This window comes from Ferrovibrio sp. (assembly GCF_046297595.1).
GTDB lineage: Bacteria > Pseudomonadota > Alphaproteobacteria > Ferrovibrionales > Ferrovibrionaceae > Ferrovibrio.
In genome coordinates, this window is the sequence record NZ_JBKBHT010000007.1 from 113808 (window position 1) to 170575 (window position 56768).

At 63.7% G+C, this 56768-nt stretch carries 49 protein-coding genes, 3 tRNA genes and 1 pseudogene (2 of these 53 cut by a window edge); 11 read left to right on the plus strand and 42 right to left on the minus strand.

Annotation, left to right across the window (positions count from 1 at the left end; all coding sequences use genetic code 11):
- A protein-coding gene (locus tag ACK4FJ_RS17190) for a TraR/DksA family transcriptional regulator (RefSeq protein ID WP_409767963.1) crosses the window boundary here: on the plus strand, window positions 1–147 show its end. The gene continues 186 nt to the left of window position 1, outside the view; the window shows 147 of its 333 coding nt (coding positions 187–333); the start codon falls outside the window, past its left edge; it ends in the stop codon at window positions 145–147.
- Between the two features lie 1096 nt (window positions 148–1243).
- Complete coding sequence (locus ACK4FJ_RS17195) at window positions 1244–1924, plus strand: spermidine synthase (RefSeq protein ID WP_409767964.1); 681 nt, start codon at window positions 1244–1246, stop codon at window positions 1922–1924.
- A 453-nt stretch (window positions 1925–2377) separates the two neighbouring features.
- Here the strand turns inward: ACK4FJ_RS17195 and ACK4FJ_RS17200 are convergent, their stop codons facing one another.
- The 5 genes from ACK4FJ_RS17200 to ACK4FJ_RS17220 form a co-directional block, all read right to left on the minus strand.
- A complete protein-coding gene (locus ACK4FJ_RS17200) occupies window positions 2378–3385 on the minus strand; it encodes a hypothetical protein (RefSeq protein WP_409767965.1) in 1008 nt (335 codons plus the stop codon).
- A 123-nt stretch (window positions 3386–3508) separates the two neighbouring features.
- Entirely contained in the window at window positions 3509–4687 is a 1179-nt protein-coding gene (locus ACK4FJ_RS17205) for an ABC transporter ATP-binding protein (RefSeq protein ID WP_409767966.1), read from the minus strand.
- Window positions 4684–5574 (minus strand): ABC transporter permease, encoded by an 891-nt coding sequence (locus ACK4FJ_RS17210; RefSeq protein ID WP_409767967.1) that lies wholly within the window; start codon window positions 5572–5574, stop codon window positions 4684–4686. Before ACK4FJ_RS17210 ends, ACK4FJ_RS17205 begins: the two co-directional genes overlap by 4 nt.
- A gap of 3 nt (window positions 5575–5577) precedes the next feature.
- A complete protein-coding gene (locus ACK4FJ_RS17215) occupies window positions 5578–6531 on the minus strand; it encodes an ABC transporter permease (RefSeq protein WP_409767968.1) in 954 nt (317 codons plus the stop codon).
- A 76-nt stretch (window positions 6532–6607) separates the two neighbouring features.
- Window positions 6608–8116 carry an ABC transporter substrate-binding protein gene (locus ACK4FJ_RS17220; protein WP_409767969.1) on the minus strand — a complete coding sequence of 503 codons (1509 nt, stop codon included), beginning with the start codon at window positions 8114–8116 and terminating at the stop codon, window positions 6608–6610.
- A gap of 348 nt (window positions 8117–8464) precedes the next feature.
- Here ACK4FJ_RS17220 and ACK4FJ_RS17225 point away from each other — a divergent pair, with 348 nt between their 5' ends.
- Entirely contained in the window at window positions 8465–9220 is a 756-nt protein-coding gene (locus ACK4FJ_RS17225) for an aspartate/glutamate racemase family protein (protein WP_409767970.1), read from the plus strand.
- Here the strand turns inward: ACK4FJ_RS17225 and ACK4FJ_RS17230 are convergent.
- The 7 genes and pseudogenes from ACK4FJ_RS17230 to lon all read right to left on the minus strand — a co-directional run bounded on the left by ACK4FJ_RS17230 (window position 9199) and on the right by lon (window position 15751).
- Window positions 9199–10608, minus strand: coding sequence for an amidase (locus ACK4FJ_RS17230; RefSeq protein ID WP_409767971.1), 1410 nt, complete (start codon window positions 10606–10608; stop codon window positions 9199–9201). The genes ACK4FJ_RS17225 and ACK4FJ_RS17230 overlap by 22 nt on opposite strands.
- Window positions 10605–10868, minus strand: a complete 264-nt coding sequence (locus tag ACK4FJ_RS17235) for a hypothetical protein (RefSeq protein WP_409767972.1) — start codon at window positions 10866–10868, stop codon at window positions 10605–10607. The genes ACK4FJ_RS17230 and ACK4FJ_RS17235 overlap by 4 nt, the downstream gene beginning before the upstream one ends.
- Window positions 10865–11791, minus strand: a complete 927-nt coding sequence (locus tag ACK4FJ_RS17240) for an N-carbamoyl-D-amino-acid hydrolase (protein WP_409767973.1) — start codon at window positions 11789–11791, stop codon at window positions 10865–10867. The genes ACK4FJ_RS17235 and ACK4FJ_RS17240 overlap by 4 nt, the downstream gene beginning before the upstream one ends.
- Window positions 11792–11878: 87 nt before the next feature.
- Window positions 11879–12364, minus strand: coding sequence for an ureidoglycolate lyase (locus tag ACK4FJ_RS17245; RefSeq protein WP_409767974.1), 486 nt, complete (start codon window positions 12362–12364; stop codon window positions 11879–11881).
- A gap of 492 nt (window positions 12365–12856) precedes the next feature.
- Window positions 12857–12931: transfer RNA gene (locus ACK4FJ_RS17250), tRNA-Val, on the minus strand.
- Window positions 12932–13036: 105 nt separating this feature from the next.
- Window positions 13037–13315: pseudogene (locus ACK4FJ_RS17255) on the minus strand (HU family DNA-binding protein); the annotation flags it as partial.
- A gap of 21 nt (window positions 13316–13336) precedes the next feature.
- Window positions 13337–15751 (minus strand): endopeptidase La, encoded by a 2415-nt coding sequence (gene lon, locus ACK4FJ_RS17260; RefSeq protein ID WP_409767975.1) that lies wholly within the window; start codon window positions 15749–15751, stop codon window positions 13337–13339.
- A 130-nt stretch (window positions 15752–15881) separates the two neighbouring features.
- Here lon and ACK4FJ_RS17265 point away from each other — a divergent pair, with 130 nt between their 5' ends.
- Complete coding sequence (locus tag ACK4FJ_RS17265; RefSeq protein WP_409767976.1) at window positions 15882–16214, plus strand: antibiotic biosynthesis monooxygenase family protein; 333 nt, start codon at window positions 15882–15884, stop codon at window positions 16212–16214.
- 50 nt (window positions 16215–16264) lie between these two features.
- Here ACK4FJ_RS17265 and clpX read toward each other — a convergent pair whose 3' ends face one another.
- The 7 genes from clpX to ACK4FJ_RS17300 form a co-directional block, all read right to left on the minus strand.
- Complete coding sequence (gene clpX, locus ACK4FJ_RS17270) at window positions 16265–17527, minus strand: ATP-dependent Clp protease ATP-binding subunit ClpX (protein WP_374299060.1); 1263 nt, start codon at window positions 17525–17527, stop codon at window positions 16265–16267.
- Window positions 17528–17816: 289 nt separating this feature from the next.
- On the minus strand, window positions 17817–18440 hold the full coding sequence (gene clpP, locus ACK4FJ_RS17275; RefSeq protein WP_409768027.1) for an ATP-dependent Clp endopeptidase proteolytic subunit ClpP: 624 nt from the start codon (window positions 18438–18440) through the stop codon (window positions 17817–17819).
- Window positions 18441–18606: 166 nt separating this feature from the next.
- A complete protein-coding gene (gene tig / locus ACK4FJ_RS17280; protein WP_409767977.1) occupies window positions 18607–19929 on the minus strand; it encodes a trigger factor in 1323 nt (440 codons plus the stop codon).
- 167 nt (window positions 19930–20096) lie between these two features.
- A tRNA-Leu gene (locus ACK4FJ_RS17285) sits at window positions 20097–20183 on the minus strand.
- A gap of 1 nt (window position 20184) precedes the next feature.
- Complete coding sequence (locus ACK4FJ_RS17290) at window positions 20185–21234, minus strand: tyrosine-type recombinase/integrase (protein ID WP_409767978.1); 1050 nt, start codon at window positions 21232–21234, stop codon at window positions 20185–20187.
- Window positions 21235–21888: 654 nt separating this feature from the next.
- Window positions 21889–22392 carry a hypothetical protein gene (locus tag ACK4FJ_RS17295; RefSeq protein ID WP_409767979.1) on the minus strand — a complete coding sequence of 168 codons (504 nt, stop codon included), beginning with the start codon at window positions 22390–22392 and terminating at the stop codon, window positions 21889–21891.
- A 394-nt stretch (window positions 22393–22786) separates the two neighbouring features.
- Window positions 22787–23497, minus strand: a complete 711-nt coding sequence (locus ACK4FJ_RS17300; protein ID WP_409767980.1) for a glycosyltransferase — start codon at window positions 23495–23497, stop codon at window positions 22787–22789.
- 201 nt (window positions 23498–23698) lie between these two features.
- Between ACK4FJ_RS17300 and ACK4FJ_RS17305 the strand changes: the two genes are divergently transcribed.
- Both ACK4FJ_RS17305 and ACK4FJ_RS17310 read left to right on the plus strand, forming a co-directional pair.
- Window positions 23699–23965 carry a helix-turn-helix domain-containing protein gene (locus ACK4FJ_RS17305; RefSeq protein ID WP_409767981.1) on the plus strand — a complete coding sequence of 89 codons (267 nt, stop codon included), beginning with the start codon at window positions 23699–23701 and terminating at the stop codon, window positions 23963–23965.
- Between the two features lie 2 nt (window positions 23966–23967).
- Entirely contained in the window at window positions 23968–25704 is a 1737-nt protein-coding gene (locus ACK4FJ_RS17310; RefSeq protein ID WP_409767982.1) for a SulP family inorganic anion transporter, read from the plus strand.
- Here ACK4FJ_RS17310 and ACK4FJ_RS17315 read toward each other — a convergent pair.
- Genes ACK4FJ_RS17315 through ACK4FJ_RS17330 form a run of 4 tightly spaced genes read right to left on the minus strand, consistent with a single transcriptional unit; the run spans window position 25664 to window position 30735 of the window.
- Window positions 25664–27160: an NAD(P)H-hydrate dehydratase gene (locus tag ACK4FJ_RS17315; RefSeq protein ID WP_409767983.1), complete on the minus strand. Its 1497-nt coding sequence runs from the start codon at window positions 27158–27160 to the stop codon at window positions 25664–25666. The genes ACK4FJ_RS17310 and ACK4FJ_RS17315 overlap by 41 nt on opposite strands.
- A complete protein-coding gene (locus ACK4FJ_RS17320; protein ID WP_409767984.1) occupies window positions 27160–28563 on the minus strand; it encodes an amidase in 1404 nt (467 codons plus the stop codon). The genes ACK4FJ_RS17315 and ACK4FJ_RS17320 overlap by 1 nt, the downstream gene beginning before the upstream one ends.
- 12 nt (window positions 28564–28575) lie before the next feature.
- The gene (locus tag ACK4FJ_RS17325; protein WP_409767985.1) at window positions 28576–29961 is read right to left on the minus strand and encodes a cytochrome P450; all 1386 of its coding nucleotides are present in this window, start codon (window positions 29959–29961) and stop codon (window positions 28576–28578) included.
- A gap of 9 nt (window positions 29962–29970) precedes the next feature.
- Entirely contained in the window at window positions 29971–30735 is a 765-nt protein-coding gene (locus ACK4FJ_RS17330; protein ID WP_409767986.1) for an SDR family oxidoreductase, read from the minus strand.
- A gap of 95 nt (window positions 30736–30830) precedes the next feature.
- Between ACK4FJ_RS17330 and ACK4FJ_RS17335 the strand changes: the two genes are divergently transcribed.
- Window positions 30831–31892 carry an alcohol dehydrogenase gene (locus ACK4FJ_RS17335; protein ID WP_409767987.1) on the plus strand — a complete coding sequence of 354 codons (1062 nt, stop codon included), beginning with the start codon at window positions 30831–30833 and terminating at the stop codon, window positions 31890–31892.
- On the opposite strand, the gene ACK4FJ_RS17340 is transcribed toward ACK4FJ_RS17335, so the two are convergent.
- Together ACK4FJ_RS17340 and ACK4FJ_RS17345 are read right to left on the minus strand one after the other, a co-directional pair.
- Entirely contained in the window at window positions 31889–32356 is a 468-nt protein-coding gene (locus ACK4FJ_RS17340; RefSeq protein ID WP_409767988.1) for a bleomycin resistance protein, read from the minus strand. The genes ACK4FJ_RS17335 and ACK4FJ_RS17340 overlap by 4 nt on opposite strands.
- 33 nt (window positions 32357–32389) lie before the next feature.
- Window positions 32390–33484 (minus strand): FIST C-terminal domain-containing protein, encoded by a 1095-nt coding sequence (locus ACK4FJ_RS17345; protein WP_409767989.1) that lies wholly within the window; start codon window positions 33482–33484, stop codon window positions 32390–32392.
- A gap of 96 nt (window positions 33485–33580) precedes the next feature.
- Here ACK4FJ_RS17345 and ACK4FJ_RS17350 point away from each other — a divergent pair, with 96 nt between their 5' ends.
- On the plus strand, window positions 33581–34030 hold the full coding sequence (locus ACK4FJ_RS17350; protein WP_409767990.1) for a DUF2147 domain-containing protein: 450 nt from the start codon (window positions 33581–33583) through the stop codon (window positions 34028–34030).
- 176 nt (window positions 34031–34206) lie between these two features.
- Window positions 34207–35088: a sulfurtransferase gene (locus ACK4FJ_RS17355; RefSeq protein WP_409767991.1), complete on the plus strand. Its 882-nt coding sequence runs from the start codon at window positions 34207–34209 to the stop codon at window positions 35086–35088.
- 135 nt (window positions 35089–35223) lie between these two features.
- Here ACK4FJ_RS17355 and ACK4FJ_RS17360 read toward each other — a convergent pair.
- Window positions 35224–35300: transfer RNA gene (locus ACK4FJ_RS17360), tRNA-His, on the minus strand.
- Between the two features lie 161 nt (window positions 35301–35461).
- Here ACK4FJ_RS17360 and ACK4FJ_RS17365 point away from each other — a divergent pair.
- On the plus strand, window positions 35462–35956 hold the full coding sequence (locus tag ACK4FJ_RS17365; protein ID WP_409767992.1) for a hypothetical protein: 495 nt from the start codon (window positions 35462–35464) through the stop codon (window positions 35954–35956).
- Here the strand turns inward: ACK4FJ_RS17365 and ACK4FJ_RS17370 are convergent, their stop codons facing one another.
- From ACK4FJ_RS17370 to ACK4FJ_RS17445, 16 genes are all read right to left on the minus strand, one after another.
- Window positions 35957–36754: a hypothetical protein gene (locus ACK4FJ_RS17370; RefSeq protein ID WP_409767993.1), complete on the minus strand. Its 798-nt coding sequence runs from the start codon at window positions 36752–36754 to the stop codon at window positions 35957–35959.
- 3 nt (window positions 36755–36757) lie between these two features.
- Entirely contained in the window at window positions 36758–38485 is a 1728-nt protein-coding gene (locus tag ACK4FJ_RS17375; protein WP_409767994.1) for a hydantoinase B/oxoprolinase family protein, read from the minus strand.
- Window positions 38486–38490: 5 nt separating this feature from the next.
- Window positions 38491–40533 (minus strand): hydantoinase/oxoprolinase family protein, encoded by a 2043-nt coding sequence (locus ACK4FJ_RS17380; RefSeq protein WP_409767995.1) that lies wholly within the window; start codon window positions 40531–40533, stop codon window positions 38491–38493.
- 10 nt (window positions 40534–40543) lie between these two features.
- Window positions 40544–41245 (minus strand): ABC transporter ATP-binding protein, encoded by a 702-nt coding sequence (locus ACK4FJ_RS17385; RefSeq protein ID WP_409767996.1) that lies wholly within the window; start codon window positions 41243–41245, stop codon window positions 40544–40546.
- 1 nt (window position 41246) lies between these two features.
- Window positions 41247–42011, minus strand: coding sequence for an ABC transporter ATP-binding protein (locus ACK4FJ_RS17390; RefSeq protein WP_409767997.1), 765 nt, complete (start codon window positions 42009–42011; stop codon window positions 41247–41249).
- Window positions 42008–43909, minus strand: coding sequence for an ABC transporter permease (locus ACK4FJ_RS17395; protein ID WP_409767998.1), 1902 nt, complete (start codon window positions 43907–43909; stop codon window positions 42008–42010). Before ACK4FJ_RS17395 ends, ACK4FJ_RS17390 begins: the two co-directional genes overlap by 4 nt.
- 100 nt (window positions 43910–44009) lie before the next feature.
- Window positions 44010–45221 (minus strand): ABC transporter substrate-binding protein, encoded by a 1212-nt coding sequence (locus tag ACK4FJ_RS17400; protein WP_409767999.1) that lies wholly within the window; start codon window positions 45219–45221, stop codon window positions 44010–44012.
- A gap of 71 nt (window positions 45222–45292) precedes the next feature.
- Window positions 45293–45877, minus strand: coding sequence for an amino acid synthesis family protein (locus tag ACK4FJ_RS17405; protein WP_409768000.1), 585 nt, complete (start codon window positions 45875–45877; stop codon window positions 45293–45295).
- Window positions 45878–45882: 5 nt separating this feature from the next.
- Complete coding sequence (locus ACK4FJ_RS17410) at window positions 45883–46770, minus strand: UPF0280 family protein (protein ID WP_409768001.1); 888 nt, start codon at window positions 46768–46770, stop codon at window positions 45883–45885.
- Window positions 46767–48260 carry a 6-hydroxynicotinate reductase gene (locus ACK4FJ_RS17415; protein WP_409768002.1) on the minus strand — a complete coding sequence of 498 codons (1494 nt, stop codon included), beginning with the start codon at window positions 48258–48260 and terminating at the stop codon, window positions 46767–46769. Before ACK4FJ_RS17415 ends, ACK4FJ_RS17410 begins: the two co-directional genes overlap by 4 nt.
- Window positions 48261–48276: 16 nt before the next feature.
- On the minus strand, window positions 48277–51003 hold the full coding sequence (locus tag ACK4FJ_RS17420; protein ID WP_409768003.1) for a molybdopterin-dependent oxidoreductase: 2727 nt from the start codon (window positions 51001–51003) through the stop codon (window positions 48277–48279).
- A 6-nt stretch (window positions 51004–51009) separates the two neighbouring features.
- Entirely contained in the window at window positions 51010–51849 is an 840-nt protein-coding gene (locus ACK4FJ_RS17425) for an FAD binding domain-containing protein (RefSeq protein ID WP_409768004.1), read from the minus strand.
- A 187-nt stretch (window positions 51850–52036) separates the two neighbouring features.
- Window positions 52037–52495, minus strand: coding sequence for a MarR family winged helix-turn-helix transcriptional regulator (locus ACK4FJ_RS17430; protein WP_409768005.1), 459 nt, complete (start codon window positions 52493–52495; stop codon window positions 52037–52039).
- A gap of 119 nt (window positions 52496–52614) precedes the next feature.
- Window positions 52615–53175 carry a histidine phosphatase family protein gene (locus ACK4FJ_RS17435; protein WP_374299120.1) on the minus strand — a complete coding sequence of 187 codons (561 nt, stop codon included), beginning with the start codon at window positions 53173–53175 and terminating at the stop codon, window positions 52615–52617.
- Window positions 53176–53184: 9 nt separating this feature from the next.
- Window positions 53185–54009 carry an MBL fold metallo-hydrolase gene (locus ACK4FJ_RS17440; protein WP_409768006.1) on the minus strand — a complete coding sequence of 275 codons (825 nt, stop codon included), beginning with the start codon at window positions 54007–54009 and terminating at the stop codon, window positions 53185–53187.
- 20 nt (window positions 54010–54029) lie between these two features.
- Entirely contained in the window at window positions 54030–55199 is a 1170-nt protein-coding gene (locus ACK4FJ_RS17445) for a M20 aminoacylase family protein (RefSeq protein WP_409768007.1), read from the minus strand.
- 165 nt (window positions 55200–55364) lie between these two features.
- Between ACK4FJ_RS17445 and ACK4FJ_RS17450 the strand changes: the two genes are divergently transcribed.
- Window positions 55365–56768, plus strand: partial view of a DEAD/DEAH box helicase gene (locus ACK4FJ_RS17450; protein WP_409768008.1) — the 5' portion only. It continues 195 nt past the right edge of the window; 1404 of the gene's 1599 nt are visible here — the first part of the coding sequence; its start codon is at window positions 55365–55367; its stop codon lies beyond the right edge, outside the window.

Genomic DNA, 56768 nt, shown 5'->3' on the forward strand with positions numbered 1-56768 from the left:
AGAATAACCGCCATTGATGCTGCGCTCGCCAGGCTGGCAGAAGGTGAATTCGGGTACTGCGTCTCGTGTGGCGAGGAGATTGGAACCCGGCGCCTGGAACTGGACCCGGCGGCTGCAAGCTGCATTTCCTGCGCAGCCAAAGTCTAAGGCGCCGTTTTAGCTGAAAAACAAAAGGCTACAAATCTCCGGCCTCATGCCTTATATTGAGACTTAGCCCTTGAGCCTTAGCGGCTCCGGGCTTTCCCCAAGCAATTTCGCTTACGGGATTTCGCAGACAGACATGTCGGTGCCATCGTGGCCGGTTTCGGTCGCAACAAGGTATCGGCTTCGGTCTGAAGGGATCGAAAGATTCCGGTGACGCGAAATCCGTAGCCTTGTCGGCACCCAGGAATTTTCCTGGTCGATGCATTCTGTCTGCTTCGACAGAAGGAGAGAGGCATTGAAACAAAATCATCAATTGCAGACGACAGGCCGATACCACGATCAGAGCAAGCCTGCGACATACGATACCATCAATGTATTTGGCAGTGGTCCGCTGCCAATCGGTGAGAGGCCGCAGCCCTCGGATATTGAACAAGGTGCGAATACGGGAGAACCGGCCACTCCGCAGTCAGAATGACGGGAACAAGCCTATGGAAATCAATAGGACACATCCGTCTATATCTGGCGCTGAAACCACTTCGGCCAAATCCTGCAACATATCCATCGGTGATCAGTACCTCGATCTCCATGGCGAGCGTGTCTGGCGGGTCTGCTGGCTGCTGTACAGGGGCAATGCATATCCGTCCGAAGTTGTGCTCAGGGAGCAACCAGGCAATCGCCTTTGTCAGCTGCTATCACCCGCGAGGCTATCAGACAGAGACTTATACAAGCCACTGACAGCTGAAGAGGTCCGGTACTTTTCCCACGGGTAGCTGTAAATTTCAGTCGAAATCTCGGAATCATTGGAGATGCGCAATGTCGGCCAAATCTTCAAGCGCCATTAATTATGAGACTCTTCTCAAGCGCATTCTGCAAGTTCGGCCGGCCGCATCCATTGAGGATATCTGTCGACTAGCGCCACAGCTGAATGCCCTGCATTTCAACGACCTCGCCGCGAGGGTGTCGCGAATCCGCAAGAAAATGAATCCGAACCCACCTAAAGATACTGATGATGGAATGCGTCCCTTTTAACAGATGCCGGAAAGGCAAGAGAAATCAGATGCAGAGGCAATTCGAGGAGCTGGATTTCACGGAAACCCGAATGGGCGAACTGAGCCTGCGCCGCCGCATGGATCCGGGCACGGGGGAATGTGTCCACGAAGTCAAACTCGGCGATGCCTATCTTATGTCAAGCCTGTTTACGGCAGGCGAGAATGCGCTGGCCGAACTGGGTCTGCAGGACATTAATTCCGACTGCATATCCGTTGTCGTTGGCGGCCTTGGACTCGGCTATACGGCGCATGCCGTGCTTCAGAACAAGAGAGTCAATTCGCTCCTGGTTGTCGAGGCCATGCCGCAGGTGATCGCATGGCACCGCAATGGGCTGGTGCCGCTGGGGTCGACCATTGTTTCAGATTCGCGGTGTCTTCTGGTCGAGGGCGACTTCTTCGCGATGGCACGAGACAAATCCGGCGGATTCGATCCCAGAAACCCGGAAGCGAAGGTTCACGCCATCCTGGTCGATATCGACCACTCGCCCGACAATGTTCTCGATGAAAGCCACATCGATCTATACCGGGCGTCCGGTTTATCCAGGCTAGCTGACCGCCTGTATCCAGGTGGTGTTTTCGCACTCTGGTCAAACGATCCGCCGCAGGCGCACTTTATGAAGGAACTCAGGCAGAGCTTCGCCAAGACGACGGCCCATATTGTCTCGTTCCCCAGCCCTCTGCGCGGAGGGAATGAAACCAACACCATTTATCTGGTGCAGAAGGATCTCTGATCCCTTCTTGAGATGATGCGGAAGCGGAGATCGGCATGGCAGCGACGCCAATACACCTTGGCGATATATTCTCCAGTGTGCAGCCACCGAGACGTGAGTGGCGTGTCGTCGAGGCTCCGGGAGCGGGCCACTTTACTTTAGAATGCGTGGACAAACCCTCGTCCCTGCGATTCCTTGATGCCTCGGCTCTGCTGGATAGCAGCCGCTACGTCAGAAAGTAGACTTTTTGTTGCTTGGGCATATTCGGGCAGCCAACCCCACTCCGCGAGGCTCTCAAACCTGCTTCCGCTGTACCGCTCGGCTGCCGACGAAGCGCAGGGCTTTGACTTCGTCAGACCGCATCCAGCGCAGCTGTGTGATACAGGATTTCCAGGTACCATATGGATTGAGGAAAGTCGCAACAACAGGTGGGGGCGCTGCATACTTGGCCAGACGAATAAGTGCCCACTTCTGCTATCCCTTAAGCAGATTTGTTAGCGAAGCGAGCGGGTTTAGACCGCTCGACGGTTTCCTCAACATCCCCCCCAAATAGGACGCAGCCGATTGGATTGGCCTGTTGTTTTGATCTTTCCTCCGCATCAGTGCTACAGCCGCAGCTAACAGCGCTTTTTCTCGCCCATGAATCTCGACCGCCCTTTGCCATGCGGCGTGATGGAATCTGCTCAGTCGCTGCATTCTAACGGCATCGATGACATCGAACGGATCCACCATATCGATGACTGGCGCTCTTGAAGGATGCAATGCTACAGCGGCCTTCCGCGCGATGTTTACCGATTCGGATGATTGGATAACACGGGCAGGGGCATGAGTTTTGCCCTCTTCCTTTCCTGTCGTCATCATCGAGGTCTCCGCCTTCGCAGGCCTCTCAGGCTCTCGGCGTGCGGCAGCCGAAGGCGTAGCACGCGCGCTGTTGGGCGACGCTGCTGCGGCGCTCCTATCAGCCTTCGTACAAGAGTTGTTATTTTTTATTTCCGAAGGGTGCGCCTGTTTTTGCGCACCAGACTGAACCGGGGCGGGCCCGATTCGATTGATGCGCACCCAGCCCGCCGGCAGCACCGTGATGTTTGACGGCAGGTGATGACGCGGATTCTGGCTCGGCCGGATCTCTCTGGCGACATAACGCAGCTCGATGAGCCTAGCCATGGAATACTGGATGCCTCGACGGCTGCAGCCCACACGCTGAGCCAGCTCAGGAATGCTTACTTTCGTGATGCCCAGGTCATTTAGGAACGCCAGCTGCTGCAATAGCAGCTCCTGCGTGCCGGTGAGGCGATGACCTGGGCCACGCCGTTCCTGGCGAGGTCTACGCGGCAGCGGAGTGTGGATCTCTGCTATAGCCGCTGGGTCGTATTCCGCTTCCCTCGATCTAATCGAAGCCAGCTCGGCCGAGATCTTGGCATTCCACTCTACCTGGCGACGCTGTTTCCAGCCTGCCAGGTCGTCGGATTGCTCGTGATTCATATGTATTCGGCATACCCAGCACCGGCATGGCCGCACAAAACCGCCGCGCAAAATGCACGTTGGTCTTGACCGGGTCATGTCAGGGGAATAGGATGCGCCTTACGAACATAGCGTATCCAATTCCTAAAAACCTCGCAGCGCCAACTGCGGGGTTTTTGCTTTTTCAGAGCTGGGAGATAATGATCGCCGCCTCCAGGTTGAGGCTCCGGCGAAGTTACTTGTCCTTCCGGTCGAACTCAGATAATTTCTCTGCGTCCGACCGGAAAGCTCCAAGTGGTTGCGGGAGCCGGCAACCAGCATCAGGCAGGCGGACTGCTGAGCGGCCTCAACCACGGCAAGCCCCGGCACAATACGGCTGCATGGCGTTTCGGCATAGCGGCAGCGGGTGTGGAACCGGCATCCCGGCGGCGGATCGATCGGATTGGGCGGATCGCCGGTCAGCGGCGCTTCCTCGGTGCGCAGGTCCGGATCCATGGCAGGCATCGAATTCAGCAGCGCCGCTGTGTAGGGATGGGCCGGTCGATCGAAGATCGCTTCAGCGCTGCCGATCTCGGCTACCTTACCGAGATACATCACCATTACCCGGTCAGCCATGAAACGCACCACGTTCAGGTCATGGGAGATGAAGATATAGGTCAGGCCGAAGGCCTCTTTCAGGTCGAGCAACAGATTAAGCACCTGTGCTTCAACCGACTTGTCGAGAGCCGAGACCGCCTCGTCGAGGATGACAAGACGCGGCTCCAGAGCCAGGGCACGGGCTATGTTGATGCGCTGACGTTGCCCCCCGGATAATTCATGAGGATATCGGCCAGCAAAACGATTGGGTTCGAGACCAACGCGGGCAAGCAGATCATGAGCGCGACTGAGCGCCTCGCGACGACCGATCCCATGCACCTGCGGCGCGAAGGCGATAGAATCCTCAATGGTCAGGCGTGGATTGAGCGAAGCATAACTGTCCTGGAACACCATCTGGGTCTGGCGCCGGAATTCCGGCAGCGACAGGTCATGTCCGACTGCTTCGCCATCGAAGATGATTTCGCCGCGATCTGGCGGGATCAGATGCATCAGCAGTCGCGCCGTTGTCGACTTGCCGCAGCCGGACTCGCCGACAATGCCGAGCGTCTCCCCCTTCATCAGGTCGAAGTCAATGTCGTCGACGGCACGCACCACGGCACCGCCACGGCCGAACAGTCCCTTACCGACCGGAAAATGCTTGACCAGGCCACGAACTCCCAGCAATGGCTGACGCGGCCCCCCACGGTCGCGCGGATCGGAAGCAAAATGATCGGGGCTATTGGTCATGTGCGCACATCCATGGCGGAGCGCAGGCTGTCGGAGAACAGATTGAAGGAGATCGATGTGATAAAAATCATAACCCCAGGCAGTGCCGCCACCAGCGGATTGACATAGATCGCCGTGCGCAGCGTGTTGAGCATCAACCCCCATTCCGGCTCCGGTGGTCGCACGCCGAGGCCAAGGAAGCTAAGGCCGGAAGCGAGAATCATCGACACCGAAATCAGACTGGTGGCATAGACGAAAATCGGACTAAGCACATTGCCCAGAACATGCACCCGCACGATGGTGAAGCCACCGGCGCCACTCGCCCGTGCCGCTTCCACATAATCGCGGTTACGCACCTGGGTAGTGACGCTTTCGGCCACATGGGTGATTGGCGGTATGAAAACGATGGTCAACGACACCAGCGCGTTGGTCAGGCCCGCACCAAGCGCCCCCGATAGCGCCACGGCCAGCAGAACGGATGGGAAGGCGTAAAAAACGTCGATGGTGCGCATGATTGCGGTGTTAATCGCACCGCCGACATAGCCAGCGATCACCCCGAGGCCAGAACCAATGACAAAGGCCATCAGCACCGGCGTTACCCCCATGAACAGCGACAATCGCGCTCCGAAAATCAGGCGCGACAACATGTCTCGGCCCAGTTCATCGGCACCCAGCGGATAACCTGGCGTGCCCACCGGGCGCAGGCGCCGGAGCATCGAGCCCTTCACCGGGTCGGCTGGCGCCAGATAAGGCGCAAAAATCGCCATCAATATCAGCGCCACGATGATCGCCAGCGCGAACATCGCTACCGGATCGCGCGACAGGCGGCGGATCACTCCGCGCCAGTAACCTTCCGAAACCTGGATGGGGGCGATGACTGCTTTTCTGTCCAGCGCGCTGACGGCCATGGATCAGCTCCGCTGTATACGAGGATCAAGGGCTGTCTGCAGCACATCCACCAGCAGATTGAGCAACACAAAGAACATCGCCAGCACGAGTATGGTGCCCTGCAGCAGGGGCAAGTCACGCTGGAAGATTGCCGCGTTGAGTAAAAAGCCGGTACCAGGCCAGGAAAACACCGTCTCGATCAGGATAGATCCACCCAGCAGGTAACCGAGCTGCAGCCCCATCACTGCCAGCGCCGTCGGCGCTGTGTTCTTGACGACATGGCGGAAAATGCCGCGATCCATCAGGCCTTTCGCGGCCAGTGTCTGCACAAAGTCCTGCGACAGGATTTCCGCCACCAAGGCGCGGATGGTACGGGCAATCACGCCCATCGGAATCACTGACATGGTAACCGCCGGCAGGATCAAATGGCGCATATGGTCCCAATCCCATGCCCAGTCGGCAGAACCGCCCGGTCCTGCACCGGTGGCCGGCAGCCAGTTCATCTGCACCGAGAAGATGATCACCAGCACCATGCCGAGCCAGTAATGCGGCACACTGACGCCAAGAACCGACAGGAAGGAAGCGGTACGATCCATCACCGAATCGCGGTAATAGCCAGCAACAAAGCCGAACAGGCAGCCGAAGAAAAACCCGATCAGGGTGGCCAGAGCGGAAAGGATCAGGGTATTACCGACGGCCCGCATTACCTCCGTGGACACGGCACGACCGGAGGCGATGGATGTGCCAAGGTCGCCCATCATCACCTTTCCGAGCCAGATTACGTACTGCACCGGCAGTGGCTTGTCGAAACCGTAAGCGGCACGCATCTCGGCCTGCTGCTCGGCACTGGCGTCGATCGGCATCACCGCCGTCAGCGGATCACCCGGCGTGATATGCACCAACATGAAACAGACGAGGCTGACCCCGAAAGCCACGGGGAGCAGATAAAGAAGCCGCTTGAGGGCATAGATAAGCATGGGGCGGCCCGCAAATCAGTAACCGTAGGAGTGGAATAGCCGGCCCCGCTGGTCGGAGCCGGCCAACCGGCATTGCTTACTTCGACATGGTGATTGGCGAGAAGTCCTGGAACCAATTCTGCGCCTGCACGAAGCCCTTCACCTTCGGGCTCATGGCACGGGCATTGACGTCATGCGTCACCATCAGAAACAGGGCTTCGTTGACGTATTTCTCGTGAATCTTCTCCATGACCTTGTCCTGCTCCTTGGTATCGAACGCATTGCGGACTTCGTCAAACAGCTTGTCCATCTCGGGATCACAGTAGTGACCCCAGTTGGTTCCGTTAGGTGCTGCCAGGTTGCACTGGAGATGGCGGATCACGCCGGTGAACGGATCCTGGATGAAGTAGGTGAAGTTGATCGAACTGCCGCCGCGAGCGCTTTCGCTTTTTGCACCGGCACGCCAGATATTGATCAGTTGATTCCACTCCACTACCTCGAACTCGACCTGGATGCCGATTTCGGCCAGACTTTGCTGGACAAACTCGTTCATCGGCAGCGGCAGCATCTGGCCCGAGCCCGAGGGCGAGATCAGCGCCTTCACCTTCAGCGGCTTGTCCGGGCCGTAGCCGGCCTCCTTCATCAGCTTTTTGGCTTCGGCCAGATCGTAGCGGACCTTGAAGCTCGGCTTGCCGAACCACTGATTGCCCGGCGGCAAGAAACCTTCGGCTGGAATCATTAATCCGCCGAGAAGCTCTTTCAGCGCCATGCGGTCGATGGCGAGATTGGCGGCCTTGCGGATGCGAATGTCGTTCCAGGGCGAACCCTCGATACGCGACAGATGCCAAGTCCAGTTATGCGGATAGGCATTGGTCACGATCTGTAGGCCGGCGGCCTTCAGCGACGGCACCGCATCCGGCGCCGGCGCCTCGATCCAGTCCACCTGACCCGACCGCAACGCGGCAACACGGGCATTCGGCTCAGGCAGCGGCAGCAACACCAGCTTGTCCAGCTTCGGCACGCGGGCCTTGTCCCAGTACCCGTCATAAGGCGTGAGTTCGGCCCGCTCGCGCGGTACAAAAGCCGTCAGTTTCCAAGGGCCGGTGCCCGATGGGGTTTTGGCGAATTCGTCCCAGTTCCTGCCAAGTTTTTCCCACTGGGCCGGCGAGGACATCATGATCCAGGCCAGCTGGTAAAGCAGGGTCGCATCCGGCGTTTTGGTGACGATCTCCACCGTGTATTTGCCGGTGGCCTTGTAGCTGGCCACGGCCGGGATGCGCGAACGGCCCTGCGCCGACTGGCGCGGGTCGAACTGCGGCGCATCCTTGTTGAGCAGCTTTTCGAGATTCCAGACCACTGTTTCGGCAGTGAATTCGCTGCCGTCGTGGAATTTCACACCTTCGCGCAGGGTGAAGGTCCATTTGGTCTTGTCCGCCGCATCGACGGCCCACTTGGTCGCGAGGCCGGGGACCAGAACCGACGGCTTGTCGAACTTGCTCATGTCCCAGTTGATCAGGGCATCATAGACCGTATAGCCCATGAACCGCATGCCCTCGCCGCCCTGGTCGGTCTGGCCGGTGGTCAGCGGAATGTCGGAGGCCGTCATGCCGATCCGCAATGTACCTTGCGCCAGCGCCGGACCGGTAATCAGGGCGGCAGTAGCGGCAGTAATGGTGACAACCGCAAACAGCGCATGAAGCCAGGAGGAGGTTTTTTTGTGGTCATTGCACAACCCTGTTTTGGATGGTGCATGTTGCAACGCAAACTCCGTGCCAGTCGTCAAGGCTATGATTCTACATGGCAATGCAATCCTGCCGGATCACTTTGCCCGGTGTGATGCAGGTGCGCCTCGAAAACAGGCAACAGGGCGGTTGAACGCGTCCGTCGGCAAAGGCTTGCTGAGAGCCGTCAGTCGGCCCAGCCTTTGCGGAATGATTCACTGTGGAGCCCGGGCATGCGCCTACTGATTCTTAATGCCAATACCAGCCAAGCCATGACTGACAGGGTTGTGGCCGCCGCCCGAAACATCGTGGCGCCGGGCACAACAGTCACTGGCATCACCGGACGTTTCGGCGCCGAGGTTATTGCCACCCGCAGCGCCTATGCCATTGCCGGTCACGCAGCGCTGGATGCCTATGCCGAACATGGCCGCGATGCTGATGCGGTGGTTCTGGCCTGTTTCGGCGACCCCGGCATCCTCGCCCTGAAGGAGCTTGCCCATGTGCCAGTGATCGGCATGGCCGAAGCGGGCTGCCATATGGCGGCGCAGCAGGCCCGGCGTTTTTCGATTGTCACCGGTGGCCTGCGCTGGAAAGCGATGCTGACCGAGTATGTCGACAGCCTCGGCCTAGGCGGACAATTGGCCAGCGTTCGCAGTCTCGATGCGGATGGCGGACGCATTGCTGCCGATCCTGACACGGCCGAAGCGGGCATCGTTGCGGCCTGCAGAGCCGCGATCGACCAGGATGGCGCGGAACTCGTCATCCTTGGCGGTGCCGGCATGGTCGGCATGGTGTCGCGTGTGGCCGGCCATCTGCCGGTGCCAGTGATCGATGGCCTGACACCGGCGATCCATATGGCACAGGCGGCAGTGGCGGCCGGTAGCCGCAAGGCGGCATCAGGATCGCTTGCCTTCCCCGGACCGGTGAAGACTGCCGGTCTGGCGCCCGCGCTGGCGGCGCTGCTGGCTCAGTCCGGCGCTGTTGCGTAGACAGGCACCTTTGTTTCGAAAGCGCCGCCCAGACGATACAGGGTCGCTTCGTCGAACGGCCTGCCGATCAGCTGGAAACCGACCGGCAGCCCGCCGCGCACGAAACCGGCCGGGACCGTCATAGCCGGCAGCGCCAGGCAATTGATCGGCCGGGTCAGACGGGTCAGCGTGGCAATCACCTTGCCGGCTTCCGGTTTGCCGGCCACATCGGTCTCGGCGATGGTCGGCGCCGGCCGGTCGCCCACCGGCGCGAATACCGCATCGGCGCCATTCATCGCCTTCAGGAAAGCGGCAACCGCTTCGCTGCGCCAGCGCAGGGCGTCGACATAATCGACCGCGCTGAGCGCAAGCCCGTTCTCCAGCCGCGCCCAGACCTGATCGCTATACAGATGTGGCCGGGTACGCAGCCAATTGCCATGCAAGGCTGCCGCCTCGCTGGACAGCATCACATTGGCTGCCGCCGTGATGTCATCCATGTCCGGCGGCGTCATCTCGACCAGTTTCACGCCGAGCTTCGCAAACACGTCGAGCGTGCGCTCCAGCAGTTCGGCGCTGGGTTTGTTCAGTCTGTCCCAGAAGAAACGCCGCGGCACTGCAAGCTTCAGGCCGCGCACGGCACCGGACCGCGCCGCCTTCAGGTAGTTGCCAACCGGCAGGCTGCTGGCCGTCGGATCGCGGGGATCGGCGCCGGCAAGGATTTCCAGCAGCAGCGCGCTGTCCTCGACCCGGCGGGTCAGCGGACCGACGGTGTCAAGCGAATAGCTCAGCGGCATGCAGGCGGCGCGGCTGACCCGGCCCCATGTCGGCTTCATGCCGACCAGCCCGCAGTAATGCGCCGGCTGGCGGATCGAACCGCCGGTATCCGAACCAAGCGCCCCGAATACCATGCGGGCGGCGACCGCTGCCGCCGAGCCGCTGGAAGAGCCGCCGGTTATGCGGTCGGCATGCCAAGGATTGCGGGCATGGCCGTAATGATAGTTGTGGCCGGTGGGGCCGAAGGCGAACTCGGCCATATTGAGCCGGCCAAGATCGAGGGCACCTGCGGCATCCAGCCTTTGCAGGGCCGTGGATGTCTCAGTGGCTTTCCAGTGCCGCCGGATTGCCGAACCACAGCTCGTTTCCTCGCCCGCACGATAGTACATGTCCTTGTGGGCCAGCGGCACGCCGGCCAGCGGGCCGGTTCTGACGCCCCGTTTGCGGGCGCGGTCCACGGCTTTTGCCGCCTTCAGGGCACGGGCATCCTCCAGCTTGAGAAACGCATTGGTCCTCGGCTGCCATTCGGCAATGCGGGCAAGGCAGGCCTCGGTCAGCGCCTGCGCCGAAAGTCTGCCGCGGGCGATGGCGGCAGCGGCTTCGGCAAGGCCGAGACTGGTAAGGTCGTCGCTCATTTGCGCACCTTCTTCTTTCCGGTTTTCGCCGGCTTTGCGGTCACCGCCGGGAACAGACCGGGTTCGGTTTCGAAAGCTAGCCTGCGGGCGACCGCGCGGAACCGCGCCGCCGCCGGGCCAAGGGTCATCGAGACGGTTTCCGGGCGGCCAGCGCGCAGGGCCACGCCGGCCTGGTCAAACATCGCGGCAACCAGCGGCGGTGGCAGGGCTCCGGCTGGTTTCGCCGGCTGGATGGCAACGATCTTCTGTTTGTTCCTCATGGCGGCAGTTCGGCTCCCCTGCGTTCGACGATCAAGCCATAATGCTGTGGCATGCGATGCGCCGCAAAGTTGAAAGTCGTGGATTTATAACTGAGGCAGGCATCAAGGTCGCAGACGGCAACCGCCAGTTCATCGCCTTCGCCCCGTGTCGCCGCCACCGTCATACCGGACGGCGCGATGATCTGGGTACCCCCGATCATCGGCACGCCCTCTTCGTTGCCGGCCTTGGCGACTCCGACCACCCAGCAACCATTCTGGTAGGCGCCGGCCTGCATGACGAGGGTGTTGTGGTGTAGCGACAGCGCGTCGTGATCGGGCGCCGGCGGATTGTGCACCGGTGTGTTGTAGCCCAACAGGATCATCTCCGCGCCCTGTAGCCCCATGACACGATAGGTTTCGGGCCAGCGCCGGTCGTTGCAGATACACATGCCGAGGATGCCGCCAAATGCCCGCCAGACCCGGAAACCGGTGTCGCTTTCATCGAAATACCGCTTTTCCAGATGCTGGAAGCGTCGCCAGGGTTCATGCTCGCGATGGCCGGGCAGGTGCACCTTGCGGTATTTGCCGATGATGGTGCCATCGCGGTCGACTAGGATTGAGGTATTGAAATGCCGGCCTTCGGGTGTCCGTTCGGCATAGCCGAGCGAAAATCCGAGACCGAGCCGTTTCGCCTCGTCGAACAGGGCCTGCGTGTCGGGACCTGGCATCCGGTGTTCGAAAAAGCTGTCGATCTCTGCCGCATCTGTCATGAACCAGCGCGGAAAGAAGGTTGTCAGCGCCAGTTCCGGAAACACGACAAGGTCGCAGCCCAGCCGTTTTGCCTCCTGCAGATGCGCGATCAGCCGCCCGACAACTTGGGCGCGGCTGTCATTGCGGGCAATCGGACCAAGCTGGGCGGCAGCAACAGTGATCTGGCGGGACATCACTGGAAAGTTTCAGCAAGATGCATGCCAGCCCTGTCCGGCCCTGATCGGATGCGATGCCCGATGGCTGCCCAATCAATGGCCGCCTCACGATGTTTTATTGATCACCTGCATCGGAGCGGCCAGCGGCACCAGTTCCTCGTCGCCATCGTCGCCGGTAGTCCACATAACGATAGCGAAACGACCCGGCCGCTGCAGCGCCACCATCGGATGGTGCCAGGCACCGGCTGCATAAACGATGGCCTGGTCCGGACCCGCCATGAAACTCACGGCCCGTGATGGATCGGGCTGGCCAGTGCCGTCATCGGGGCAAACCGTGACCAGATAGCCTGCAACATCAATCGGAATGAAGGCCTGTGCCGAGAACGGATGCCGTTCGAACAGCCGCAGCGCAAACGGCAGCACGCCTGCATCGACAAGTGCCAGAGACAGATCAAGCTGCGCATGCGGGCGACGGTTTTCGATCAGGCCGCCATGATAGACTCGCCCTGCTTCCGCCAGCGACAGCACATGGCCATAGTCACGGAAGGACGATGCTGCTAGCGGCTGCGCCGCGATAGCGACCGGCAGCATCAGGCTGTCCAACAAGCCTTGTTGTTCTGCATACTTTGGATTGCCGTCATCACGGTGTTTCCGTCATCCATGATCAGAAGGGTGCAGACTGATATTATGCAATGTCCGTGCCTGCCTTGTTCAGCGGCAGGCGGGCGGAATGGCCAGAGCGTATCGGGATGGCGGCCCTGAACTGTTTGAATCAACAGAAATACGCTTGCTGCGGTTACGCTACCTGCAGGCTTCGCGGCCTGTGCCGCGGCGATAAAGATGCGGCGCGGTCGCAACTTGAAAATACATGCGGCCGCAGATGCTGGATCGCCTCCCTTCCACCCTCCTGATCGACAGCGAGAATATCTAAGGACGCCAATTCCGTTTGGCGGCTACCCTCTCGGATTCACTAAAGGCTTCAGCCGACCATTCTGCAGTGCCACATGCTTTGGTTGCGCCAAAGCAGAAGGGCTATTTGATAGCCAGGAGCTTTGTCGCCAAATCGGTGTAAGGCTTAAAAAATGGTGGGCGGTGAGAGGGTCGAACTCCCGACATCCTCGGTGTAAACGAGGCGCTCTACCACTGAGCTAACCGCCCACAAGGCCGGCCAGAACGGCCGAAGCCGGGGTTCTATAGCAGATCAGGTCCGGTATCGCTACCGGACCCGTTGCATTTCGATAGGCCGTTCCAGGCCGGCCAAAATCAGCCGACCGCCTCCTTCAGCGTCTTGCCGGCGCGGAATTTCGGCTGCCGCGTGGGCGGCAGGTCGATCCGCTCGCCCGTGCGCGGGTTACGGCCCGGACTGGCCGCCCGGGTGCCCACGAAGAAGCTGCCGAAGCCGACAATCCGCACCTCCTCGCCGCGACGCATGGCCTCGGTGATGAGTTCGAACACCGCCTCGACGGCGCGTTCGGCCTGTTCCTTGCTGAGACCCGAGGTATCGCGCACCTGGGCCATCAGATCCTGTTTGTTCACGCTGCCGTCCTCCGGAACACGATGGAGTCAGTGTTTGACCATGCCTTCGCGATCGCCCTCCGCTTCGGGTTCGACCACAGCCGGCTTGTTGAGATCGTCAACGTCGTTCCACTCGATTGGTTTCAACTCTGCGACCAGGGCGTGCTTCAGCACCTCTTCGCAGGTCGAGACCGGTATGATCTCGAGGCCTTTTTTCACGTTGTCTGGAATCTCGACCAGATCCTTCTCGTTCTCCTTCGGGATCAGAACGGTCTTGATGCCGCCGCGATGCGCAGCCAGCAGCTTTTCCTTCAGGCCACCGATGGGCAGCACGCGGCCGCGCAGCGTGACCTCGCCAGTCATCGCCACATCCTTGCGCACCGGCACGCCGGTCAGCACCGAGACGATCGAGGTGACCATCGCCACGCCGGCCGAAGGGCCGTCCTTGGGCGTCGCGCCCTCGGGCACATGGATATGGATGTCGCGCTTGTCGAAGATCGGCGGCTTGACGCCGAAAGCAACCGCGCGAGACCGCACATACGAGCGTGCCGCCTGCACCGATTCCTGCATCACCTCGCCCAGCTTGCCGGTGATGGTCATACGGCCCTTGCCGGGCAGCATCACGGCTTCGATGGACAGCAGCTCGCCGCCCACCTCGGTCCAGGCCAGGCCGGTGGTGGTGCCGACCAGGTCCTCAAGCTCGGCCTCGCCATACCGGAAACGGCGCACGCCGGCATATTTGTCGAGATTCTTGGGCGTGACCTTGATCGACTTCACGCCCTTGGACAGGATTTCCTTCACCGCCTTGCGGGCGAGGTTCGCCAGCTCGCGCTCCAGCGAACGTACGCCGGCCTCGCGGGTGTAGTAGCGGATCAGATCGCGCAGGGCGTCGTCGGTGATCGACCATTCGCCCTTCTTCAAGCCGGCGGCCTTGATCTGCTTGTCCAGCAGGTGGCGCTTGCAGATCTCCACCTTCTCATCCTCGGTATAACCGGGGATGCGGATGATCTCCATGCGGTCCAGCAGCGGCTGCGGCATGCGCAGGCTGTTGGCCGTGCAGATGAACATCACGTCGGAGAGGTCGTAGTCGACCTCCAGGTAATGGTCGCTGAAGGTGCTGTTCTGCTCGGGGTCGAGCACTTCCAACAGCGCCGAAGACGGATCGCCGCGGAAGTCCTGGCCCATCTTGTCGATCTCGTCGAGCAGGAAAAGCGGATTGTTGGTCTTCGCCTTCTTCATCGACTGCACGACCTTGCCGGGCATCGAGCCGATATAGGTACGGCGATGGCCGCGGATCTCGGCCTCGTCGCGCACGCCGCCCAGCGACACGCGCACGAAGTTGCGGCCGGTCGAGCGGGCGATCGACTTGCCCAGCGAGGTCTTGCCGACGCCGGGCGGGCCGACCAGGCAGAGGATCGGGCCCTTCAGCTTGCCCGAGCGCTGCTGCACGGCGAGGTATTCAAGGATGCGCTCCTTGACCTTCTCCAGACCGTAATGGTCGTCGTTCAGCACCTTTTCGGCGTTCTTGATGTCTTTCTTGACCTTGCTGCGCTTGCCCCACGGGATCGACAGCATCCAGTCGAGATAGTTGCGGATGACTGTGGCCTCGGCCGACATCGGGCTCATCGAACGCAGTTTCTTGACCTCGGCCAGAGCCTTTTCGCGGGCTTCCTTGCTCAGGCGGGTCTTCTTGATGCGCAGTTCGATCTCGGCCACCTCGTCGCGGCCGTCCTCGCCCTCGCCCAGTTCCTTCTGGATCGCCTTGAGCTGTTCGTTCAGGTAATACTCGCGCTGGGTCTTCTCCATCTGGCGCTTCACGCGCGAGCGGATCTTCTTCTCGACCTGCAGCACGCCGATCTCGCCTTCCATCATGGCGTAGACGCGCTCAAGGCGCTCGACCACGTTGGCGATCTCAAGCAGTTCCTGCTTGTCGCTGATCTTGATGGTGAGGTGCGAGGCGACGGTATCGGCCAGCTTGGAGGCGTCGTCGATCTGGTTTAGCGAGACCAGCACCTCGGGCGGAATCTTCCGGTTCAGCTTCACATACTGCTCGAACTGGTTGATCACCGAGCGCGACAGCGCCTCGGTCTCGCGGCCCTCGCCGGAATCGTCGCTGATCACCTCGGCCTGGACCTGGAAGAAATCCGGGTTGTCGCTGAACTTGACGATCTTGGCGCGCTGGGTGCCCTCGACCAGCACCTTCACGGTGCCGTCGGGCAGGCGCAGCAGCTGCAACACCGAGGCGATGGTGCCGACGCTGTGAATGTCTTCGGGGTTGGGGTTGTCCTGGCCGGCATTCTTCTGGGCGACGAGCAGGATCTGCTTGTCGTCCTTCATGACATCCTCGAGCGCCCGCACCGACTTCTCGCGGCCGACGAAGAGCGGCACGATCATGTGCGGGAATACGACGATGTCCCGCAGCGGCAGGACCGGAAACACTTGGGCGCGAGGCGATGTAAACATGCGGCTTTCATCCTGATGGGCGGCGCGGGAAAGCCCGGTTTTGGGCATCCCTTTGCCGCCTGACAGAGGTTAACATGGGAATTCCCACAAGTTCCGTCAAGGCACGGTGGCAACACACAGGAACACCAGAATGACACAACCCGAGTCGCATGCCACCCGCATCATGGATGGGGACATTCTGGAGGTCGCCATGCTCGACGTCCGCCGTGGCCAGGAAAAGGCTTTTGGAACAGCGCTGCAGCAGGCCCTGCCCCTGATCAGACGGCAGCCCGGCTGCCGCCAGGCCACAGTGCGGCCCTGCCTGGAAAATCCCGGGCGCTACCTGCTGCTGGTGTATTGGGCCACATTGGCCGACCATGAACAGGGGTTTCGCGGCTCCGACGATTACCGTCGCTGGCGCGCCCTATTGCACGGATTCTACGAGCCTTTTCCGACCGTGGAACATTACGGGCCGCCCCTCTGAAGAGGCGGCCCGCATAACCGGGTAAGGCAGCCGGGAACGGCGCCGCGCGATCAGGCGCTGACGTCTTCCTGCTTGCGGTCGGCGTAAATCAGCAGCGGCTTGGCGCGGCCCTCGACCACGTCGGGGGAGATCACCACCTCCTCGACGCCATTCATGTTCGGCAGGTCGAACATCGGGTCGAGCAGGATGGCCTCCAGGATCGAACGCAGGCCACGCGCGCCGGTCTTGCGGGCGATGGCCTTGCGGGCCACGGCCGCCACGGCCTCGTCCGAGAAGGTCAGCTTGACGTCTTCCATCTCGAACAGGCGCTGATACTGCTTGATCAGGGCGTTCTTCGGCTTGCTGAGGATGTCCACCAGCGCGGCCTCGTCCAGGTCATGCAGGGTGGCGATCACCGGCAGGCGGCCGATGAATTCCGGGATCAGGCCGAACTTGAGCAGATCGTCCGGTTCGACTTCGGCCAGGATTTCGCCCGAGCGCCGTTCGTCCGGACCGCGCACTTCGGCGCCGAAACCGATCGAGGTGCCCTTGCCGCGGCCGGCGATGATCTTCTCCAGGCCGGCAAAGGCACCGCCGCAGATGAACAGGATATTCGTGGTATCCACCTGCAGGAATTCCTGCTGCGGATGCTTGCGGCCGCCCTGCGGGGGCACGGAGGCGACGGTGCCTTCCATGATCTTCAGCAGGGCCTGCTGCACGCCCTCGCCCGATACGTCGCGGGTGATCGAGGGATTGTCCGACTTGCGGCTGATCTTGTCGACTTCGTCGATATAAACGATGCCGCGTTGCGCCCGCTCGACGTTGTAGTCGGCCGACTGCAGCAGCTTGAGGATGATGTTCTCCACATCCTCGCCCACGTAACCGGCTTCGGTCAGCGTGGTGGCGTCGGCCATGGTGAACGGCACTTCCAGGATGCGGGCCAGCGTCTGGGCTAGCAAGGTCTTGCCGCAGCCGGTGGGGCCGATCAGCAGGATGTTCGACTTGGCCAGCTCGACGTCGTTGTTCTTGCCGCTGTGGCCTATGCGCTTGTAGTGGTTATGAACGGCCACCGAGAGCACCTTCTTGGCGTGATTCTGGCCGATCACGTAATCGTCCAGCACCCGGCAGATTTCCTGCGGGGACGGCACGCCGTCACGGGTCTTCACCAGGGCTGACTTGTGCTCTTCACGGATGATGTCCATGCAGAGCTCGACGCACTCGTCGCAGATGAACACCGTCGGGCCGGCGATCAGCTTGCGCACCTCGTGCTGGCTCTTGCCACAGAACGAGCAGTACAGAGTATTTTTGGAGTCACCGCCGCTCAATTTGGTCATACCTGCTCCACTGAGCGGGCCGGCGCCGGGCGACGCAGGCCCTATTCCATCGAATCGTCATCATAAGGAACCGAAGCTCCGGGCACAACGGACATGGGGCCCGGAGGGGGGCTTCGACAGGGCGTGAACCGTCACATTATCGGTATTTAACGCGCCCTGACGCCCCGACAAGAACCTGTCCCAGCCATCAGTTCCGGGGCAGAGTGCCACGACCGGAGGTTGGTCGTGATCCCGGCCGGCGGTTGCAGGCCGGACTGGCCGGCCAAGCTCAGCCTCCAGGTTTGCGCCGTCAGGGCTTCTTGGCTGCCGTTTCGGGGCGGCGGTCGACCACCTCGTCGACCAGACCGAATTCCTTGGCCTCGGCCGGGGTCATGAAGCGGTCGCGCTCCATGGCCTCCTCAATCACGGCAATGTCCTTGCCGGTATGGCGGGCATAGATGCCATTCAGGCGCGCCCGCATGTCGAGGATTTCCTTGGCATGGATCTCGATGTCGGCCGCCTGGCCCTGGAAGCCGCCAGAAGGCTGGTGGATCATCACCCGGGCATTGGGCAGGGCATAGCGCATGCCCTTCTCGCCGGCAGCCAGCAGCAGCGAGCCCATCGAGGCCGCCTGGCCGATGCACAGGGTGGCGATCTTGGGCCGGACATACTGCATGGTGTCGTAGATCGCCATGCCGGAGGTCACCAGGCCGCCCGGGCTGTTGATGTAGAACGAGATTTCTTTGTTCGGATTCTCGGCTTCCAGGAACAGGAGCTGCGCGGTGACCAGGGCAGCGACGGCATCGTTGACCGGGCCGACCAGGAAGATGATCCGCTCCTTCAGCAGCCGGGAGTAAATGTCGTAGGCGCGCTCGCCCCGGTTGGTCTGCTCGACCACCATCGGAACCAGCATGTTCATGTAGGTATCGACCATCTTTTCCATGACGCGCCCTGTGCAACAAAGAATCCTGTGCCCTTAATGTGGCGCAGTCGGTGCCTTCCGGCAATGGCCGGACCCGCCGGGTGGCCGGCCCCGCCCGAAAAAGAAAAACGCCGGGCAAGCCCGGCGCTTTCCGTAAGGCGTTTCGAAAACCGGCAGATCAGGCGACCTGCTCGGCTTCCTTCTGCAGTTCTTCCTTCGAGACCGGCTTGTCGGTCACGGTGGCCATCTCGATGATGAAGTCCACCACCTTGTCCTCGAAGATCGGGGCGTGCAGGCTCTGGGCGGCTTCCGGGTTCTTCTGGAAGTATTCCATCACCTGGCGTTCCTGGCCGGGGAAGCGGCGGGCCTGCTCGATCATCGCGCGGGTGATCTCGTCGGGCTTGACCTCGATATTGTTCACACGGCCGACTTCCGACAGCAGCAGGCCGAGGCGGATGCGGCGCTCGGCAATCTTGCGGTATTCAGCCTTCAGCTCGTCCTCGGTCTTCTTCTCCTCGGCCAGTTCGGCGTCGAAGCGGGCCTTGTCGGCGGTCACTTCGCCCCAGATCTGGTTGAATTCGAGATCGACCATGCCCTGCGGCACGTCGAAGCTGTGCTGCTCGGCCAGCTGGTCCAGCAGGCCGCGCTTCAGCTTCATGCGCGACAGGCTCTTATATTCCTGGCCCAGGTCGCGCTTGATGTTGTCCTTCAGCTCCTGCATCGACTGCAGGCCGAAGCGCTTGGCGAATTCGTCGTCCAGCGTCACGGCCTGGCCGCCGCGCACTTCCTTCACCGTGCAGGCGAATTCCGCCGGCTTGCCGGCCAGTTCGGCATTGCCGTAGGCCTCGGGGAAGGTGACGGTCACGGTCTTCTGGTCGCCGGCCTTCAGGCCGATGAGCTGGTCCTCGAAACCCGGGATGAAGGTGTTGGAGCCCAGCACCAGCGGATAGTCGTTGGCGGCACCGCCTTCGAACTTCTCGCCGTTCACGCTGCCGACGAAGTCGATCACGATCTGGTCGCCCTTCTCGGCGGCGCGCTCGACCTTCTCGTAGGTCTTCTGCTGTTCCGACAGGCGGGTGAGGAATTCATCGACCTCGGCATCGGCCGGCTCGACCACCAGGCGCTCCAGCTTGATCGCCTTGAAGTCGCCGGTCTCGATCTCGGGCAGCACCTCGATGGCGATGGTGCACTCGAAATCCTTGCCCTCTTCGAAATTCTGAATGTCGACCTTGGGCTGCAGCGCCGGGCGCAGCTTGTTGTCGTCCAGTGTCTTCTGCAGGGCGGAGTTGACGCTCTCTTCCATCGCCTCGCCCAGCAGGGCGCGGCCATACTGCTTCTTGATGAGGGCGGCGGGTGCCTTGCCCGGGCGGAAGCCCGGCATGTTGACCTGGCCGCGGATGGTCTCCAGCTTCTGGTTGACCGTGCTCTCCAGCGCGGCGGCGTTGATCACCACCTTGTATTCGCGCTTCAGGCCCGAGGCGCTGATTTCCGTGATCTGCATGACCGAAATACCTGTCTCTCGCTAAATTCCGTTGCGCCGCCGTCCGCCACGCGGATCTGGCATCTCGCGGGTCTGGCCGGCAGCGGGACGCCGGGGGATCTGGTGCGGGCGGAGGGACTTGAACCCACACGCCTTGCGGCACAGGAACACACCTAAATCCCCTTGTCTGGTGCGCGAGAGGGGACTCGAACCCCTAAGCCCTTGAAGACAATGGAACCTAAATCCATCGCGTCTACCAATTCCGCCACCCGCGCGTCACGTCCGTGCCTCCTGTGTCACGTCCTGTGTCACGTTTTGGGGGCCCCGCGACGGGCGCTGTTCTAGCACGTCGGCGCAGACGTTCAAGTCTTCCGGAGCCAAATGGGCATACCGGAGGGTGGTGGTGATCGACTTGTGGCCCATCCACCGCTGGACCCGGCGGAGGTCTACGCCCCGCTGCACCAGCCGGCTACAGCAGGTATGCCGGAGGGTGTGGATGGTCACGTCCTTCTGCGCCTTGGGCAGTAGCCCACGCACCCGCTCCCAACGGTGCTGGAGGGTGTGTCGGCTCTGGTCGAAGGGCTGGCCGGGGTTCACCGCCGCCCGCCGCTGGAGGGCAGCCAGCGCCCGCACCGTCAGGGGCACCGAGCGGGGCTTACCCGACTTGGTATCCCAGAAGGTCACCACCCGGCCGTTCAGGTCGTCGGGCAGACGCACCCGCTCCACCTCTCCGAGGCGGGCCCCGGTGTCCACCGCGAACTCGAAGAAGTCCGCCTCGTAGTCCATCCCGAGGTGCCGGAAGCGTGCCAGCCAGAGGGCTTCCTCGTCCTCTCGAAGGAACCGCAGCCGGCCCTCGGTTTCCTTCCGCAGCTTGATTTCCGGCACGGCAGCCAGGTAGCCCCGCTTGTTCGCCCACTTCAGCATGACGGACAGGGCCGACAGCTTCCGATTTATGGTCGCGTCGGAGTCGCCCCGGTCCTTCATCGCCTCGACCAGATCGTCCACCGTCTGCTGCGTGATGCTGCTGACGGCAACGGCCGGGCCGAGGGTGCGGACGACAAACTCCGCCTTCATGGTCGTGGTGCGCTCGGCCTTCTGGCCAGCCCACACCAGCTTGCCCACCTTGTCGGCCAGCTCGCGCATGGTGAGGGATCGGTTGCTACGGTCAGGCGGGGTCACCTCCTGCCCGCGCTTGATCCGCGCCATCTGCTCCAGCTCCCACGCCTCCGCCTCCTCTCGTGAGGTGAAGCCCTGCTGGCGCACGCGCGGCCTGCCGGGGACTTTGAAGTCCACCTGCCATGTCGAGTTGCGTTCGCGAACCGCCATGCATACTCCTCCATGATCTGGACTATTCTCTCGATGAAGCGGCGACCTTTAGAGGTCAGCTCGACGATGCGGTGCCGCCGATAAGTTGGGTCTTTATATGACCTAACAAAGCCAAGGCCGGGGATGCCGGGCTTAAACACGTCTGAAAGGAATGCGATGGTTCTACTAACTGAGGAAGGCGCGAGGCCGAGCAAATCTGTAAGCTCGTGTTGTCTTATATCTGGCTTCGTCGCTATGACGATTATGGCTTGGAATGTCTAAAGCTCTAAGTTTCCTACCTGATCCCTCGCTACGGTCAGCATCTTGATTAGCCTTAGCAGGCTCATGCTCGACAAGGCCCCCTCAGGGCCCCGCGTCCGTATAGCTTTCGCGTTCATAGCTGATCCTTTCTTTCCCCCGTCGCTGCCAGCCCCATGAAGGGGACACGGTCATGGTTAGCTTGAGAGCCCGGACGAACAGGCTCCGGCGATCTACCCATACATCAAACCGATGGGTGTCAGAATGGTTCCAGTGAATAAAAACGTCGATTGGCTGAAAGATCGAACGCAACATGGCCGACTGATGCTCCCCTAGATTGTACTGATCACCGTTTGGGCGGGTGTAAACTTTGGGTAAAATGGTACGCACCACAAGGGGGCACGCCTGCGGAGCATCTCAATCTGAGATGGGCACGCCCCGGGCAGTGAGACGATCCTCAAAGATTGCGATGAAAGCCTCCAGCGTGGTGCACCCCATGTCGGTGAGGTGCCACCGCTTGGCGCGGCGGTCGAGACGGGTGTGTCCCGCACGCTCCGAATAAGCTAGAAGGCGATGTAGTGTTGCGCGCCGCAGGTTCTTATTCTGGGAGAGCTGGTCGATCACGACCTTGGCCGTGAGGAAGGCGACCACGTCGGCCTTCATGTCCACCAGGTAATGGTAGGCCAGATGCTTCCGGCCAGCCTTACCGGCCCTGGCTTCGGTGATGAAATCCTCAATGGCCTTGGTCAGGGGAGCGACGACCTGCTTCATCAGCAGCAGGCCGGCACCCACCTCACCCTCCCGGCCCTGCTCCCGGGCCTTGTTCAGGGCAGACCGGAAGCGGTCGATGCCGCTGCCCCGCATGCTTCGCTCTAGCTCCACCTGTCGGTGCCAACCAGCCGTCAGCTCGATGCCTTCCATGGTCCTTCTCTCCTTCAGTGAACCCTCACCAAGGAGGCAACCTTTCGGCTGCCCCGGGGTGGGGCGTTTGGGTCTTCAATAGGGGCAACCTTTCGGCTATCGGAACACGAGACACCGTCATGTCACGCGGCGGCGTGGCGCTGCAATCCTTCGCCTAGTCGGAAGGCCTGGGAAATGAAAAACCACCGCCAAATCTGCATGATCTGACGGTGGCTTAGGAATGTTTCGGGTAGCGGAAGCTATAGAGGCGGGAACCTAAAAATCCTGCGTGTCTACCAGTTCCACCACGCCCGCTTCCCGCACCGGGGGCCGGCGCGAAGGCGCAGTCTATAGCATGTGAAAACCGACGATGCGAGGCTTTTGGGCGGTTTTCCCGCGCCCCGCAACCCGCCCCTTAACTCACTGCTTTAACTGGCTTTTTCGCCCCAGCCTGATCGCAGTGGTTCATCAGCGCGCGCTCGTCCAGCCATTCCTTGGCATAGGAGCAATCGCGGAAGTCGTCATAGTAGGGTCCGCCGATCGTGTAATGCACGATCGAGACGTCCTGCACCGGCACGAAGGGGTCGTAATCGGCCAGGTGATTCCAGCGATGCGGGATTTCGCCGATCAGCTCGTCGTTGCCCAGCCATTTGAACTGGTGCAGCTCCAGGCCGGTGGCGGAATTGACGTAATCGGGCGTCAGCGCCGTGCATTTGGCGCAGTTGAACAGCATGACGCTGGACCAGTTCTTCTTTTCGTACTTCGTCTGCGCCTTGCCGAGGAATTTCACCTCTTCCTTTGGCACATGATGGTGTTTCACCACCTGCACGGCATAGCGGTCGTCGCGCAGGTCCCAGAGCTTGGCGATGTCGTCCAGCACAAGCATGTCGTCGTCCATGAAGATCGCCCAGTCCTGGAAACCGGCCAGATAGGGCGTCAGGAAACGCGAGAAGGAGAAGTCGGTCGACTGCAGTTCATGCTGCGGCCGGGTATAGAGGCCCGCCAACTGGTTCAGCGCCAGATGGGTGATGGCGACCGGGCGCGAGGCGCGTCGGTTGATGCTGAGGGCGGCGACGCTGGAAACCACCGGGGCGACGCGGGTGTAGCCGATGAAGACGCGGATCATCTGTATTCTCTCGATTGCCTGATGCAGGACTATGCCAACTCCCCTACCGGAGCGTTAAGGAAATGGCGTTGATCAGGCGCAAATCTCGGTGTTATTCGATGTTTTGATTTTCATAACATCGTAATTGATGTTATATATATAATATTGACTATTATTTATATCAGTATATATATTGGAGATATCCAAAAGGACTTTCGCCACATGATTACTGGCGCACAGATGCGGGCCGCGCGTGCCCTGATCGGCATCGACCAGCGCAAGCTGGCTGAATTCTCCGGCCTGTCCCTGCCCACGATCCAGCGCATGGAAGCCAGCGACGGCGTCGTGCGCGGCAATGTCGATTCCCTGATGAAGCTGGTCACGGCGCTGGAAGCGAACGGCATCGAGCTGATCGGCGACAACGCGCCCAGCACCGGCGGCGGACGCGGCGTTCGCCTGCGCGCCGGATCGGGATCAACCACGGGGTAAGCATGACGAGCCCGCAGCGACCCTCCTCCGCCCTGCCCGAGCCCAGCTTCGCCGAGCTGTTCACGCCCAAGCTGGTGACCATCCTGCGCGAGGGTTATCGCCTCGGCGACCTGCGCGCCGATGCGGTGGCCGGGCTGACGGTCGCCATCGTCGCCATTCCGCTTTCGATGGCGATTGCGATTGCCTCCGGCGTCACCCCTGATCGTGGCCTCTACACGGCGATCATCGGCGGCTTCCTGATCTCGGCACTGGGCGGCAGCCGCTTCCAGATCGGCGGCCCGGCCGGCGCCTTCATCGTGCTGGTGGCCGCCACGGTGGAACGCCACGGCGTGGACGGCCTGGTGCTGGCCACCATGATGTCGGGCGCCATGCTGCTGGTCGGCGGCTTCCTGCGGCTGGGCACCTACGTCAAGTTCATCCCCTATCCCGTCACCGTGGGCTTCACCGCCGGCATCGCCGTGATCATCTTCGCCAGCCAGATCCGCGACCTGCTGGGCCTGAGCTTCGCCGGCAAAGAACCCGGCGAGCTGCTGCCGAAACTTGCCGCCATCGGTGATGCGCTACCGACCTTCACGCCGACCGCCTTCGCCCTGGCACTGCTGACCATTGGCGTGATCGCGGGACTGAAACGCCTGCGGCCGCACTGGCCCGGCATGCTGATCGCCGTCAGCCTCGCGGCCGTCATCACCGGCATCTTCGCCCTGCCGGTGGAAACCATCGGCAGCAAGTTCGGCGGCATCCCACGCAGCCTGCCGCTGCCATCCCTGCCCGTCTTTTCGTGGGACCTTGCCCAGGCCGTGCTGCCCGATGCCATCGCCTTCGCCTTGCTGGGCGCCATCGAATCCCTGCTCTCGGCCATCGTCGCTGACGGCATGACCGGGCGGCGCCACCGCTCCAACTGCGAGCTGGTGGCCCAGGGCGCGGGCAATATCGGCTCGGCGCTGTTCGGCGGCATCTGCGTGACCGGCACCATCGCGCGCACCGCCACCAACGTGCGCGCCGGTGCGCGCGGGCCCGTCGCCGGCATGCTGCATGCCCTGTTCGTGCTGCTATTCATGCTGATCGCCGCGCCACTGGCCAGCTACATCCCGCTGGCCGCCCTGGCCGGCGTGCTGGCCGTGGTGGCCTGGAACATGGCCGAGAAACATGCCTTCATGACCCTGCTGCGTTCGTCCTCGGGCGATGCGGCCGTTCTGCTGTCCACCTTCCTGCTCACCATCTTCCGCGACCTCACCGAAGGCATCCTGGTCGGCTTCGGCCTCGGCACCTTGCTATTCCTCAACCGCATGGCGCAGGCCACCACGGTCGACAACCACGTGCCCTATGTGCCCGAGGACAAGGCCGATCATTACGATGGCGGGCGCACGCGCTACGATGCCGCGCTGGCCACCGACCCCGACCTTCTGGTCTATCGCATCTCGGGTGCCTTCTTCTTCGGCGCGGCTTCCACCGTGGGTGCGGTGCTGGATCGCATCGCCGACCGGCCGAAAACCTTCATCCTCGATTTCGCAGCGGTGCCCTTCCTCGATTCAACGGCGGCCAACACCATCGAGGGCGTGGCGCGCAAGGCCCAGCGCAACGGCGTGACCCTGATCCTGACCGGCGTGCCCAAGCATGTGCGCCATGTGCTGTGGGCCCATGGCGTGCATCCGCCGCTGGTACGCTACAAACGTTCGGTCGACGCCGCGCTGGAAGAGATCAAACACCCTGTCGGCGCAGCCGCCCCAGCGGAAGCCTGACGGCCAAAGGCAGGTCGTCGGCGATCAGCCCCGCTCCTGCCGCCTTCGCCGCCGCGCCGTGCAGCCACACGGCGGCGCAGGCGGCCTCGAAAGCCGGCATACCGCCCATCAGCGCACCCTGGGCCAGCAATCCGGCACAGAACCCGGCCAGCACATCGCCCGCCCCCGCCGTGGCCAGGTCGGGCGGCGCATTGGTGTTGATCGCCAGCCGGCCATCGGGCGAGGCGATCACCGTATCGGCGCCTTTCAGCACGATCACCGCGCGGCTGCGGCGCGCCGCCTTGCGTGCGCGCTCGGGCTTGGACAGCACCGCCAGATCGGGAAACAGGCGGGCGAATTCGCCGTCATGCGGCGTCAGGATGCAGGGACCGGCCACGGCCTTAAACAGCTCTTCCGGATTGTCGGCGAATACCGTGAGCGCATCGGCATCCAGCACCACGGCGCGCCGCGTGGCCAGCGCATCCAGCACGGCCTGCTTGGTCGCCGCGCCGGCGCCGTTGCCGGGCCCCAGCAGCAGGGCGTTGCGACGCGGATCGGCAATCGCATGCCGCCAGTCGGGGATGCCGTCGCAGGGCTGCCGCATCAGGGCGTCGGGCCCCCCATAGTTATTGGCACCTTGCAGCAGCGCCTCACGCGGCTGTGCCAATGTCACCAGCCCGGCGCCGATGCGCAACGCGGCATGACCGGCCAGTCGCGCCGCACCGGCCAGCGCACCGCCGCGCACCAGCACATGGCCACGCGCGTATTTGTGGCCGTCGATGCGCAGCGGCGGCAAGGCGATGCGCCACAGGGCCGGATCGTTGCGCCACTGGCGCGGCTCGATAGCGGGCAACACAGCGTCGGGGATGCCGATATCGGCCACATGCAGATGCCCGCAGAATTGCCGCCCGGGCAGCAGCAGATGGCCAGGCTTGGGCCGGAAGAAAGTGACCGTGCGCGCGGCGCGGATGGCTTCGCCGCGCGGCTGGCCGTCGTCGCCATGCAGGCCGCTGGGCAGATCGACGGCAACGACAGGCCTGCCGGACTCATTCGCCGCCTGCACCAGCGCCAGCGCCTCGTCGCTCAACGGCTTGCTCAGGCCAGCGCCAAACAGCGCATCCACGATCACGTCATGACCGGCGACCAGTGCCGGGTCGGGCAAGGCGACAAGCCCCGCCCACTGCTTCGCCATCTCTGCCGCGTCGCCGCGCAGGGCCGATACCTCGCCCAGCAGCATCACCGCCACACTGCGTCCGCCCTGCGCCAGCAGCCGCGCGGCCACAAAACCATCGCCGCCATTGCTGCCCGGACCGCAAAGCACCAGCACGCTGCCCTGCGGATGATACCGCTGCACCATGCGCGCCACCGCCGCGCCGGCCGCTTCCATCAGCTGCAGCCCCGTCACGCCGCCCGCGATGGCGCGGCGGTCGGCCTCGGCCATTTCAGCGACGGTCAGCAGGGCGGCATGATCGCTCATCAGAGTCCCGGTCGTTTCCTGTGCCAGTCGGTCGCCGCCTCATAGGCGGCGGCGGCGCGCAGCACCAGATCGTCGCGATGCATCGGGCCGACCAGTTGCAAACCGATGGGCAGGCCGGATTTGGAGAAGCCGCAGGGCACCGAAATCGCCGGCTGCTGCGTCAGGTTGAAGGGATAGCTGAACGGCGTCCACGCGGTCCAGTAAGCATCGCCCATGTCTTCCGGCGCCAGGCGACCCGCCTTGAAGGCCAGCACGGCCAGGCTGGGCGTCAGCAGCAGGTCGTATGTTTCATGGAACTGCTTCATCTGCACGCCGAGTTTACCGCGCGCATTCGAAGCTTCCAGATACTGCTTCATCGTGATCGCGGCACCGCGCTCGAAAGTCTTCGCCAGGCCCGGATCGAGCAGCGCGAATTTCTCCTTCGGCAGATTGAGCAGCGCGTTGTAGGCGCCGGCGAACCAGTGGGTGTGAAAGATATCGACCGGATCGGCGAAACCGGGATCGACCTGCTCGACGATGGCGCCCAATGCCGCCATCTGTTTCGCTGCCGCGTCCACCGCCGCCGCGATTTCCGGATCGACCTTGGCAAAGCCCAGAGCCGGGCTGTAGGCGATCTTCAGGCCTTTCACGCCGCCGGCCAGCGCCGCCGCGTAATCGAGGTTGCTGTAGGGCAGCGCAAACCAGTCGCGCGCATCGGGCTTGGCCATCTCGCGCAGCATCAGCGCGGCATCGCGCACCGTGCGAGTCATCGGGCCCAGATGCGCCACCGTGCCGAAGGGGCTGAGCGGCGCGGCCGGCACGCGACCGAAACTTGGCTTGAGGCCGACGATGCCGGTGAAGCCGGCGGGAATGCGGATCGAGCCGCCACCATCGGTGCCCACTGCCAGCGGCCCAAGATCAGCCGCCACCTGGGCCGAGGCGCCGCCGGACGAACCACCCGGTGTGGTGTCGAGATTCCATGGATTGCGCGTGATGCCGGTGAGAGGCGAGTCGGTCACACCCTTCCAGCCGAATTCCGGCGAGGTGGTCTTGCCGACGATCACGCAGCCCGCCTCGCGCAGACGCGCGGTCACCGGGGCATCCTCAGTCCAGGGCTGGTTCGGATCGACGGTTTTGGAGCCGCGCAGCGTCGGCCAACCTTTGGTGAGGATGATATCCTTGATCGAGGCTGGCACGCCATCGATCGGGCTCAGCGGCTTGCCCACCTTCCAGCGCGCTTGCGAGGCCTGCGCATCGCGCAGCGCACTGTCGGCATCGACCAGATTATAGGCATTGACCTTGGGATTGACCGCTTCGATGCGCGCCAACAAAGCCCGCGTCACCTCCACCGGCGAGAAGGAACCGGCGCGGTAACAGTCGGCCAGTTCGGCGGCGGAGAGGAAACACAGATCGTCACGCATCATGAAATCCCTTGTTCAACGCGGCAACATGATCATCGGCAGATCGGGCGACGGCCGCAAAGTGATTTTCGCCACCGGCGCCACCCTGGCGCCCGGTACCAGGCGGGCACGCAATTTCTGCGCCAGCGTCGCCAGGATGATCACGGCCTCGATCATCGCAAAGCCCTGCCCGATGCAGATGCGCGGCCCGGCGCCGAAAGGCAGATAGGTATAGCGCCGCCGCGTGGCGGTTTTCTCGGGTGCGAAATTTTCCGGGTCGAAGACATCGGGATTCTGCCAGTACAGCCGGTGGCGATGCATGATCCAGGGCGAGATGATCATCATCGTGCCAGCAGGAATTTCGATATGCTCGAACTTGTCGTCGGCAATGGCCTGGCGCGCCGTGGTATGGGCCGGCGGATAAAGCCGCATGGCCTCTTCCACCACCATGCGGGTATAGACCAGCTTGTCGTAATCGGCATAGGTGGCGGCACGGCCACCCAATACGGCATCCAGTTCGGCATGCAGTTTCGCTTCCACCGCCGGCGCATGGGCCAACAGATACCAGGTCCAGGCCAAAGCCGTGGCGGTGGTTTCGTGACCGGCAAGGAAGAAGGTCGCCATCTGGTCGCGCACCTCGCGGTCGTCCAGCATGCTGCCGGTTTCATCGTCGCGCGCCGCCAGCAGCAGGCCGAGCAGGTCGCCGCCCAGTTCCCCACCCTGCGCGGCGCGGTCGCGCCGGCGCTGGATCAGGGTATTGATAATGGCGTCCATCTCGGCCAGGGCGCGCTGGCCCTCGGCTGCATCGGGCCGCGGCACCCAGCGCGGCAACCCGAGCAGGTCGGGGATATTGGGCCGCACCGTCACCTGGTAACGGTCCATGGCCGTGCCCACTGCCGAAACATCGGTGCTGGCGTCGGCGCCGAACATGGTGCGGGCGATGATATCGAGCGTCAGCAGCATCATCTGCTCGGCCATATCGACATGCTCGCCCGCCGGCAGGCGCACCAGCCGGTCGGCCAGTTTGGCGGAATATTCGGTCATGATCTCGGCGAAGCCAGCCAGGCGGCGCGGCTGGAAAATCGGCGCCATCATGCGGCGCTGGCGTTTCCATAACGCGCCTTCGCTGGTCAACAGGCCCTTGCCCAGGCCGGGCTCCAGCATGCGCTTGCCGACCGGGTCGCGCTCGTAATTGGCGGCATTGTCGAGCATGACATGGCGGATCAGTTCGGGGTGGTTGGCCATGATCATCGGCTTGAACAGCAGCCGGTAGACAATGATGTCGCGCTCGTAGGTGTCTTTCGTATAGGTGCCGATGGCATTCTCGCGCAGGGTGCGCACCAGTTGCAGCAGCGGCAGCCTGTGCTCATGCCGCACCGGATAGGCCGGAACGAATCCCATGGTCTCGCTGGCGACAGACATGGCTGGCCCTCAGAAGGTGGTGGTCATGCCGCCATCGACGGCCAGCAGATGGCCATTCACATAGGACGCCGCCGGCGAGGCGAGGAACAACGCCGCACCGGCCAGTTCCTCCACCTTGCCCCAGCGCCTGAGCGGCGTGCGGTCGTTGACGAATTTCACGAATTCCGGCCGCGCCATCAGTTCCTTGTTGATCTCGGTCTCGAAATAGCCCGGCGCGATGGCATTGCAGGTGACGCCCGACGGCCCGAGTTCGGCGGCGAAGGATTTGGTCAGGCCCAGCAGGCCATGCTTGGCCGCCGTGTATGCCGGAATGCTGGCACGCCCCTTGATCGACAGCACCGAGCCGATATTGATGATGCGGCCATGGCCGCGCTTTGCCATGCCCAAAGCCGCGACGCGCGACAGCGCAAAAATGGCCGTCAGGTCCACGTCCAGCACGGCACGCCAGTCGTCCAGCGTGAAATCCTGCAGCGGCTTGCGGATATTGATTCCGGCATTGTTGACCAGGATATCCAGTCGGCCATGGGTCTTTTCGATAGCCGCGATGGCGGATTCGCCGGCCGGGATGTCGGCCACGTCGAAGGCGGCTGTTTCCACCAGCCCGTGCTTGCGCACCACATCGGCGGCGGTGGACAGCGTTTCGGGATGGCGGCCGTTGATCACCACCAGCGCGCCCGCCTCGGCAAACAGCTTGGCGAATTCCAGCCCGAACCCGCGCGAGGCGCCGGTGATCAGAGCCACCTGGCCGGTAAGATCGAACAGACGCTGCAACATGCTTCACTCCCTCATTCGTTATGCCCGAGTTTACCGGTTTGGCGGCTGGACTCCAGCCTGCCGGGCTTTACCATCGCCGCAACAGGAGGAATCCCATGTCCATGCTGCGCTGCTATCAGGTGGCCGAATTCGGCAAGCCGCTTGCCCTTGCGGAAAAGCCCCTGCCCGAGCCAACCGGCCGCCAGGTGCTGGTGAAGGTGGAGCGCTGCGGCGTCTGCCACAGCGACCTGCATATCTGGGACGGCTATTTCGACCTGGGCGGTGGCAGGAAGGTGGTGGCTGCCAATAACGGTGCCCTGCTGCCGCTGACGCCGGGCCACGAGATCGTCGGCACGGTTGTTGCCGCCGGCCCCGAGGCGCATACGGCAAAACCGGGCCAGCGCCGGCTGGTCTTTCCCTGGATCGGCTGCGGCACCTGCCCACCCTGCCGCGATGGCAACGAGCATATCTGCGCCGGTGCCCAGCAGGCCATCGGCATCTTCACCGATGGCGGCTATGCCAGCCATGTGCTGGTGCCCGACGAGAAATACCTGCTCGATATGGGCAGCCTCGATCCCGCGCTGGCCGCAACCTATGCCTGTTCTGGCCTCACCGCCTATTCAGCCCTGAAGAAGCTCGGCCGCTTGCCGCCCGATCACGACCTGCTGATCGTCGGTGCCGGCGGCGTCGGTCTGAATGCCGTGGCTTTGGCAAAGGTCATGACCGGCGTGGCCCCCATCGTGGCCGATCTCGATCCCGCGAAACGCACTGCGGCCATGCAGCTTGGCGCCAAGGCCGCCATCGATCCGCGCGAGGCCGACGCGGGCAAGACTTTGTTCAAGACCACCGGCGGCGTGATGGCGGCGGTGGATTTCGCCGGCTCGGATGCCAGTTTCGCCTTCGCCTATGCTGCCCTGCGCAAGGGCGGCCATCTGGTCACGGTCGGCCTGCTGGGCGGACAGGCGACGATCTCCATCGGCCTACATGTGATGAAGGGCCTGCGCATCAGCGGCAGCTATGTGGGCAGCCTGATCGAACTGCAGGAACTGCTGCAACTGGCGCGGCAGACCGCCCTGCCCGCCCTACCGATCACGACCGCGCCGCTGGATCAGGCGACGGCATCGCTGGAAAAACTGAAAGCCGGTCAGGTGATCGGCCGCATCGTGCTGGAAGCCTAGACGGTGGCCGCGCCGCGTGTCGCCATGGGTCGCTCGCCGAGGCTCTCGGCCAGCATGATCAGATAGCCATCCGGATCCTGCACGAAAAATTCGCGCTGGCCCGCCTCGACGGTTCCGACTTTGCGCCAGATGTCGCGTTGCGGGGTATGCAACGGCCAATGCGCCGCTTGCAGGGCCGAAAGAACCGGCTCGATGCCATCGAGGTAGATCTGAAACATCACGCCCCGACCGAAGGGCGGCTCCAGCGGGCCGGTTTCCCATTTACCGCTGCGCTCACACAGCATGATCTGCGCGCCGCTGGCGTGTTCAAGATAAACGAAACCCTGCTCCGGCCGCGCATAGGCGGCGCGAAAGCCCAACAGATCGCGCCAGAAGATCAGGCTTGCGGTCAGGTCCTGCACCAGCAATTCCGGCACCAGCCGAGCCCACCCGCTGCGCGGCGGGCCTTCTTTTCTGCTTGTCATGTGACACCTCCGGCTCAGCCTGCCGGAGAAATGTTACAGAAACAGCGCGAGTACGCCGGTATAGCCGTAGAGCCGCGACTGGGCGATCTCGCCGCCGCAATACATGCCCACCAGCGGCAGGTCGGGGAACACCGCCTGGATGCGGGCCAGTTCGCTGGGGTCCTGCACGAACTGGTCCTGGCAGCGCGCCATGCACGAGAACCACAGCGCCCCACGCGGCATGCGGTCGCCGCAGCGGCGCTTGAGATCGGCCAGCATGCGGTCCATGTCACGCGCCGCGCTGTCGGGGTCGCGGCGGCAGAAGAAAAGCTGGTCGCCCTCTTCCACCATGGCGCCGATGGCGATGCCGCCGGCCTGCGGATCGATGCCGATGATGTTGCGCACCAGATAATCGGGACGGTCGGCACCGCTGACGGGCAGGCCGACCATCAGGCCGTTCGAGAGCTTGCGCAGATCCTGCAGCGACTGCACCGAGAAACTGTCGCGCAACACGTTGTAGGCCTGCTGGCCATCGAGTTCGAGGATGATGTTGCCGTCGGCGGCGGTGACGGTGTGCAACTCGCCGAGCTGGCTGCAGCCCTGGGTCAGCGCGGTGAGCACCGGCTGGGCCTCGGAGAAGACGATGCCGGAAACGCCGCCTTCGGTGAGACTGCCGGCCCATTGCGGCCGCGGACCGCGCGCGGCGATCAGGCCGCCGACCAGATAGGCGCCGCAGGCCTCGGCGAAATCCTCGATCAGTTCCGGCAATGCCGGCACCTGCGGGTCGGCATGCACCACGCCGAGCCAGCCCTGCGGCCGCTCGGTCGGGCGGCGGAACAGTTTCGCACTGCCTTCGGGCACGGTGCCGACCAGGCAGGCCACCACGGGCTCGTCGCAGTATTCGGTATCGCCGGCAGCAATGCTGTAGCCGCAGGCACCGACCATGTCACTGATGCCGGTGGCCTCGCTCAGGCGCTTGAGGATCTGCGGCAGACGTTCGGCCATGCGGTCGCTGACATAGACGAAGCCGACATTGGCGGACTCGCTGAGCGGCATGAGTTGCAGCAGGCAGCCATCCACCGCCATGCGCCAGTCGTCCGACGCGCCGACACCCAGACGGAATCGCGCACCCGTGGTCTGTTCGCTCATGCGCTTCTCCTCAGCCATGGCTTCACACTATAATGATCCGCGCCCAAGCGGGAATGCGCGATCGGCACAAAAATGATTTATGACAGGGAGACCGCAATGCAAAAAACCGTCCTGACCGGCACGCTGCTGGCTGCTCTCTGCCTTGCCGCCCTGCCCCTCCAGGCTGCCGAACCGCTTCCCATCGGCCGCTGGACAACCATCGACGACGAAACCAACACGCCGCGCAGCATTGTGGAAATCCGCGAAGTCGGCGGCGAATTGCAGGGTCGCATCCTGCAGATCTTCTACCGGCCGGACGAAAAACCCGATCCGGTCTGCGAAGCCTGCGAGGGCGAGCGCAAGAACCAGCCCGTGATCGGCATGACCTTCCTGTGGGGCCTGAAGCCCGATGGCGGCGACTGGGCCGGCGGCGCCGTTCTCGACCCCAAGAACGGCAAGATCTACAACGCCAAGCTCAGCCTCACCGAGGGCGGCAGCAAGCTGCGCCTGCGCGGCTATATCGGCACGCCGCTGCTTGGCCGCACCCAGGTCTGGCTGCGCGAATAAAGCGCAGTTCTGGCGCCTTTTCGCCCGCTCCGCGACAACTCCTGACCGAATCCTGGGCATGACGGCGGCTGGCCCCGGGCCGGCCGCCTTGGAATCATTGCCGGATTCCCGCTGGCACGCTCCTTGAATTGGATAGACCGTTCCGTCTATTCGGCAACCCAGCAGAGGAGCGTGCCATGAGCGGTAGCGTGCTGATTTCCCCCAACGAACTGTCTGCCCTGACCAGCCTGGGTGGCGTGGTACTGATCGACACCCGTGCGCCTGAGGCCTACGCCGCCGGCCACCTGCCCGGCGCGGTCAATATCCATGACATCTTCACCTACCTCGCCACCTCGACGCCGGAGGGCGTGGCGGCCATGCGCGAGAAGTTCGCCGCCGTGTTTGGCGCCGCCGGCCTCTCGGGCGCTGAAACCGCCGTGGTCTACGAACAGTCGATGAATACCGGTTTCGGCCAGTCCTGCCGCGGCTATGTGCTGCTGAGCTATCTGGGCTATCCGAAGATCAAGATCCTGCATGGCGGCTATGCCGGCTGGGTCGCCGCCGACCTGCCGGTCACCACCGATCCGGCCATGCCGACGCCCAAGACCTTCCCGCTGAGCAGCGCCGGCGCCGGCATCCTGCTGGATCTGGAGGGCATGAAGTCCGCCGTGGCCGACAAGACCGTGGCGATCCTGGATACCCGCGACGTGGATGAATGGATCGGCGAAAGCTCCTCGCCCTATGGCAAGGATTTCTGCCCCCGCAAGGGTCGCATCCCGCGCGCCGTCTGGATCGAATGGTATCGCATGATGAAGCCGACCGCCGTCGGCCCGATGTTCAAGAGCAAGGCGGAAATCCTGGCCGAATGCGCCACGGTCGGCATCTCGGTCAAGACGCCGGTGGTGCTCTACTGCTTCAAGGGGGCACGGGCATCCAACACGCTGGTGGCCCTGAAGGAAGCCGGTATCGAGAATGTGCGGCTGTATTTCGGGTCCTGGAACGAATGGTCGCGCGACCCGGCCCTGCCGATCGAGGCCGGGTTCCCCGGGCCCGTGCCCATGGCAGCGGCGGCGGAATGATCCGGTTTCCCTGACGGCAGCCGGGGCAAGGACAGCGGAGTCGCATGCTCGCCCGGCGACCGAAACGCCCCACTGCCCAACCTGACGAAAAACGGCCGGTCAGGCACTAACGCCTTGACCGGCCGTTCAAATTCATGGGGCGAGAGAGGGGACTTGAACCCCCGACCCCCAGGGCCACAACCTGGTGCTCTAACCAACTGAGCTACCCCCGCCACAGGGCAGGCGCTTCTTAAACCGCCCCCTTTCCCGGGTCAAGCTTTCCCTCGGTCGGCGCCACCATGCCGAGTCGCGGAATACCCGCCGGGCGTGTCCGGACTTTGGGTGCTATTTCAGCACCTTGTAGGGATTCCCGCACTCGGCTAACACTAAGGACATGACCAGCTTCTGGCTCATCATGGGCGCCCTCCTGATCGGCGTGCCCGGCGCCACCTTCATCGTGCTGCAGTTGATCTCGCAGCATAAGCGGCAGATTCTTGCCTATGAGTGGAGCGCCGCCGAAGTGGTGCGCCGGGGTCAGCGCATGGACGAGCTGGAAAAACTGACGCGTTCCGCCCAGCAGAAGATCGCGGAACTGACCAAGCAGAAATTCGAGCTGGAGGCGGAAGTCGCCAAGCTGGAGAAACTGGCCAGCAAGGCCGTGGCCGCCGAAGCCAATGTGAAGACCTTCAGTATCGGCATCTACAATTCCGAAGTGCGCCGCGCCCACATGATGGGCGAGAAGCACCGTCAGCTCGACGACAAATGGGGCGAAATCAATTACGTCGAGCTGCAGGCGACCAACGACGACGAAGTGCGCCGCACCATCATGCGCAAATTCCCGCCCGAGCGCGGTTTCGTGATCGAGTCCGTGCAGGAAGTGAAGAAGTAGTCAGCTCGCCGCGCCGTTCCAGCGCAGGGCCTGCACCGTTATATCCAGGCTGCTTTCGTTATCGATCTCGCCACGCGGCGCCACCGGCCAGCGCCATTCACGTTCAGCAGCCGGCAGTTCCAGCCCCAGCAGCGCATTTTCGCTCATCACCACTTCGCCGGCGCGGCTGCGCCAGATGCGGCGGGTATCGGTCGCCAGTCCGACCGGGCAGGCCATCGCATGCAGGCCATCCAGATGCGCCTGCAGGATGGCACGGCCGAAGCTTTCGGCCCCCGTACGGCTGACGCCATGCTTCTGCACATGTTCCATGGGCAGCAGCGGCAGCTGCGACAGCAGGTTGAGCGACAGCACACAATCCGGCGGTACTTCGTCCAGTTCGGGCACCGCACGCGGCGACGGGATCGGCAGCGGCAGGCCGGCACGCCATTCCACCAGCGGCCCGACCACGCCGGTTACATCCGCCAGGCGCAGTTCGACATTGGGGAATTGCTTCTCCAGTCGCCGGGCCGAAGCCAGCCAGGCGATGTCGAAGACCAGGACTTGTTTAAACTGCGCACTCAGCTCGGCCAGCGGCAGGTCGGCCAAGGTGCCGCCGCCCAGCAGCCACAGCGTATCGTGCCGCTCGCAGGACTGCGCCACGCTAAGCGCGAAGTCGCGGCTATTGGCCTCATGCTCGGCCCAGGCCTTATGACAGCGGCGGCGCCGCGACCATAACGACACGGCCGCCTTGGCATAGCCCAGCCGTCGCGCCGCCGGATCGGCCTGGATGCCGGCCCAGACGAGCAGTTCAGCCAGCATCGCCTATTCGGCGGCCGAACGCGCCGGCGGCGTGACGCCGAAGCGTTTGGCGATCTGCTCCGGCGTGTAATAGCCGCGTTCGATGTCGCGGGCGATCAGGGCCGGATCGCGTTTGGCCGGATCGCCATAGCCGCCACCGCCGGGCGTGGAGACATGCAGGCGGTCGCCGACCTTGATCTCGATATCCTGGTCCTTGGACAGATGCGGCGGCACATAGGTGCGCGTGCCATCCGGCTGCACCGTCTCGACGGCCACCGTGTTCAGACCGCCATCCTCGCCGCCCAGCACGCCACGCGGACCGGTACGGCCATGATCCATCACCATGGAGGCGCGCGCCTCGCCACGCCGCAGGCGGATCGTGTAGTTCACGCCGAAGCCGCCGCGATGCTGCCCTGCCCCGCCCGAGCCTTCATGCAGCGAATATTCCTCGAACAGCACGGGATAATACTGTTCCATCACCTCGATGGGCGTGGTCTTGGAGATGCCGATGGTCGAGCAGCCGTTGCTGATGCCATCGCCGCCATGCCAGCCGCCATAGCCGCCGCCGGAGATCACATACATCACGTAAGACCGGTCGCGCTTGGGGTCATAGCCGCCAAGCGCCAGATTGCCCGACGTGCCGGCGGGCGCGGCGAACAGCCGGTCGGGCATCGCCTGCACCAGGGCGTTGAACACGGCTTCGGCGATGCGCTGACTCACCTCGGCCGCGCAGCCCGAAACCGGGCGCGGATATTTGGCATAGAGGAAGGTGCCGTGCGGATCGGCGATCTTCAGCGGCTCGAAGGTGCCGGCATTGATCGGCACATCGGGGAAGATGTGTTTCACCGCGAGATAGATCGAGGAATAGGTGGTGGCGATCACGCTGTTCATCGGGCCGCGACAGGGCGGGCTGGAACCCGTCATGTCGAAATGCAGTTCCTCGCCTTTCTTGTCGACCTTCATCTTGATCAACAAAGGCTCGTCCACCACGCCGTCGGAATCCACCACGGCCTCGCCGTGATAGGTGCCATCGGGGATGGTGCGGATGCGGGCCCGCATCTGCTGGCTGGCGCGCTGCTTCAGTTCGCCGATGGCCTGCTTCACCACATCGGCACCGTAACGGTCCAGCAGGGCCGCCAGCCGCTTCTCGCCGATGGTCAGAGCCGCCGCCTGAGCCTTGATGTCGCCGATGCGCTGGTCGGCGATGCGGATGTTGCTGAGGATGATGGAGAGGATTTCCTCGTCCAGCACGCCTTCCTTGTACAGCTTCACCGGCGGCAGGCGCAGGCCTTCCTGCTCGACTTCCGTGGCATTGGCCGAGAAACCGCCCGGCACCATGCCGCCGATATCGGGCCAGTGCCCGGTATTCGACAGCCAGGCGAACAGCTTGCCCTTGTAGAAGAACGGCTTGACGAACCGCACGTCCATCAGATGCGTGCCGCCCAGATAGGGATCGTTCACGATGTAGACATCGCCGGGCTTCGGCGCCAACAGCGGCGCGTTGCGGGCACGCTCGATCACGGCCTGGGTCGAGAACTGCATGGTGCCGACGAAAACCGGCAGGCCGAGTTCGCCCTGGGCGATCAGCTCGCCGGTATCGCCGTCATAGATGCCATCGGAGCGGTCGAGCGCTTCCGAGATCACCGGCGAGAAGGCGGCACGGCAGAAGGCCAGGTCCATCTCGTTGCAGACCTGCTGCAGGCCATTCTGGATGACGACGAGGGTGACGGGGTCGATGGGTTTGTTTGCCATGGTCCCTACTCCGCAGTCACGGCAACGATCAGGTTGCCCAGCTTGTCCACATGCACGCGATTGCCGGGCTCGATCACCACCGTGGTATCGAGCTGCTCCAGGATCGCCGGGCCGGCGAAATCCGCATTGCGCGGCAGGCGCTCACGGTCATAGACCGGCGTGTCCTGCCAACCGCCGGCATCATACCAGACCTTGCGGCTGCCTTTCTTGGCCCCCGCCACATCCTTGGCCGGTTCGGCCGCCAGCAGGCGATCCAGCGAGAGCTGCGGCCGCCGGCCGATCACGGCGGTATGAAGATTGACCAGCACGGCACGGATTTCCGGCAGCTCCACCTCAAAGCGCTGCCAGTAGGCTTCCTCGAACGCCTTCTGCAATGCCTCGCGTGTGATGCCTTTGTCGGGCACCGCCACGGTGAGCAGATGGCTCTGGCCCTGGAACTGCATGTCGGCGGAATGCAGAACCTGCACTTCCTCCACCTTCACGCCGTCGCGTTCCAGCGTCGCCAGACCCTCGGCGATCTGGCCTTCCAGCACCTCGGCCACCAACCCGTCGGGCAGCACGCCCAGCGGCTTGTTCACCGTGCGCACGTAATCGTGGCGCAGGTCGGCCACCACGCAGCCGAGCGCATTGGTGATTCCCGGCCGCGCCGGGATCAGCAGCTTCGGGATGCCCAGCTCGCGCGCCAGGGCGGCGGCATGCAGCGGCCCGGCGCCACCGAAGGCGAACAGCGCGAAGTCGCGCGGATCGTGGCCACGGCTCAAAGACACCATGCGGATCGCGCCGGCCATCTTGTCGTTGGCGATGCGTAGGATCGCGGCGGCGGCATCGTCGGTGTTCAACCCCAGCGGCTTGCCCACCTCGCGGTCAATGGCATCCTTCACATCCTGCAACGACACCTTGCTGTCGACCGCCAGCAACCCGTCGGGATTGAGGCGGCCGAGCGCCAGGTTGGCATCGGTGATGGTCGGTTTGGTGCCGCCACGGCCATAGCAGATCGGGCCGGGCCGCGCGCCCGCGCTTTCCGGGCCGACCTGCAGCATGCCGGCCTCGTTGATGAAGGCAATCGAACCGCCGCCGGCGCCGATGGTATGCACGTCCACCATCGGCACGTGGATCGGCATGGCATATTCGATCTCCAGCTCGGACGAGACCTGCGGCACGCCATCTTGGATCAGGCCCACGTCAGACGACGTGCCGCCCATGTCGTAGGTGATCACATTGGGCAGGCCGGCGGCACGCGCAGTATAAGCCGCCGCCATCACGCCCGAGGCCGGGCCTGACATCACGGTATTCACGGCCGCCTCGGCCACGATTCCGGCAGCAATGGTGCCCCCGTTGCCCTGCATCACCAGCAGGTCGCGCCCGAAGCCCTTGCCCTTGAGTTCGCCATTGAGCCGCTCGATGTAACGATGCAGCACCGGCTGCACGCTGGCATTCACGCAGGCCGTGGTGCCGCGTTCGTATTCGCGGTATTCTGACAGCAGCTGGTGCCCGGCGGTGATGTAGCCGTTCGGCCAGACCTCGGCCACGATCTCCAGCGCACGTTTTTCATGCGCGGGGTTGATGTAGCTGTGCAGGAAATGGATGACCAGAGCCTCGCAGCCAGCCTGTTTCAACTGTTCGGCGGCGGCGCGCACGGCGGCCTCGTCCAGCGGCACGACCACGTCGCCATCGGCATCCATGCGCTCGGGCACTTCCAGGCGCCACTGGCGCGGCACCAGCGGCTCGAACCCACCGGTCAGGCCATAGGCCTGCGGCCGGGTGCGACGCCCCAGTTCCAGGCTGTCGCGGAAGCCCTTGGTGGTGATCAGGCCCACGCGCGCCACCTTGCGCTCCAGCAGCGCGTTGGTGGTCGTCGTCGTGCCATGCACGATGGTATCGGCCTGCGGCAGCGCTATGCCGCCCTTGTCCAGCGCGCCGAGCACGCCGAAGGCCTGGTTGTCCAAGGTGGTGGGCACCTTCGCCAGCGCAACGGCGCCCAGCGACGGCTCGATCCCGATCAGATCGGTGAAAGTGCCGCCGACATCGATCCCGACAATCCAACCCATGACGCCGTCCTCACACCGAAAGATACTGTTCACGCACGGCCGCATTGGCCGCCAGTTCGGCCATGGTGCCGGAATAGCGGATGCGACCCTTCTCGATGATGTAGGCGCGATCCGCCACCATCTGGGCGAAATGCAGGTTCTGCTCCGACAGCAGCACGCACAGGCCCTCGTCTTTCAGCTGCAGGATGGTTTTCGCCATCTGCTCGACGATCACCGGCGCCAGGCCTTCGGACGGCTCATCCAGCAGGATCAGGCGCGGATTGCCCATCAGCGTGCGCGCGATGGTCAGCATCTGCTGCTCACCGCCCGACATGCGGCCGCCGGGGCGGTCCTTCATGCGACCCAGATTCGGAAACAGTTCGAACAGGCGCTCCGGGGTCCAGGTCGGCGCGCCATCGCGCGGCGGCTGTTTGCCGACGGCCAGGTTCTCCATCACCGTCAGGTCGGTGAAGATGCGGCGCTCCTCGGGCACATAGCCCAGGCCCAGCCGGGCGATGCGATGCGACGGCATGCGGTCGACCCGCGCACCATCGAAGGTGATGCTGCCGCTCTGCGCCGGCACCATGCCGATCACCGATTTCATCGTGGTGGATTTGCCGGCGCCATTGCGACCCAGCAGCACGACCACCTCGCCCGGATTGGCCTGCAACGCCAGGTCGGCCAGGATATGGGCGCGGCCGTAATAGGTGTTGAGCCCTTCGATCGTCAGCATCTCAGTGGCCCTCCCCGGCAAATACGGCACCCGAGCCGAGATACACGGACTGCACCTCCGGATTGGCCCGCACCTCGGCGGGGCTGCCTTCCGCGATCAGCCGGCCGCGGTTGAGTACGATGATGCGGTCGGCCTGCGCGAAAACCACGTCCATGTCGTGTTCGGTGAACAGCACGGCGATGTCGTCCTGTCGGGCCAGCTTCGCCGTCAGGTCCATCAGGGCGATGCGCTCGCTGGGCGCCATGCCGGCAGTCGGCTCGTCCATCAGCAGCAGTTTGGGTTTGTTGGCCAGGGCGATGGCCAGTTCCACGCGCTTCAGGTCGCCATAGGCCAGGATGCCGCAGGGCCGTTCGCTCTGGTCGGCCATGCCGACACGTTCCAGCAAAGCCATCGCCTCGTCGCGATAAAGCGCGTTGGCCGGGCGCCAGAACGACATCAGGCCGTTATGGAACGACAGCAGCGCCATCTGGATATTCTCGCGCACCGTCATGGAATTGAAGGTGGCGGTGATCTGGAAGGTGCGGCCGACGCCCAGACGCCAGATCTGCCGCGGCGCCATGCCGACCAGGCTGCGACCCAGCAGGGTCACTTCCCCGGTATCGGGTTTCAGCTGGCCGTTCAGCATGTTGAAGCAGGTGCTCTTGCCCGCGCCGTTGGGGCCGATCAGCGCCAGCAATTCGCCGGCGGCGACCTGGAAATTCACATCCTGCACCGCCTGCACGCCGCCGAAGGATTTGTGCAGACCTTTCACCGAGAGGACAGTCATCGCACGGCCTCCCGCTCACGCATGCTGGTAAATCGGGCGGTCGCCTGTTTGATGAAGCCGGCGATACCCTGGGGGAAGGCCAGCACGATCACCAGGATGGTGAGGCCGAGGATGGCGCGCCAGTATTCGGTGTTACGCGCGATGGAATCCTGCAGCCAGGTGAACACCGCCGCGCCGGCCACCGGGCCGGTCAGGGTCTGCACGCCGCCCAGCAGCACCATCACCAGGCCATCCACCGACCGAGAAACCGCCAGCGTCTCGGGTGAGATGCTGCCCTTGGAGAAGGCGAACAGGCCGCCGGCCAGACCCGCGAAGGTCCCGGCCAGTATGAAGCCGAACCACTGGAAGCGTCGCACGTCGATACCGATGGCATCGGCGCGCAGGGTTGAGTCGCGGCCGGCCCGCAGCACGTAGCCGAACGGGGCATGCACCACGCGCCAGAGGAAGATGATGCTGGCGGCGCAGATCGCCAGGGTGAAGAAATAGAAGGTGGTGCGGTCCTTCAGCCATTCGCTGGGCCACAGGCCGATCAGGCCGTTGGAACCACCGGTGAAGGCATCCCACTGGTAGATCACCGACCAGGCGATCTGGGCGAAGGCCAGCGTGAGCATCGCGAGGTAAACGCCGGACAATCGCACGCAGAACCAGCCGAAGACCAATGCGCCCAGACCGGCGGCAAGCGGTGCCGCCAGCAACGCCAGTTCCATCGGCAGGCTGAGCTTGAGCATGGCAAGCGCCGCGCCATAGCAGCCCAGGCCGAAATAGGCGGCATGGCCGAAGGAAACCATGCCCGACGGGCCCATCAGGAAATGCAGGGTGGCGGCGAAGACGGCGAACACCGCGATATCGATCAGCAGCACCAGCATGTAATTGTCGCCGCCCAGCGGCATGAGGGCCAGCAGCGCGACCAGGCCCAGTACGGCAAGCCAGAACGGACGGGTCAGCGGATAAAGCGGCGGCTCCACCGTCGCGGCGCCACGCTGGGCGCCCTGGAGTTTGCCGAGCAGGCCGAGCGGACGCACCACCAACACGATGGCCATGATCACGAATTCGACCACCAGGGTGAACTTGCTGAAGGAGAAAACCATGCCGAACATCGACACGTCCCCCAGGCCGATGCAGAAGGCCTTGGCCTGGGCGATGAGAAGCGCGGCCAGGAAGGCGCCGCCGATCGAGCCCATGCCGCCAACCACCACGACGACGAAGGCATCGGAGATCACTGTGATGTCGAGCATCAGCTGGGCCGGTTCGCGCGGAATCTGCACCGCGCCGCCCAGGCCGGCCAGGAAGGCGCCCAGAAAGAAGACGCTGGTGAACAGGCCGCTCTGGTTCACACCCAGCGCGCCGACCATCTCGCGGTCCTGGGTGGCAGCGCGGACCAGCGTGCCCCAGCGTGTCCGGTTCATCAAAAGCCATAGCAGGCCCAGCACGATGGGGCCGATGGCGATCAGCACCAGATCGTATTGCGGAAAGCGCTTGCCGAAAATCTCGACGGCGCCGCGCAGGCCGGCGGCGCGCGGACCGACCAGGTCTTCCGCGCCCCAGAAATACAGCGCGGCATCCTTGATCACCAGCACAAGGGCAAAGGTGGCCAGCAGCTGAAACAGCTCCGGCGCGCGATAGATGCGGCGCAGGACCACCACTTCGATCACCACGCCGATCAAGCCGACGGCGATGGCAGCCCCCAGCACACCGCCCCAGAATCCGAAGATCGAGGAACGGCCGAAGAATTCGATCAGGCTGTAGGCCAGGTAGACGCCCAGCATGTACAGCGAGCCATGGGCAAAATTCACGATCCGGCTGACGCCGAAGATGATCGAGAGCCCGGCCGCCACCAGGAACAGCGACGACGCGCCGGCAAGGCCGTTCATGAACTGGATGACAATGTTGGCAAGCAAGGCCGCAACCCGTGAAAGCAGGAAGGAAGAGGATGCCCCCTGCCCTGGGCCTCGCGGCCATGGGCAGGGGACAGGCTTGTGCGTGGCTTAATCGGCCGCCTTAGTCAGCAGGGCGCATCTTGGCGACATCGGCATCCGACGGCAGGAACTTGGCGCCATCGGCATAATACCAGTCGGTCATGATGCCCTTGCCGTCCTTCAGGCCGATCTTGCCGACATAGGCACCCATGGTCGACTGATGGTCCTGCGGACGATAGGTGATGTTGCCCAGCGGAGTGCTGTGCGTCAGGCCCTTCATCGCCGCCACCAGTTTCTCGGTGTCGAGTGTACCGGCCTTTTTGATCACGGCCGCCGCGCTTTGCACCATCGCATACCCGACGATCGAGCCCAGACGCGGATAATCGTTGAACTTCTTCTGGTAGGCATCGGCGAAAGCCTTATGCTCCGGCGTGGTGATGGCATACCAGGGATAGCCGGTGACCCACCAGCCTACCGGCGCCTCGTCCTTCAGCGGATCGAGGTATTCCGGTTCGCCGGCCAGCAGGTTGAAGACCGCGACATTCTTGAACAGGTCGCGGGTCTGGCCTTCACGCACGAACTTGGCCAGATCGGCGCCGAACAGCGACGAGAAGATCGCATCCGGCTTGGCGGCGGCGATGGCATCAGCCACCGCACCGGCCTCGATCTTGCCCAGCGGCGGCGCCTGCTCGATCACGAATTCGACGTCGGGCTGGGCTTCCTTCATCAGCTTCTTGAAGGCGGCCGTGGCCGACTGACCGTATTCGTAATTCGGATAGACGATGGCCCAGCGCTTTTTCTTCAGCTTGGCCGCTTCCGGCACCAGCATCGCCGTCTGCATGTAGGTCGAGGCACGCAGGCGGAAGGTATACTTGTTGCCCTGGTCCCAGACGATCTTGTCGGTCAGCGGCTCGGCGGCGATGAAGAGAACCTTCTTCTCCTTGGCGAAGCTGGCAACCGCCAGACCGACATGGGAGGGGAAGGTGCCGATCAGGAAGGAGACCTTCTCGCGGGTCACCAGTTCTTCGGCGATACGCACCGCGTCGCCGGGTTGGCCGTTATCGTCGCGGCTGACGATCTCCAGCTTCTTGCCCAGCAGGCCGCCACTGGCATTCACCTGCTCCACCGCCAGTTCCCAGCCCTTCTTGTAGGGCTCGAGGAAGGCGGCGAAGTTTTTGTAGGAATTCATCTCGCCGATCTTGATGGTGTCCTGCGCCTGGGCGCCGCTCCCCATCAGACCCGCCACTGCGATACCGAACGCTGCACTCCACTTCAACCAGGTCCTGCGATCCATAATCTGCCTCCTTGGTGATAGTTCTGTGGATCCCCCGAAACGCGGGTACGCTAATCTCTCTTCCTTAAACCCTATCGCTGCCCGTCCTCGCCCTTAATCTCGTGGACCTGCAGGCCGCCGACGCGGGCATGCACGCGTCCACCCGTGCTCATGGCCAGGATGAACGCGATCTCGTTGTCGCGCGGCCCATCGGGCGCGCAGAATTCGATGGCATCGAAATGACTCCGCACATAGGCGGCGTTGATGTGATGCAGCGGGATGTCGATGCGGCTGCCCACCCCGGCCAGCTTGGTGGTGGAGGGCACGATGGCCTTGGCATCGCCCAGCACCTCGCGCATGGAATAGCCACCCGGCACATGCCACAGCGCGCCGTGCTCCAGCTCGCCGCCGGCGCCGACGATGGCGCCTTTGCCGTAGGCTTCGATCTCTTTCGGATTGCCGCCCAGCGCCGCCACCAGCCGGCGGGTCAGCTCGACACCGACCGGCTTCAGCGCGTCCATCATCGGCGTGATGTCCTCGACATAACGGCCGGCATAGGGATTCTTCACCAGCGCACCGATCACGCCGCGGCGCGGTGGCTTGGCGGCCTTCGCACCGCCATCGTGGAAAATCTCGTCGGTAATGCAGACGATCCTGCGGACCTCGACCGATACCATATTCCCTACCCCATTGCCTTTCGTTCACTGGCCAGCAGCGTTTCGCCGCCGATGCTCCGATGCTCGCCCTGCAGCGAGAGGAATGCTGCGTGAATCAGGCCGGTGCGGCGCAAATCCTGCGCGCGGCACAGACCCGCCGACAAGGCTTCATCCACGGCAAAAAACGGCAGTGTACCTACGTTCACCGTCACCGGTATTTCACCCAGATCGGATTCATCGCGCAAAGTGTTGGCCGGCTGGCGTTCAATCGCTGGATGATCCACATCCACGGCGTTGGCGATAATGGTTGCCGCCGCGTCAGCCATCGCGGCATTCGAGGCCAGCACAGTGACGGCATCGGCAATACCACGCGAAAACGAACGGCCACGCCAACCGGAGGTGGCGATTCCGCGCGAGGGTTGATCAGCCGTCAGGGTCGCAACCGCGTCGAGATGCGGCAGGTCGGGATTGCAGACCACGGCGGCGCGCAGCGACTCAGCCGGCGCCAGGTGGAAGGCGATGTCGCCGCCATTGTTCACATAGGCTTTGTCCAGCGTCGTATCGCACAGCATGGCCTGCAGGATTTCATCCGCCACCGAACCGGCCACGGCCGCCATCGGCGTGATGAACACATCACGATAGGGCCAGCAGGCCGTCGCCATGCGTCGGGCCACCGGGCCGCGCAGCAGCGGATGGGCATGCTTCAGCGGTTTGCGCAAGGCATGCAACTCGCGAACCAGCGCACTCAGGATATCCTGAAAGCACGCCACGGCCTGCTCATAGGCACGCTGGCGTTCCGCGGCCGGGCCGAAGGCCTCGACGATCAGGTCGATCGGACCGTGCTGCAGATGCAGCCTTGGCGCGGCCGGATCGCGGCCGCTGAGCCAGACGGCGCTGGGAGGCTGGCCGGTCACGGCTGCTCCTCTGCGGTCGGCTTCGTGATCGGCCAGGGATTGTCCGGTCGCCAGGCCAGCTTGCTCAGCCGCCCGGTCTGCAGCACGTCGTCAAGCTGCACCACATAATCCATATGGCCACCCAGCGCGGCGTAATCGTCGCGCCGCAGGGTGAACTCGATCGGCGCTACCAGCGCCGGCGTTGGTACATAGCCGAAGGAGTTATCCGGCATGCGCGCCACATCCACCATGTAGGTAATGCCGCCACCCGGCCAGACATAGACCGGTGCACCGCCCGAGGTGACACGGGTGAGACGATCCTTCACTGACAGCGTCAGGCGCACGGGGTTCTCCGTCACGCCGGCGCGCAGGCTGCCACCTGCACCTGCCATGAACAGCACGGTGCACAGCGAGGGTTCGCAATTCTCGGCGATGCGCTCGACCACCTTGGTGATCGGCGCCGGCATCTCGGCCGGCTGCGGCTTCAGGTTCTCGTCCAGCACATACCAGGCACTGTGCTCGCCGGTGGTGGAAACCATCAGCAGCCGCATGCCCGGCCAGGCCGTCTTGGGGTCGATGCTCTCGATGATCTCGAGCGGATCGGAAACATTGGTGCCGCCCCAGCCCAGGCCCGGATCGGCCACCTGGAAATAGCGGCCCGGCGTGGACTTGCGTCCGCGCACGCGGATGCCCGACAGCTTCATGTCGAGGAAACGGCCGGCCTGGTGTTCGGTCAGCACACCCGTGATGTGGTCGTCCACCACGATCACCTCGTCGGCATGGCCCAGCCACTGCTTGGCGAAGATGCCAATGGTGGCCGAGCCGCAGCCGACGCGCATGCGTGCCTCGGGCTTGCCGTTCACCACGGGCGGCCTGTTGGCCTGGATCACCACCTCGGCGCCGCCGTCGATCTGAACGGTCACCGCCTGCTTGTTGCACAGCGCCAGCAGAGCATCGCAGGTGACGGTGCCTTCCTTCTTGCTGCCGCCGGTCAGGTGATGCACGCCGCCGAGCGACAGCATCTGCGAACCGTATTCCGTGGTGGTGACATGGCCGATGGCCTCGCCATTCACCCGTACGGCAGCCTGTTCGGCCCCCAGGTAACGGTCGGTGTCGATCTTCACCTTCACGCCGCAATAGCTGAAGATGCCCTCGGTCACCACGGTCACCATATCGACGCCATCATGCTGCGAGGCGACGATGAAGGGGGCCGGCTTGTAATCGGGATAGGTGGTGCCGGCACCGACGCCGGTGACAAAGGCAGCGGGCGGCGGTGCCGCAACCGAACCATTCCAGCCCTCGCTGCCCGACAGGAAAGGCGTGACGCTGCCGCCCTGGGCAATGGCACGTTCGGTGATGATCAGCGGATCGACGCGGGTGAGCACGCCTTCGACATTGGCGTAACGGTCGCAGGCGCCGGCCTTGCCCGGACGGATGCGGCACAGAACCGGACAGGCATCGCAGCGGACGACGTCGTCCTTCACGGCTTCGGCGGTGGCAACGGCGGTCATGGCTGCCCTCCTCGCTTCACTCTGCCGCCTGCGGCAGGTTTTTCAGCGCCGCATGCAGGCGATGCGGCAGCACCGGCACCTCGGTGACGCGCACGCCGGTGGCATGACGGATCGCGCCCAGGATCGCCGGCGCGGTGGCCACCAGGCCCGGCTCGCCGACGCCCTTGGCACCGAAGGGACCAAGCGGCTCGGCATCCTCGATCATCAGCACCTCGATCTCCGGCACGTCGCCCACGGTGGGGATCAGATAATCGTGCAGGTTCTCGGTGCGGCCCGGCAGATATTCCTCCATCAGCGCGAGGCCCAGCCCCTGCGCGATGCCGCCATGGATCTGGCCTTCCACCTGGGTGGGATTCACTGCCCTGCCCACATCATGGGCGGCGATGATCTTCTTCACTTTCACGGTGCCGAGTTCGGTATCCACCTCGACCAGCGCCATCTGCGCGGCAAAGCCATAGGTGGCGTAAGGCACGCCCTGGCCATTGGCATCCAGCATGGTAGTGGGAGGATCGAACCGCCCCTCGCCCATCAGCACGTCGCCATTCTCGTTCAGGCGCGGCAGGGCGGCGAGATCGATGCGGCGCACCGTGCCGCCATCCTCCACGCTCAGCACACCGGCCTCGAATTTCAGCGTGGCATTGTCGCCGGCATTGGCCAGCCGCAGAACCTGACCACGCAGGTCGCGGGCCGCCAGTTCCACGGCCTTGCCCGAGACGAAGGTCTGCCGCGAGGCCGAGGTCTTGCCGGCATCCTCCGTGCGGTCGGTATCGCCCATCACATAGTCGATGCGGTCCATGGTGACGCCCAGCGCATCGGCCAGAATCTGCACGAAGATGGTGTTCGACCCCTGCCCGATATCGACCGCGCCGTTATAGAAGAACACGCGGCCATCGGCGCGCAAGGCGATGCGCATGGTGGAGGGATTTGAGATCGAGGTATTGCCAAGGCCATACCACATGCAGCCGATACCCACGCCGCGCCGCACGCCCTTGCGTCGCGCGTTGAAAGCTTCCGCCTCGGCCTTCAGGGCCTGCCATTGCGGGCGCAAAGCCTCGATGCAGGCGGCCAGGCCGGCGGAATGTTCCAGCTTGTGGCTGGTGGCGGTCAGGTCGCCGGCACGCAAGGCGTTGCGATGGCGGATTTCCAGCCGGTCGATCTTCAACCGCTCGGCCAGATCGTCCATCAGGGTTTCATGAGCGATGGCGGCCTGCGGCACGCCAAAGCCACGGAAGGCCCCCGATGGCGGCGCATTGGTGAACAGCGCGCAGCTGCGGTTCTTCACATGCGGCACCAGATATGGGCCGCTGGCATGCACCGGCACGCGGTTGGCTACGGTCGGACCCCAGCTGGCATAGGCGCCGGTGTCGAAATCGGCATGGGTTTCCACGGCTACCAGCCTGCCGTCCTTCGCCGCGCCGAATTTCGCCTTGATGCGCGCCGGATGGCGCTTGGTGCTCGACGCCATGCTTTCCGGCCGCGTGTAGACACAGGCCACGGGGCGATTGAGGTTCCAGGCCGCCAGCGCGATCAGCGGCTGCACGGAAACATCCAGCTTGCCGCCGAAACCGCCGCCGCAGGCCGTGGGTACGATACGCACGCGGTCCGGCGGCAGTTGCATCACGCTCGCCACCTCGTCGCGGTCCATGTAAGGCGCCTGGGTGGTGGCGTGAATCTCGATGCGGTCGCCGACGCGCACCGCCCAGCCAGCCTCCGGCTCGATATAGGCGTGCTCGACGAAGCTGGTCTGGAAGCGGCCTTCGACGATGGCGGCAGCCTGGGCAAAACCCTGCTCGACATCGCCCTTGGTCACGTTGCCGCGGATCAGCACGTTGCCCGGCTTGTCGGCCTGCACCAGCTTGGCGCCTTCCGCTGCCGCCGCGATCACGCCGCTGACCGGCTCTTCCGGCACATACTGGATCGGCAGGTCGTCCGGCTTCACGGCTTCAACCGCCTCGCGCGGGCCAACCACGGCGACCACCGCCTCGCCGCGATACCGCACCTGCCCGTCGGCCAGCACCGGCTGGTCCTTGGCGTCAAAAATGGCAAAGCCGTTGCGCGGCACATCGGCGGCGGTGAACACGCGCTCAAGGCCGTATGTGCGGATCGCATCGGAGAAATCGCCCAGCGTAAAACTGGCGCGGGCATGCGGGCTGCGGATCACGCGCAGCCAAAGGGCATCGGCCGGAATGTAGTCGGCGCCGTATTTTTCGCTGCCATCCACCTTGGCCTGGCCATCGACCTTCACGCTGCGCGCGCCGACGGCATGGCCCAGTTCGGGCTGCGTCGGCAGGTCGGGCGTGCGCGAGGCATCCAGCACAGCCTCGACGATCTTGCGATAACCGGTGCAGCGGCACAGTACCCCGCCGATGGCATCCATCACCTGGCTCTCGCTCGGGCGCGCCGTTTCGGCCAGCAGGTCAGTCGCCGCCATCAGCATGCCCGGCGTGCAGATGCCGCATTGCGCCGCGCCATGCTTGAGGAACGCGCGCTGCAGGCGCGACAGGCTGCCATGGGCCTTCAGGCCTTCAACCGTCACCACCGGCTGGCCGACCGCCTGCCCGACCGGAGTCAGGCAGGAACAGACCTGCTTGCCCGCCAGCATCACCGTGCAGGCGCCGCAATCGCCGGCATTGCAGCCGACCTTCGTGCCGGTCAGGCCGAGGTCGTCGCGCAGCACGTCGCTCAGGCGCTTCAGCGGCGAACCCTGGTAGGTATGCGGCTTTCCGTTGACGATCAGACGCATCGGACCTCAGTTCCCCTTCTGCTTGCCCAGCATGGTGAGCGCGCGGCGCACCAGCACTTCGGCGGCCTCGCGGCGATAACCGGCCGTGGCGCGGATGTCGTCGATTGGCGACAGCGCGTCGAAATGCGCCGGCTTCACGCGGTTGGCCAGGGCGGCATTCAGCCGGCGGCCGATCAGTTCGGATTCCAGGAAGGACAGGCGCTGTGCCACCGCCGAGCAGGCACCCACCGCCACGCTGGCGCCGGACACCACGCCGCCTTCGGTTTCCAGCACCACGGCCACCATGGCAATCGAAATCACCAGGTATTCGCGGGCACCCAGCTTGAGGAACACGCTGCGCGCGTCCTTCTTCGGCCGTGGGATCAGCACGGCGGAAACCAGCTCGCCGGACTTGAGCACGGTACGGCGATTGCCGGTGATGAAATCGTTTAACGGCACCTCGCGCCGGCCGTTGCGGCCGTGAATTTCCACCTTCGCCCGCATCGCCAGCAGCGGCGGCACGCTGTCGGCCGCCGGCGAGGCGTTGCACAGATTGCCCGCCACGGTGCCGGAATTCTGGATCTGGGTGCCGCCGACCTGGCGCGCGGCCTGGCGCAGGGCATCAAAAAACGGCGGCAGGTCGGCATCGGCCACCGCGCTCCATGTGGTGGCGGCGCCGATGCGCCAGCCTTCGTCGGTTTCGCCGATGCCCTGCAGATACGGGATGGCGGTGATGTCCAGAACATCTTCATCCAGCGCCCGGCCGACGCGGGCAGGATAGAAATCGGTGCCACCGGCCAGGATGACCGCATTGGCTTGAACGGCGCTCAAATGCTCGAGCGCTTCTTCCAGACTCGTCGGACGCACATACGACGCCATTGGACTTGGGGCCTCCCCGCTGGCATCCCGATGCGTTGCCCGCCCTGCACGGACAACATCATTCGTACGCATATGATGCTGCGATGCTGCCTCAAAAGAGTCAACGTCAAAATATAAGCATCGCCTGCACAGCAATGCGGCAGTGCAGCATGAAGCGGAAAGCGCGTGAAAAGTCTTATGTGATGCGCTTGAGCAGCGCGAGGAACTGCTGCTGCTCGGCCGGCGAGAGCGGATCGAGCGTCGCCTTGCTTACTTTCGGACCATTGGCCAGCAGGTTTTCGACCAACTCGCGCCCGCTCGATGTCAGGCTCAGGCAGCGGCGTCGCTTGTCGTTCTTGTCGGGGCGGTGCGAGATCAGCTTGCGGCCGGTGAGCCGGCGGATCACACCCTGTATGGTGGCCGGGTCCATCGCAGTCAGGCGACCGAGATGGTTCTGCGACAGTTCGCCCATCTCATACAGTTTGACCAGCGCGGCATATTGCGTCGGCGTCACCTGGGCATCGCCGATCATGGCGATGAACAGGGCGGTATGCCGCTGATGCGCCCGCCGGATCAGATGGCCGACCTGATCCTCCAGCACATAGCCGTCGGGCATGCTGGCAGGTGCGGTCTTGATCTCGGGCTTCATATTCATGCGGGGCATTTCCTCGGCAGCCGGCCATGCTGCGTCCGGCCGATCCAGTCTAACCAGGCCAGTCTAACCGGGGCGGCAGGTCCGGGCCAAGCCATTCGGCGGGCGCGTGCCGACTTGCCCTACAGGACCTTGGTCGCAGCCTCCAAGCCGCGCGTCAGCAGGTTGAGGCCGCGCGAAGTCGCCTCGATCACGGTGCAAGAACAATAATCGGGCTGCGAGACCACCATGCGGTCGTCGTTCAGCGCCGCGCTAAGCGCCGCGTTGATCACCATGAAATGGGTGAATACGATGGTGTCGCTGCGACAGGATCGCAACATACCGATCAGGCCTTCGCGCCAGGCGCGGATGATCGGTGGCTGGGCCGGATAACGCTGGCCGGCAAGTTGCTGCAGCCACGGGCCGCGTGCCTTGATGCCCTGCTGGGCGATCTCGGGCGGAGTCGGGATTTCGCTGAAGGCGGCGCTTACTTCGGGAATCACGCCCCAGCGGTTGGCCAGCGGCAAGGCGGTTTCGCGGGCGCGCTCCATCGGCGAGGTATAGATCGGGATCGGCCCCAGGCTCTCGAGCTGCAGGGCGAGATCGACTGCCGCTTCCTTGCCCTCTTCCGAGAGGCTGGGGTCGGGATCTTCGTCGAACCGCGCGGCCGCCTTGGCGTGACGCACCAGATAGAGCCGTGCCATGTTTCCCCCTTACAGCAGATTGACGCGCATATTCTCGCGCGCCACCAGTGCCCCGGACCAGAGTTGTCTCGCCTCGGCTTCCAGAGCCTCCATGAACAGGTCCTCATGATCGGGATCATGATGGAAAATCGCAAGGGTCTTGGCATTGGCCGCGCGACAAAGCCGCACCCCCTCCTGCCAGGTCGAGTGCCCCCAGCCGACATGTTTCTCGAATTCCTTGTCGGTATAGGTGCTGTCGTAGATCACCAGGTCGGCCCCCTCGATCAGGCCCAGGATGTTCTGGTCGGGCTTGCCCGGCACATGCTCGGTATCGGTGACGTAGCAGACCGACTTGCCGCCATATTCGAACCGGTAGCCGGTTGCGCCGTCCGGATGGTTCAGCGGCGCGGTGCGGACCCTGATGTTGCCGCCCAGGCTGAAACTGTCGCCGGCCCGGAAATCGACATTGTCGATGCTGGCGCCCATTTTCTCCAGCGGCACGGGGAAGAAAGGCTGCTGCATTTGCGAGGCCAGCACCCGGCCGATGCCGCCCTTGTCGATCAGGTGGCCGGCATGGATGGTGAAATGCCGGTCTGCCTTGAAGGCTGGCGAGAAGAACGGAAAGCCGTTGATATGGTCCCAGTGCGTATGGGAGAGGAACAGGTCTCCGCGCGTGACATTGCGACGCAGCAGCCAGTGGCCCAGGTTTCGGATGCCGGTGCCGGCATCGAGGATGACGACGCGGTTGCCGATCTTCAGCTCGATGCAGGAGGTGTTGCCGCCGAAACCGATATGGCGCGGGGACGGCGTTGCGATGCTGCCGCGAACGCCCCAGAACTTCACCTTGAAGCCCATCGTCCCCGTCCCTATCCGGTTCAGCCTGCCGGCAGGATCGTCTCGACCAGCCGTGACCAGTAGCTGGCGCCGATCGGCAGGATGTCATCGTTGAAGTCGTAGCGCGGGTTGTGAACCATGCAGCTGCCTTCGCCGGCACCGTTGCCGATCCAGACATAGGAACCCGGCTTCTCGCGCAGCATCCAGGCGAAATCCTCCGCGCCCATGTTGGGATTGAGGTTGCGCAGCACGTTTTCGCCGCCGACCACCATGGCCGCCGCATTGGCAGCCATCTCGGTCTCGTCGGCCGTGTTGATGGTGGGCGGATAGCGGCGCTGGTAATCCACGGTGGCGCTGGCGCCATGGGCCGCGGCGATGCCGGTCGCGATCTGCTTCAGGCGGCTTTCGATCATGTCCTGCACTTCGGGCAGGAAGGCACGCGTGGTGCCGGCGATCATCACATCTTCCGGGATCACGTTGGTAGTGTGGCCGCCCTGGATCTGGCAGCAGCTCACCACCGCCGAATGCATCGGGTCGACATTGCGGCCGACGATGTTCTGCAAGGCCAGGATGATCTCGGCCGCGATCACCACGGGGTCGACGCCGCGATGCGGATAGGCGCCATGGGCGCCGACGCCCTTCACCTTGATCCAGAACATGTCGGCCGAAGCCATCATCGGACCGACGCGCACGGCGAACTTGCCGACATCGATTCCGGGCATGTTGTGCATGCCGAACACGGACTCGCAGGGAAACTGGGTGAACAGGCCGTCATCCACCATCACCTTGCCCCCGGCCAGGTTCTCTTCCGCCGGCTGGAAGATGAAATGCACCGTGCCGTCGAAATTCTTCGCCTTGGCCAGGTACTGCGCAGCACCCAGCAGCATGATGGTGTGGCCGTCATGGCCGCAGCCATGCATCTTGCCCTCGTGCTTCGACTTGTGGCCGAACTCGTTCATCTCGACCAGGTCCAGCGCATCCATGTCGGCGCGCAGGCCGATGGCGCGGTTGCCCTTGCCGGCCTTCAGCGTGCCGACCACGCCGGTCTTGGCCAGGCCGCGATGCACCGGCATGCCGAAGGATTCCAGCGTCTTGGCGACGAAATCGGCGGTGCGGTGTTCCTCGAAGGCGGTTTCGGGATGCATGTGCAGATCGCGCCGCCAGGCAGTCAGTTGGTCCTTGTTGGCAACGATCTCGTCGATCAGCTTCATCGGGGCTCTCCGGCTACGGAAAAAATCAGGAAATGCACGATAACCGATTGATTTTGCTGTTTCTAGCCGCTGAGTTTGGCATTGACTCAGGGGGTACGCTGTGGTCTTGTCCGCCGGCGGACGGTGCGCATCTGTGCTGACGCCGTCAAGACATTACGGAAATCCATGGAATTTGTTGATCTAGGCTTGAGCGAGCCGGTTCTCAAGGCTGTCGCCGAAGCTGGCTACACGACCCCCACCCCGATCCAGGCACAGGCGATCCCGATCGTGCTGATGGGCCGCGATGTGCTCGGCACCGCCCAGACCGGCACCGGCAAGACCGCCGGCTTCACCCTGCCGCTGATCGACATCCTGGCCGGCGGCCGTGCCCGTGCGCGCATGCCGCGCGCCCTGATCCTGGAACCGACCCGCGAGCTGGCCGACCAGGTGGCCCAGAGCTTCGACAAATACGGCAAGAATTCACCGCTTTCGATGGCGCTGCTGATCGGCGGCGTCAACTACACCGAACAGGAAAAGCTGCTGGATCGCGGCGTCGACGTGCTGATCGCCACGCCGGGCCGTCTGATCGACCATTTCGAGCGCGGCAAGGTGATGCTGACCGGCGTGCAGATCTTCGTGATCGACGAAGCCGACCGCATGCTGGACATGGGCTTCATGCCCGATATCGAGCGGATCGGCAAAATGCTGCCGCCGCTGCGCCAGACCCTGTTCTTCTCGGCCACCATGGCGCCCGAGATGCGCAAGCTGGCCGACAAGTTTCTCAGCAACCCGAAGGAAATCGAGGTTGCCCGCCAGGCCACCACGGCGGAATCGATCGCGCAGTTCCAGATCCAGGTTTCGCATCGCATGAAGCGCGAGGCCCTGCGCACGCTGATCCGCAACGAGGATGTGAAGAACGCCATCATCTTCTGCAATCGCAAGCGCGACGTGGATATCCTGGCAAAATCGCTGATCCGCCACGGCTTCGATGCCGCTGCGCTGCATGGCGACATGGACCAGTCGGCGCGTACCGCCACGCTGGAGAAGTTCAAGAAAGGCGAGATCGGCATTCTGGTCGCCTCCGACGTGGCCGCGCGCGGCCTCGACGTCCAGGGCCTAACCCATGTGTTCAATTTCGATGTGCCGACCCATCCGGAAGACTACGTGCACCGCATCGGCCGCACCGGTCGCGCCGGCATGAACGGCCGCGCCTTCACACTGGTGGCCGGCGAGGATGGCAAGTATCTCTCCGCCATCACCCGGTTGATCCAGCGCGACATCCCGGTGATGGAACTGCACGGCTTTGCCCATGACGAGGCCGAAGGCGGCGAGGACCGCGCCGAACGCGGCGACGAGCGCAAGAGCCGCGGTCGCGGCGGCCGTGGCCGGGATCGCGACGGCGACCGCAAGCGCCGCAGCAACCGCACCCGCGAACCGCAGGCCAGCGATGCCTCGATGGAGCCGCAGCCCGCCTACGCCGAGCCGGCGAACGAGCCGGTTGCCGCCGAGGCCCAGGGCGAGCGCAAGCCGCGCGAACGCGGGCCGCGCCGCGACAAGTCGCGCCCTGACAAACCGCGCGGGGACAAGGCG

Bases quoted from the DNA above. Each gene is read 5' to 3' on its own strand.
- ACK4FJ_RS17195 (WP_409767964.1), top strand. From the start codon at position 1,244: ATGGGCGAACTGAGCCTGCGCCGCCGCATGGATCCGGGCACGGGGGAA.
- ACK4FJ_RS17200 (WP_409767965.1), bottom strand. From the start codon at position 3,385: ATGAATCACGAGCAATCCGACGACCTGGCAGGCTGGAAACAGCGTCGC.
- ACK4FJ_RS17205 (WP_409767966.1), bottom strand. From the start codon at position 4,687: ATGACCAATAGCCCCGATCATTTTGCTTCCGATCCGCGCGACCGTGGG.
- ACK4FJ_RS17210 (WP_409767967.1), bottom strand. From the start codon at position 5,574: ATGGCCGTCAGCGCGCTGGACAGAAAAGCAGTCATCGCCCCCATCCAG.
- ACK4FJ_RS17215 (WP_409767968.1), bottom strand. From the start codon at position 6,531: ATGCTTATCTATGCCCTCAAGCGGCTTCTTTATCTGCTCCCCGTGGCT.
- ACK4FJ_RS17220 (WP_409767969.1), bottom strand. From the start codon at position 8,116: ATGACGGCCTCCGACATTCCGCTGACCACCGGCCAGACCGACCAGGGC.
- ACK4FJ_RS17225 (WP_409767970.1), top strand. From the start codon at position 8,465: ATGCGCCTACTGATTCTTAATGCCAATACCAGCCAAGCCATGACTGAC.
- ACK4FJ_RS17230 (WP_409767971.1), bottom strand. From the start codon at position 10,608: ATGAGCGACGACCTTACCAGTCTCGGCCTTGCCGAAGCCGCTGCCGCC.
- ACK4FJ_RS17235 (WP_409767972.1), bottom strand. From the start codon at position 10,868: ATGAGGAACAAACAGAAGATCGTTGCCATCCAGCCGGCGAAACCAGCC.
- ACK4FJ_RS17240 (WP_409767973.1), bottom strand. From the start codon at position 11,791: ATGTCCCGCCAGATCACTGTTGCTGCCGCCCAGCTTGGTCCGATTGCC.
- ACK4FJ_RS17245 (WP_409767974.1), bottom strand. From the start codon at position 12,364: ATGCTGCCGGTCGCTATCGCGGCGCAGCCGCTAGCAGCATCGTCCTTC.
- lon (WP_409767975.1), bottom strand. From the start codon at position 15,751: ATGTTTACATCGCCTCGCGCCCAAGTGTTTCCGGTCCTGCCGCTGCGG.
- ACK4FJ_RS17265 (WP_409767976.1), top strand. From the start codon at position 15,882: ATGACACAACCCGAGTCGCATGCCACCCGCATCATGGATGGGGACATT.
- clpX (WP_374299060.1), bottom strand. From the start codon at position 17,527: ATGACCAAATTGAGCGGCGGTGACTCCAAAAATACTCTGTACTGCTCG.
- clpP (WP_409768027.1), bottom strand. From the start codon at position 18,440: ATGGTCGATACCTACATGAACATGCTGGTTCCGATGGTGGTCGAGCAG.
- tig (WP_409767977.1), bottom strand. From the start codon at position 19,929: ATGCAGATCACGGAAATCAGCGCCTCGGGCCTGAAGCGCGAATACAAG.
- ACK4FJ_RS17290 (WP_409767978.1), bottom strand. From the start codon at position 21,234: ATGGCGGTTCGCGAACGCAACTCGACATGGCAGGTGGACTTCAAAGTC.
- ACK4FJ_RS17295 (WP_409767979.1), bottom strand. From the start codon at position 22,392: ATGGAAGGCATCGAGCTGACGGCTGGTTGGCACCGACAGGTGGAGCTA.
- ACK4FJ_RS17300 (WP_409767980.1), bottom strand. From the start codon at position 23,497: ATGATCCGCGTCTTCATCGGCTACACCCGCGTCGCCCCGGTGGTTTCC.
- ACK4FJ_RS17305 (WP_409767981.1), top strand. From the start codon at position 23,699: ATGATTACTGGCGCACAGATGCGGGCCGCGCGTGCCCTGATCGGCATC.
- ACK4FJ_RS17310 (WP_409767982.1), top strand. From the start codon at position 23,968: ATGACGAGCCCGCAGCGACCCTCCTCCGCCCTGCCCGAGCCCAGCTTC.
- ACK4FJ_RS17315 (WP_409767983.1), bottom strand. From the start codon at position 27,160: ATGAGCGATCATGCCGCCCTGCTGACCGTCGCTGAAATGGCCGAGGCC.
- ACK4FJ_RS17320 (WP_409767984.1), bottom strand. From the start codon at position 28,563: ATGATGCGTGACGATCTGTGTTTCCTCTCCGCCGCCGAACTGGCCGAC.
- ACK4FJ_RS17325 (WP_409767985.1), bottom strand. From the start codon at position 29,961: ATGTCTGTCGCCAGCGAGACCATGGGATTCGTTCCGGCCTATCCGGTG.
- ACK4FJ_RS17330 (WP_409767986.1), bottom strand. From the start codon at position 30,735: ATGTTGCAGCGTCTGTTCGATCTTACCGGCCAGGTGGCTCTGATCACC.
- ACK4FJ_RS17335 (WP_409767987.1), top strand. From the start codon at position 30,831: ATGTCCATGCTGCGCTGCTATCAGGTGGCCGAATTCGGCAAGCCGCTT.
- ACK4FJ_RS17340 (WP_409767988.1), bottom strand. From the start codon at position 32,356: ATGACAAGCAGAAAAGAAGGCCCGCCGCGCAGCGGGTGGGCTCGGCTG.
- ACK4FJ_RS17345 (WP_409767989.1), bottom strand. From the start codon at position 33,484: ATGAGCGAACAGACCACGGGTGCGCGATTCCGTCTGGGTGTCGGCGCG.
- ACK4FJ_RS17350 (WP_409767990.1), top strand. From the start codon at position 33,581: ATGCAAAAAACCGTCCTGACCGGCACGCTGCTGGCTGCTCTCTGCCTT.
- ACK4FJ_RS17355 (WP_409767991.1), top strand. From the start codon at position 34,207: ATGAGCGGTAGCGTGCTGATTTCCCCCAACGAACTGTCTGCCCTGACC.
- ACK4FJ_RS17365 (WP_409767992.1), top strand. From the start codon at position 35,462: ATGACCAGCTTCTGGCTCATCATGGGCGCCCTCCTGATCGGCGTGCCC.
- ACK4FJ_RS17370 (WP_409767993.1), bottom strand. From the start codon at position 36,754: ATGCTGGCTGAACTGCTCGTCTGGGCCGGCATCCAGGCCGATCCGGCG.
- ACK4FJ_RS17375 (WP_409767994.1), bottom strand. From the start codon at position 38,485: ATGGCAAACAAACCCATCGACCCCGTCACCCTCGTCGTCATCCAGAAT.
- ACK4FJ_RS17380 (WP_409767995.1), bottom strand. From the start codon at position 40,533: ATGGGTTGGATTGTCGGGATCGATGTCGGCGGCACTTTCACCGATCTG.
- ACK4FJ_RS17385 (WP_409767996.1), bottom strand. From the start codon at position 41,245: ATGCTGACGATCGAAGGGCTCAACACCTATTACGGCCGCGCCCATATC.
- ACK4FJ_RS17390 (WP_409767997.1), bottom strand. From the start codon at position 42,011: ATGACTGTCCTCTCGGTGAAAGGTCTGCACAAATCCTTCGGCGGCGTG.
- ACK4FJ_RS17400 (WP_409767999.1), bottom strand. From the start codon at position 45,221: ATGGATCGCAGGACCTGGTTGAAGTGGAGTGCAGCGTTCGGTATCGCA.
- ACK4FJ_RS17405 (WP_409768000.1), bottom strand. From the start codon at position 45,877: ATGGTATCGGTCGAGGTCCGCAGGATCGTCTGCATTACCGACGAGATT.
- ACK4FJ_RS17415 (WP_409768002.1), bottom strand. From the start codon at position 48,260: ATGACCGCCGTTGCCACCGCCGAAGCCGTGAAGGACGACGTCGTCCGC.
- ACK4FJ_RS17420 (WP_409768003.1), bottom strand. From the start codon at position 51,003: ATGCGTCTGATCGTCAACGGAAAGCCGCATACCTACCAGGGTTCGCCG.
- ACK4FJ_RS17430 (WP_409768005.1), bottom strand. From the start codon at position 52,495: ATGAATATGAAGCCCGAGATCAAGACCGCACCTGCCAGCATGCCCGAC.
- ACK4FJ_RS17435 (WP_374299120.1), bottom strand. From the start codon at position 53,175: ATGGCACGGCTCTATCTGGTGCGTCACGCCAAGGCGGCCGCGCGGTTC.
- ACK4FJ_RS17440 (WP_409768006.1), bottom strand. From the start codon at position 54,009: ATGGGCTTCAAGGTGAAGTTCTGGGGCGTTCGCGGCAGCATCGCAACG.
- ACK4FJ_RS17445 (WP_409768007.1), bottom strand. From the start codon at position 55,199: ATGAAGCTGATCGACGAGATCGTTGCCAACAAGGACCAACTGACTGCC.